At 48.3% G+C, this 57,671-nt stretch carries 38 protein-coding genes and 1 rRNA gene (1 of these 39 running past the window's edge); 20 read left to right on the top strand and 19 right to left on the bottom strand.

The features are described 5' to 3' along the window. The 3 genes from F1593_RS01350 to F1593_RS01340 all read right to left on the bottom strand — a co-directional run. A protein-coding gene (locus F1593_RS01350) for a L,D-transpeptidase (protein WP_149399564.1) crosses the window boundary here: on the bottom strand, positions 1-497 show its beginning. Its footprint begins 1,210 nt before the window's first position; 497 of the gene's 1,707 nt are visible here — the first part of the coding sequence; its start codon is at positions 495-497; its stop codon lies off the left edge, out of view. A 5-nt stretch (positions 498-502) separates the two neighbouring features. Next, positions 503-1,975 (bottom strand): signal recognition particle protein, encoded by a 1,473-nt coding sequence (gene ffh, locus F1593_RS01345; RefSeq protein ID WP_149399683.1) that lies wholly within the window; start codon positions 1,973-1,975, stop codon positions 503-505. Between the two features lie 397 nt (positions 1,976-2,372). Beyond that, the gene (locus F1593_RS01340; protein ID WP_149399562.1) at positions 2,373-2,768 is read right to left on the bottom strand and encodes a hypothetical protein; all 396 of its coding nucleotides are present in this window, start codon (positions 2,766-2,768) and stop codon (positions 2,373-2,375) included. A 276-nt stretch (positions 2,769-3,044) separates the two neighbouring features. Between F1593_RS01340 and clpB the strand changes: the two genes are divergently transcribed. Then, positions 3,045-5,645: an ATP-dependent chaperone ClpB gene (gene clpB, locus F1593_RS01335; RefSeq protein WP_149399560.1), complete on the top strand. Its 2,601-nt coding sequence runs from the start codon at positions 3,045-3,047 to the stop codon at positions 5,643-5,645. A gap of 196 nt (positions 5,646-5,841) precedes the next feature. After that, positions 5,842-6,177: an RNA-binding regulator gene (gene rbp, locus F1593_RS01330; RefSeq protein WP_149399558.1), complete on the top strand. Its 336-nt coding sequence runs from the start codon at positions 5,842-5,844 to the stop codon at positions 6,175-6,177. A 280-nt stretch (positions 6,178-6,457) separates the two neighbouring features. On the opposite strand, the gene F1593_RS01325 is transcribed toward rbp, so the two are convergent. Continuing rightward, positions 6,458-8,188: a hypothetical protein gene (locus F1593_RS01325; RefSeq protein ID WP_149399556.1), complete on the bottom strand. Its 1,731-nt coding sequence runs from the start codon at positions 8,186-8,188 to the stop codon at positions 6,458-6,460. 247 nt (positions 8,189-8,435) lie between these two features. Here F1593_RS01325 and F1593_RS01320 point away from each other — a divergent pair, with 247 nt between their 5' ends. The 3 genes from F1593_RS01320 to F1593_RS01310 all read left to right on the top strand — a co-directional run bounded on the left by F1593_RS01320 (position 8,436) and on the right by F1593_RS01310 (position 14,457). Continuing rightward, positions 8,436-11,027, top strand: coding sequence for a metallophosphoesterase family protein (locus tag F1593_RS01320; protein ID WP_149399554.1), 2,592 nt, complete (start codon positions 8,436-8,438; stop codon positions 11,025-11,027). Between the two features lie 240 nt (positions 11,028-11,267). Beyond that, positions 11,268-12,194, top strand: coding sequence for an AfsR/SARP family transcriptional regulator (locus tag F1593_RS01315; RefSeq protein WP_172631778.1), 927 nt, complete (start codon positions 11,268-11,270; stop codon positions 12,192-12,194). A 52-nt stretch (positions 12,195-12,246) separates the two neighbouring features. Further along, a complete protein-coding gene (locus F1593_RS01310) occupies positions 12,247-14,457 on the top strand; it encodes a hypothetical protein (RefSeq protein WP_149399550.1) in 2,211 nt (736 codons plus the stop codon). Positions 14,458-14,552: 95 nt separating this feature from the next. Here the strand turns inward: F1593_RS01310 and F1593_RS01305 are convergent, their stop codons facing one another. From F1593_RS01305 to F1593_RS01290, 4 genes are all read right to left on the bottom strand, one after another. Continuing rightward, entirely contained in the window at positions 14,553-14,732 is a 180-nt protein-coding gene (locus F1593_RS01305; RefSeq protein ID WP_149399548.1) for a hypothetical protein, read from the bottom strand. 206 nt (positions 14,733-14,938) lie between these two features. Then, positions 14,939-15,751 (bottom strand): tetratricopeptide repeat protein, encoded by an 813-nt coding sequence (locus F1593_RS01300; RefSeq protein WP_149399545.1) that lies wholly within the window; start codon positions 15,749-15,751, stop codon positions 14,939-14,941. 110 nt (positions 15,752-15,861) lie between these two features. After that, positions 15,862-17,862: a DNA topoisomerase (ATP-hydrolyzing) subunit B gene (gene gyrB / locus F1593_RS01295; RefSeq protein WP_149399543.1), complete on the bottom strand. Its 2,001-nt coding sequence runs from the start codon at positions 17,860-17,862 to the stop codon at positions 15,862-15,864. A gap of 697 nt (positions 17,863-18,559) precedes the next feature. Continuing rightward, positions 18,560-19,141 (bottom strand): zinc ribbon domain-containing protein, encoded by a 582-nt coding sequence (locus F1593_RS01290; RefSeq protein ID WP_149399541.1) that lies wholly within the window; start codon positions 19,139-19,141, stop codon positions 18,560-18,562. A gap of 892 nt (positions 19,142-20,033) precedes the next feature. Between F1593_RS01290 and F1593_RS01285 the strand changes: the two genes are divergently transcribed. Further along, complete coding sequence (locus F1593_RS01285; protein WP_149399539.1) at positions 20,034-21,209, top strand: glucosaminidase domain-containing protein; 1,176 nt, start codon at positions 20,034-20,036, stop codon at positions 21,207-21,209. 17 nt (positions 21,210-21,226) lie between these two features. Here F1593_RS01285 and F1593_RS01280 read toward each other — a convergent pair whose 3' ends face one another. Then, positions 21,227-22,597: a helix-turn-helix transcriptional regulator gene (locus tag F1593_RS01280; RefSeq protein ID WP_149399537.1), complete on the bottom strand. Its 1,371-nt coding sequence runs from the start codon at positions 22,595-22,597 to the stop codon at positions 21,227-21,229. A 237-nt stretch (positions 22,598-22,834) separates the two neighbouring features. Here F1593_RS01280 and F1593_RS01275 point away from each other — a divergent pair, with 237 nt between their 5' ends. Next, entirely contained in the window at positions 22,835-23,395 is a 561-nt protein-coding gene (locus tag F1593_RS01275) for a PadR family transcriptional regulator (RefSeq protein ID WP_149399535.1), read from the top strand. A gap of 66 nt (positions 23,396-23,461) precedes the next feature. Here F1593_RS01275 and F1593_RS01270 read toward each other — a convergent pair whose 3' ends face one another. Beyond that, positions 23,462-24,163 carry a hypothetical protein gene (locus F1593_RS01270; RefSeq protein ID WP_149399533.1) on the bottom strand — a complete coding sequence of 234 codons (702 nt, stop codon included), beginning with the start codon at positions 24,161-24,163 and terminating at the stop codon, positions 23,462-23,464. A gap of 280 nt (positions 24,164-24,443) precedes the next feature. Here F1593_RS01270 and F1593_RS01265 point away from each other — a divergent pair, with 280 nt between their 5' ends. Beyond that, positions 24,444-24,929: a hypothetical protein gene (locus F1593_RS01265; protein WP_149399531.1), complete on the top strand. Its 486-nt coding sequence runs from the start codon at positions 24,444-24,446 to the stop codon at positions 24,927-24,929. A gap of 208 nt (positions 24,930-25,137) precedes the next feature. On the opposite strand, the gene F1593_RS01260 is transcribed toward F1593_RS01265, so the two are convergent. Together F1593_RS01260 and F1593_RS01255 are read right to left on the bottom strand one after the other, a co-directional pair. After that, on the bottom strand, positions 25,138-29,037 hold the full coding sequence (locus F1593_RS01260; protein WP_149399529.1) for an AAA family ATPase: 3,900 nt from the start codon (positions 29,035-29,037) through the stop codon (positions 25,138-25,140). A 73-nt stretch (positions 29,038-29,110) separates the two neighbouring features. Continuing rightward, on the bottom strand, positions 29,111-30,418 hold the full coding sequence (locus F1593_RS01255; RefSeq protein ID WP_149399527.1) for a metallophosphoesterase family protein: 1,308 nt from the start codon (positions 30,416-30,418) through the stop codon (positions 29,111-29,113). A gap of 561 nt (positions 30,419-30,979) precedes the next feature. Between F1593_RS01255 and F1593_RS01250 the strand changes: the two genes are divergently transcribed. Beyond that, complete coding sequence (locus F1593_RS01250) at positions 30,980-31,648, top strand: HD-GYP domain-containing protein (RefSeq protein ID WP_172631777.1); 669 nt, start codon at positions 30,980-30,982, stop codon at positions 31,646-31,648. Between the two features lie 387 nt (positions 31,649-32,035). Here F1593_RS01250 and F1593_RS01245 read toward each other — a convergent pair whose 3' ends face one another. Beyond that, entirely contained in the window at positions 32,036-32,839 is an 804-nt protein-coding gene (locus F1593_RS01245; protein ID WP_172631776.1) for a transporter substrate-binding domain-containing protein, read from the bottom strand. Between the two features lie 485 nt (positions 32,840-33,324). On the opposite strand from F1593_RS01245, the gene F1593_RS01240 reads away from it, so the two are divergent. The 3 genes from F1593_RS01240 to rpoD all read left to right on the top strand — a co-directional run bounded on the left by F1593_RS01240 (position 33,325) and on the right by rpoD (position 41,511). Then, positions 33,325-35,772: an amylo-alpha-1,6-glucosidase gene (locus F1593_RS01240; RefSeq protein WP_149399519.1), complete on the top strand. Its 2,448-nt coding sequence runs from the start codon at positions 33,325-33,327 to the stop codon at positions 35,770-35,772. A 2,149-nt stretch (positions 35,773-37,921) separates the two neighbouring features. After that, positions 37,922-40,042 (top strand): DNA primase, encoded by a 2,121-nt coding sequence (gene dnaG / locus F1593_RS01235; protein WP_149399517.1) that lies wholly within the window; start codon positions 37,922-37,924, stop codon positions 40,040-40,042. 170 nt (positions 40,043-40,212) lie between these two features. Then, the gene (gene rpoD / locus F1593_RS01230) at positions 40,213-41,511 is read left to right on the top strand and encodes an RNA polymerase sigma factor RpoD (protein ID WP_149399515.1); all 1,299 of its coding nucleotides are present in this window, start codon (positions 40,213-40,215) and stop codon (positions 41,509-41,511) included. 878 nt (positions 41,512-42,389) lie between these two features. Here rpoD and tpiA read toward each other — a convergent pair. The 4 genes from tpiA to F1593_RS01210 all read right to left on the bottom strand — a co-directional run bounded on the left by tpiA (position 42,390) and on the right by F1593_RS01210 (position 47,706). After that, positions 42,390-43,184: a triose-phosphate isomerase gene (gene tpiA, locus F1593_RS01225; RefSeq protein WP_172631775.1), complete on the bottom strand. Its 795-nt coding sequence runs from the start codon at positions 43,182-43,184 to the stop codon at positions 42,390-42,392. A 107-nt stretch (positions 43,185-43,291) separates the two neighbouring features. Next, positions 43,292-44,485: a phosphoglycerate kinase gene (locus tag F1593_RS01220; protein WP_149399513.1), complete on the bottom strand. Its 1,194-nt coding sequence runs from the start codon at positions 44,483-44,485 to the stop codon at positions 43,292-43,294. Between the two features lie 108 nt (positions 44,486-44,593). Next, on the bottom strand, positions 44,594-45,607 hold the full coding sequence (gap, locus tag F1593_RS01215) for a type I glyceraldehyde-3-phosphate dehydrogenase (RefSeq protein WP_149399511.1): 1,014 nt from the start codon (positions 45,605-45,607) through the stop codon (positions 44,594-44,596). A gap of 647 nt (positions 45,608-46,254) precedes the next feature. Continuing rightward, on the bottom strand, positions 46,255-47,706 hold the full coding sequence (locus F1593_RS01210; RefSeq protein WP_172631774.1) for a pyridoxal phosphate-dependent aminotransferase: 1,452 nt from the start codon (positions 47,704-47,706) through the stop codon (positions 46,255-46,257). 268 nt (positions 47,707-47,974) lie between these two features. Between F1593_RS01210 and F1593_RS01205 the strand changes: the two genes are divergently transcribed. The 6 genes from F1593_RS01205 (at position 47,975) to curA (ending at position 53,144) form a co-directional block, all read left to right on the top strand. Next, positions 47,975-48,721, top strand: a complete 747-nt coding sequence (locus F1593_RS01205; protein ID WP_172631773.1) for an SDR family NAD(P)-dependent oxidoreductase — start codon at positions 47,975-47,977, stop codon at positions 48,719-48,721. Positions 48,722-48,970: 249 nt separating this feature from the next. Continuing rightward, entirely contained in the window at positions 48,971-50,101 is a 1,131-nt protein-coding gene (locus tag F1593_RS01200; protein ID WP_149399506.1) for an outer membrane protein assembly factor BamB family protein, read from the top strand. A 421-nt stretch (positions 50,102-50,522) separates the two neighbouring features. Next, the gene (locus tag F1593_RS01195; RefSeq protein WP_149399503.1) at positions 50,523-50,780 is read left to right on the top strand and encodes a hypothetical protein; all 258 of its coding nucleotides are present in this window, start codon (positions 50,523-50,525) and stop codon (positions 50,778-50,780) included. Further along, complete coding sequence (locus F1593_RS01190) at positions 50,770-51,123, top strand: rhodanese-like domain-containing protein (RefSeq protein ID WP_149399500.1); 354 nt, start codon at positions 50,770-50,772, stop codon at positions 51,121-51,123. Before F1593_RS01195 ends, F1593_RS01190 begins: the two co-directional genes overlap by 11 nt. A gap of 69 nt (positions 51,124-51,192) precedes the next feature. Continuing rightward, positions 51,193-51,963: an enoyl-ACP reductase FabI gene (locus F1593_RS01185; RefSeq protein ID WP_149399498.1), complete on the top strand. Its 771-nt coding sequence runs from the start codon at positions 51,193-51,195 to the stop codon at positions 51,961-51,963. Between the two features lie 179 nt (positions 51,964-52,142). Then, entirely contained in the window at positions 52,143-53,144 is a 1,002-nt protein-coding gene (gene curA, locus F1593_RS01180) for an NADPH-dependent curcumin/dihydrocurcumin reductase (RefSeq protein WP_149399496.1), read from the top strand. A gap of 90 nt (positions 53,145-53,234) precedes the next feature. Here curA and F1593_RS01175 read toward each other — a convergent pair whose 3' ends face one another. Both F1593_RS01175 and F1593_RS01170 read right to left on the bottom strand, forming a co-directional pair. After that, positions 53,235-54,890, bottom strand: a complete 1,656-nt coding sequence (locus F1593_RS01175) for a trypsin-like peptidase domain-containing protein (protein ID WP_149399494.1) — start codon at positions 54,888-54,890, stop codon at positions 53,235-53,237. A gap of 138 nt (positions 54,891-55,028) precedes the next feature. Further along, positions 55,029-55,589, bottom strand: coding sequence for a GNAT family N-acetyltransferase (locus F1593_RS01170; RefSeq protein ID WP_149399492.1), 561 nt, complete (start codon positions 55,587-55,589; stop codon positions 55,029-55,031). Positions 55,590-55,850: 261 nt separating this feature from the next. Between F1593_RS01170 and F1593_RS01165 the strand changes: the two genes are divergently transcribed. Together F1593_RS01165 and F1593_RS01160 are read left to right on the top strand one after the other, a co-directional pair. After that, positions 55,851-56,789, top strand: coding sequence for a LolA-like protein (locus F1593_RS01165; RefSeq protein WP_149399490.1), 939 nt, complete (start codon positions 55,851-55,853; stop codon positions 56,787-56,789). A 716-nt stretch (positions 56,790-57,505) separates the two neighbouring features. Continuing rightward, positions 57,506-57,671, top strand: a 16S ribosomal RNA gene (locus tag F1593_RS01160); the annotation flags it as partial.

Here is a 57,671-nt window from a genome sequence, read left to right as displayed (position 1 = left end):
AGTGCCTGAGCCAGGGACAGTTGGCGCTGCAACTGATTGAGACGCGTCGTGAAGCCGTCGAGAGGAAGGCCTGTACTCTGCTGCTGCTGGAGCTGCATATGAGCGGATCGAAGTTGTTGCTGAACCTGGAGACGGATGTGAGCGGTATTACTATCCATGAAATGTTGAAGCTGACTGGTTAGTTGAAGATATTTTTGCCCCAGGGAGAGATAATAATCATCTATCGGTTGATTGCTAAGCAGGCTAGTGGGAGGCCGCAGCTGGCGTAGTCTCTGCTCTTGCTGTAGGATAGGCTGCAAAGTGTCAGCCGTAAAACCAATTTGATAGGCGCTGAGCAGCAATTGATCAAATCGCTGCTGGTTCCCTTGTGTATGCTGTCGTATCTGTGGGTTGCCTGCGCAGGCACTCGTCGCAAGCAGAACGCCAACCACCACCAGCACCATTCCACACCTCATCAAACGCGCACGACCAACCACAGGATACGACAACCACCACATAGAGTTTACCTCTTTCCGCCGCGAGACTTCGCTTTCTGTTTCCGTTTCTCTTTGCGTACAGCCTTGCCAGTCTTTTTCCCACCAATGCCCTTACCGGCCCCCGGCAAGCCAGGCATACCAGGGATGCCACCGCCGCCAGCATACTGACGTGCCATCTGGGCCCAGGGACCCTTACCAGAACTCATCTGACGGATCATCGTGCGCATCTCATTGAACTGTTCAAGCAACTGGTTCAGCTCTTGTACTGTTGTACCACTACCACGGGCGATACGTTTGCGCCGACTACCATTAATAATATCCGGGCTGCGCCGCTCTTCAAGGGTCATCGAAAGGATCATCGCCTCAACATACTTCAGCTGATCTCCTTCCAGAGCCTCTTCCATCTCAGGGGTAGCCGCCAGCTTATTGAAGCCAGGCAACATCTCCATCACGTTCCGCAACGGACCCATGCGCTTCAACTGACGCATCGCATTCAAGAAATCCTCCAGGTCAAATTTTCCCTGTTGTAATTTCTGCTGTGCCTTCAGCGCCTCCTCTTGATCGATGCTCTCCTGCGCACGCTCAATCAGAGAAAGGACATCTCCCATTCCTAGTATACGCGAGGCCAAACGATCTGGATAGAAGGGCTCCAATGCGTCTGTCTTCTCGCCCACGCCCATAAACTTCACCGGGACACCCGTCACGGTACGAATTGACAGAGCGGCACCACCACGCGCATCACCATCCATTTTCGTCAGGATCATACCTGTCAGCGACACGGCCTGATTAAAGTCAGAGGCCACATGAACCGCTTCCTGACCGGTCATCGCATCGGCAACCAGCAGCACCTCACGAGGATGCAAGCGATCCCGAATATTGATAACCTCATTCATCATGCGCTCATCGATATTCAAGCGACCGGCGGTATCCAGGATCACTACCGTATTCGCCTGTTCGCGGGCATAATCCAACGAATTCACGCAGATCTCAACCGGATCAGCGCCAGCCGCTTCTGAATACACAGGGATCGTCAACTGGCGACCCAGCGACTTCAACTGATTGACAGCGGCGGGACGATACATATCAGCGGCCACCAGCAAAGGACGCTGTCCCTGCTTGCGCAGATAGTTCGCCAGTTTCGCGGCCGTCGTCGTCTTACCAGAGCCCTGTAAACCAACCAGCATAATAATCTGGGGAGGGGTGCCACCCAGATTCAGCTTATTATCGCCCTCAACGCCACCCAGCACCTCAACCAGTTCTTCATTGACGATCGAAAGCACTTGCTGGGCCGGGGAGAGGCTGCCCATTACATCAGCGCCAATAGCCTTCTCTTTGACACGATCCACAAACTGTCGTGCCACCTTCAGATTGACATCAGCCTCAATGAGCGCCAGTCTGACCTCGCGTAACGCAGCGTTTACATCCTCCTCGGTCAATCTCCCCTGCCCACCGAGGTTATTAAATATACCTTCTAGACGTTTCGATAAATTCTCAAACATTGCCATAACGGTGCTCTTATCCTCTCTCCGCCAAAAGAAAAATGTGCCGATTTGGCCCCATTATATCACGGTTGTTAGAGGTAGGTATATAAGGATTGAAGCGGGTTAGCATATTATTCGCGTGAGGTACAACCACCCGTGCGGCAAGCCTGGCAAGCCCATCAAGACAGACAAATGGCCGGATCAGATGATCCAGCCAACAATTTATCCTCTTAAAAATGTGCCTGATACCCATCAACTCCATGATCACCAGGCATGAATTTTCGCGCCTCTGGCGTTCCGGAAGGTTTAATGTAGCGTGTGGAAGATAGGATTGTGCACATATCCTATCTTCCACACTCTCGAACAGAGTGCAGACGAGTCAACACTGCTTACATTTGTAATTTGTAGATTGCACTCAGGCGGACGCGCAAATGGTGGATGCTGACAGAGTAGGATAAATTCCAGACTTGACAGCAACCGCCAGCGTACCAGCGGCCTGCCAACCAACAGGCTTGCCACTGGCATCCAGAACAGGAGCCTGACCGATCAGAATCACATCATCTGAAACCTGAGCCTGGCCTGTCAGAGCAACAAAACCCTGAGGACATGCCACCGAGACAACCGTCTTAGTGGATGTACTCTTTACACTCGCAGGAAGGGAAGACACAATCTCAGCACTACCAGCTGTGGCAGCATGTGCCGGGCGACCCGGATTGGCAGCATGTGCAGCCCCCTCTGGCAACGCGAAAAAGCCAACGAAAGTAGCCACACACATGGCTACAGTAACAAACATCCAAACAGACTTACGCATGTAAAATCTCCTTTTCTATGTTTTACCATCTATAGTATACTCGCATCGAAAATTATCGACAAATACAAATCAATAACCCTATCCACAAACGCTACTTATACCCTTCTTATTTACTTCAGCGGTATTGCCTGTGAAGGGCCGAGTGAGTTTAATATTATTGTCAATACATGATTTGATAACAGGGCACTAAAAGTTCTGGCAAGAAGTACATTCTATGTTGTATAGTAAATAATAATCAACGTTACAGTAGAGTCTGAGCATTTGTAGAGGTATGCTATGAAGATAGAACGCTTTACTGATAAAGCTCGTGAGGCAATTCAAGAAGCATTGGAAGATGCAAAGAACTATAATAATAATCAGATTGAGCCTGAGCATTTATTGGATGCTCTGCTCGCTCAAGATGGAGGTGTGGTTCAACAGGTTATACAAAGGGCGGGCGGCAATCTGGAGGTGGCGAAGCGGGATATCGAGAAGGATATTGCGCGCTTGCCACGTGTCTATGGCGGTAGCGAACCTGGCATTTCTCCCGCGCTCCGCAAGGTGCTGGACGATGGCTGGCAGGAGATGAATGCGTTTAAGGATGAATATCTGAGTGTGGAACATTTATTGCTGGCCCTGTTCAAATCCGATGGGCCAGCGGCACACGCGTTACAGGCAGCTGGCCTGACACGCGATCAGGTATTACAGGCATTGACATCTATTCGCGGCTCACAACGCGTGACGGATCAGAATCCGGAAGAAAAATATCAGGCACTGGAGAAGTATGGACGCAATCTGACAGAACTGGCCCGGCAGGGTAAGCTGGACCCGGTGATCGGACGTGATGAGGAGATTCGACGGGTCATCCAGGTGCTGAGTCGGCGTACAAAGAATAATCCAGTGCTGATTGGTGAGCCGGGCGTGGGTAAGACTGCGATTGTGGAGGGGCTGGCCCAGCGGATTGTACGTGGGGATGTGCCTAAAACGCTAGCGAATAAGCAGGTAGTGACATTGGATCTGGGTGCCCTGGTGGCCGGTGCCAAATTTCGAGGAGAATTTGAGGAGCGTTTGAAGGCGGTTCTGAAAGAGGTTACCAGCGCCGAGGGCAGGATCGTCCTGTTTATCGATGAGCTACATACGCTGGTCGGTGCGGGCGCGGCTGAGGGCTCGATGGATGCATCCAATATGCTGAAACCGATGCTGGCACGCGGTGAATTGCATTGTATAGGCGCGACCACCCTGAATGAGTATCGCAAATATATTGAGAAAGATGCCGCGCTCGAACGGCGCTTCCAGCCTGTGACTGTGGATCAGCCCACGGTAGAGGATACAATCAGTATCCTACGCGGTTTGAAACCCCGTTATGAGGTCCATCATGGAGTACGCATCCAGGATAGCGCCCTAGTGGCCGCCGCTGTGCTTTCTAACCGCTATATTACTGACCGCTTCTTGCCAGATAAAGCGATTGACCTGATTGATGAAGCAGCCAGTAAGCGACGCGTGGAACTGGATAGTACGCCAGGTGAGCTGGATGCCCTGGATCGTCGCATACGCCAGTTACAGGTTGAACAGGAGGCTCTGAAGAAGGAAACGGATACCGCGAGTAAAGAGCGAAGAGCGCGGGTTGAGCGCGAGATCGCGAATCTCAGCGAACAGCTACGCGCAATGCGCCTGACATTGGATAGCGAGCGGGAGCCGGTTGAGGAGATGCGCGATCTGAAACGCCAGCTCGATGAGGCTCAGGTCAAGTATGAACAAGCTGAACGCGAGTACAACTATGAAGAGATGGCCCGGCTACGCTATGGAAAGCTTCAAGAACTGGAACAGAAGATTAAAGATCAAGAGGCCAAACTCTCTAATATTCAGGGTGCACGTATGCTTAAAGAAGAGGTGGACGCCGAGGATGTGGCGGAAGTTGTCTCAAAGTGGACCAACGTGCCTGTCTCACGTCTGATGGAAGCTGAGATTCAGAAGCTGCTCCATATGGAGGACCGCCTGCGAGAGCGTGTGGTAGGCCAGGATTATGCATTGGAGACGGTTTCCGATGCAATACGCCGCGCCCGCGCCGGCCTGCAAGATCCCAATCGCCCACTGGCAAGCTTCCTCTTCCTGGGTCCCACTGGCGTCGGTAAGACTGAACTGGCACGTGCCCTGGCAGAATTTCTCTTCGATAGTGAACATGCCATCGTGCGCATCGACATGTCGGAGTATATGGAGAAATTTAGCGTTTCGCGCTTGATCGGAGCACCTCCCGGCTATGTTGGATATGATGAGGGCGGACAATTGACGGAGGCTGTACGTCGCCATCCCTATAGCGTAATCCTGCTGGATGAAATCGAAAAAGCAGCCCCGGAAGTCTTTAACATTCTGCTCCAGGTACTCGATGATGGCCGTCTCACCGATGGTCAGGGACGCACCGTCGACTTCAGGAATACCGTCATTATCATGACCAGCAATATCGGCGACCGCTGGTTGAATGAATATCAAGGACGGGATGACGATAGTATCCAGCGCGATATCCGTGAACGGCTGCGCGATGAAGGTCTACGGCCCGAATTCATCAACCGTATCGACGAGATCATCATCTTCCATCCAGTTGAAAAGGAGAATGTCAAGCATATAGTGGATATCCAGCTCAATCGTATCCGGCCACGGCTCGCGGAACGGCATATCACGCTCAATGTCAGCGACACCGCCAGGGAGCATCTGGCCGAGGAGGGCTATGATCCACAATTCGGGGCCCGACCACTCAAACGCGTCATTCAACGTGAGGTAGAAAATCGCATTGCACGCGCCATCCTGGATGGTACGGTACACGAAAACGCAACAGTCACCATCGATGTAGAAGCAGGGAATTTAGTAATACGAACACAACAGCTACAAAGCGCAGCTGAATAGAATAGGATAGACAAAATATGGTAGTAAACTCTGCCTGTAATGTGTCGACAACATTGTACAGCTATCTACATGATGGTATAGATTGATATAATATTGATATAATAGAGAGCGACGACACATATCACGGTCTCATTATTGTGAAAATGCTAGTTCACGGGCCGAGATAGGCTAATTGGCGTCGATTGGAGAAGACCTAGTGAAACTCTACGTAGGGAAGCTCCCCTATCGAACAACCGACCAGGAACTTGGGGACCTCTTTAGCCAGTATGGTCAGGTAGTTTCGGCCACGGTCATCATTGATCGTGATACGGGACGCAGTAAAGGGTTTGGCTTTGTGGAAATGAGTAACGATCAGGAAGCTCAAAGCGCCATGAACCAGCTCAATAATTCCAGTCTGGAAGGTCGTAGCATTGTTGTAAACGAGGCACAAGAAAAACGCGATAATCGTGGTGGTGGTAGTGGTGGCTTCCAACGACGTGATTCACGTGATTCCCGTGGCGGCGGTGGTGGCTACCGTGATCGTCGCTATTAATTAGTGTTCTCTCGTGTCCATCTCTTAAAACAAAACAGAAAAGTAGCAACGAAACTCCTCCTTATGAGAAAGGAGGAGTTTCGTTGCTCTGGCGCTTAAGTTACTCCAAATACCTTTTTTTCTTTTCTTCGCCGCCGCGTGCGGCGGCGGAAGAGAGGTAAGAGATCGGGGCGCAGCCCCGAACCCCAGGTTAAGGGTTGCACCCTTAACAATCCTGCTTCTGTTCGCACCTATGGGGCTGGTCTCCCTTTGCAATCCTGCATATTTCTCAAGATGAGTATTAGCTGCGATCGAAGAATTCGGCGCGACTGGCTGGATCTGGCTGTTCAGTTAGCTGGATCGCTGCGAGATAAGGATCAGATGCGGCCAGAAGCTGGTTGGCTTGATAGGCTAGCGCTCGATAATTGATATGTCCACCAGGGCGGACACGCTGCTTTGTGAGGTAGAGCGCTTGCTTGGGGTCTCCATGCATCCAGAGATCAACCTGATGGGCCAGTGGCAAGAGATTTAAGAGAAAAACATAATCAATTGTATCGCCATAGCGTGCCACCACACTGGCAAAGAAAGCCTGCAATTTCTGATAATATTCCGTGAGATCCTGCTCGAAGGCGGCTTTGTAGGATGCGAAGGCAGGAATTTCAGAGAGATAGAGCGGCAGGCCGAAACCACGCGCTAACAGTTGCTCCATAGTATCCTGACTGATGCGCTCACCAAATACCAGTGGGAATGGAATAAAGCGACCCCAGGCACGATGTCGATTGAAGTCGCGTAGCTCGCCCAGGAAACTCTCAATCGAAAGCGTCATGGATGTCGTGCGGGCGAAAGCTGGAAGTTCACTATAGTTAGAATGATCCGCGAAGATCAGAGCACTGAGCACACGCTTGGTATCATCCTCCTGACGATGCACCCAATCTAACAGAGGAACGCGCTCCATGCCGGGCCAGAGCAAGAGGATATATTCTGCCAGCAAGCGATCACCCGGTGTATAGTGAGCATCCAATAAGCGCACACGCTGCGCCACGCAAGCAGGAGCGCCACGACGAATCGTGACGGCCTGTAGAAGATCCGTCTTTTCACTGAGATACTGATGCAACGCCTGGAGATTCATGTTCACGATCGTCTGTGGGCGTGTATGGCGGACTAAGCCGGGCGCTTCCGCCTTATAACTCAGGATCTTCTCTTCCTCGGGAGTGGGAGATAATAACTTTTCGATCTGAGCCGCCACGCGATGATAATAAGCCAGCGGAGAGGCTTTCAGCTCGCCAATAATACGTGACCAATCGCGTGCCGATGTCTCAAACGACATCCCGCTCCACTGTCCAAAGAGCAGAAAATAACGCACGCAATCCAATACGCGTGAAGTCAGGGCACTCTTCTGCGCAGGATCAGTCAGATCGGCCTGATAATACTCCGCAAACGCCTGCTGCAAACTAGCACGCTGTCTGGCGAAGAGGGATAGCGATAACGCCCCGAATGCTTGATACTCGGTCTCCAGAGCCTCCAGTTCGGCTGCTGGAATGGTTGAGGGGAGATAATTGTGCAATTGATGCAACACCGCCTTGCCAAAACGTGGCTGATAGCGCGTGGATTTCTCTTGACCAGAATTCAGCGTGCCCTCATTAAACAGGGCCAGACACAAATGCATCGGAACCTTACCCATATCCACAGCCAGACGAGCCATATCGCCAACCGACGCATGACCATAACCGCGAAATGTCTCCTCAATCTTCTGATCCGGATCGACACCCTTTTGACCCATCTCGCTCAGGATATCCCATGGCATGCCAGCTGCACGCGATTGCCGTGCCCCGGCCCACGCCTTATGGGCAGCGGTCCGCTGCTCTGGATTTGCAACAGTCGTCGTTACCACCGTACCCGTCTCCAGATCCTCCAAACAAATCAGGCGCAACCCCGTCACATCGGGAGCATAGGTGAACCAGCGAAACGAACCCGAAACATATTCACACTCGGTCGCCAACGCCGCCTCTTTAGCGGATTGAGTCTGTGCCATAAACACCTCTAACATAAAATATAGCTTATCATCCTATCCTTTATCCTATCATCATTTTTTCCCAGGGTCGATATTCCATCCTACCATCCTTACCCGGTCCTATCAAAGTGTCCTCGTGATTTTTCGGGATAGCGAGAGATAAAGGTCGGGGTTTTGCTACATATGCTATGGATGAGTCGTATATAGAAAAGAGAGAATTGATCTGATAAATGCATGTGCAGAAGAGCGAAACGCGAGGGTAGTTAGAATGTCCTGGATATCGTTGTCTGAACGTATTACACAGTTGCCGTTGATTCTGGCGGGACCAATCGTGCGGCGGGTAGACCCGGAGAGTGTGACTGTCTGGTTGGCCCTGAAATCCGCTCGCAACGTGACACTGCGTATCTATGAACGCGCCTCACAGGATGATTTACAGCTACGCCTACAGGCTACCCAGACCACGCTGCGTATCGGTGATAATCTGCATATGATAGCGATTACGGCTAAAGTAGCAAAACAGCAGGAGCCACTGGACTGGCAGATGCTCTACTATTATAATCTCTTCTTTAGCCCAGCGGATCAAATTCCCGATGCGCAAGCTCTACAGGCCGAAACAATTGATCACCTGGGAACACCGGGAATATTGAACAAACAGAAAGACCCGCTGCAACAGATTGTCTATCCCGGACATCCTTTGCCGAGCTTTTTATTGCCAGCGCAGGATATCCAGCAGTTTAGAATTGTGCATGGTTCCTGTCGCAAAGCGCATGGCGCAGGCAAAGAGATGTTGTCGGGACTGGATATCATCATTGCACAGGCGGTTGCACAGGGTGGGCAGGAACGCCCACAACAGCTCTATATGACCGGCGATCAGATCTATGCCGATGATGTGGCGACTCCGCTCCTGCATACACTGACCGATGCAGGGAATGTATTACTGGCAGGTAATCAACGGGAAATACTACCACAAATCCAGCTAGCAGCCGATAAACTTTTACCTGGAACCCGCAAACACAGTATCGAAAATCAAGCTCATTTCACTACCTCAAAGCCCCAGAACCATCTAATGGCGTGGGGTGAATATCTAGCAATGTATCTTTTTAGTTGGTCCGACGTCCTCTGGCCCGCAGAAATGTTATCCATAGACGAGTTCTGGGCCTGGCTCTATCCAGGGGTACATGCCGATCATGGCTCACAGTTGAAAGCACAGGATCAGTATCGCGATGAGCTACAAAAGCTGGCAAGCTTCCGTGAAGCGCTCCCGCAGGTACGACGCGCCCTGGCAAATATCGCAACCTATATGATTTGCGACGATCACGATGTCACCGATGACTGGTTTCTGGATGGGGATTGGTGCCATCATGTCCTGCAAAAGCCGCTGGGACGCCGCATTATCCGCAATGCATTGCTCGCCTATGCCTTATGTCAGGCCTGGGGCAACACGCCCGCACAGTTCGCTGAATCCCATGGGGCTGCGCTATTGGAGGCGATTAATGACTGGCGTGGAAACGAAGGCTCCTCCCAGGCTGATATCATTTGGAAGGCAATTGGTATGCCAGAAGCCTTTAAAGGCAAAGGGGCCTTGCAACGCTCCAAGCGCGCACTCGACTGGCATTATCACTATGCAGGTCCCAATTATCAGGTCATCGTCCTGGACACACGCACGCAACGCTACTATGAGTCTCCTGGCAGCTTTCCAGGCTTACTCACCAGGAGTGCTATGCAGCAACAAATTGAGCAGATCAAGAAACCAGAGGCCGAAGCCACGATTATCATTTCAGCCGCCCCGGTCATTGGCATTGATTTCATCGAAACAGTTCAATTTTGGAGTCGCTGGCGCGTCAAAGATAATTATAAATTTGATCGCGAAGCCTGGTCTTTAGAATGGGGAACCTTTCAGCACTTCTTACAGATAACCAGCACATTAAAACATGTCGTATTTCTGACCGGCGATGTTCATTATGCCTTTGCTTCCAGCCTTGAATACTGGGATCAGAAAAAGCAGCAGACAGCCAGATTTGTGAACTTTACCGCCAGCCCTTATTGCAACGAAGGATCAGGAGCACAAATCTCGGTCCTGGCAGTGGGTTATCCCCGCCTGCGCGCCTTGCTACAGGGTGGCGAGGAACCAATACTCGACTTCTTTGCCTGGGATATTACAGGCAACGACCACTATACCCTCACGTATTTTTTGACACTGATTCGCAAGCAACTCTATCGCTTCTGGTGGGCTATTCCACGCTTGATCGCAGCCCGGCGTGCACGCAGTGAAATCATCATGCCAGCCAATGGATGGCTCAAAGGAGCCTTTGATCATCTACCACCCAGCCGTAGCTATCGCATCCACTACCTGCGCAATACGCTCCAGACAACAGCCGATCAGGAGCACCGACCACATATAAGCCTGATGCGCTTCACGCTACGCCCCTTGCGCGGCATCCTGAGAGGCCTCACCAGGGTTCAGACACGAACCAGGCGCACGCGTAGCAAGCTTCAGGAGCGCAGCCAACGCTATACTCCCGACCAGACACAACATGCCTGGAACCGCTCAGGGCAACAACTGCTTGGCACTACTATCGAGCAGGCAGCGAAGATTGAGCAAAGGCTAGAGCGTCCCAAAACGGGACTCGCCAACACGCTATCCCAATATGAAAAGTGGTTGGGACGCTGGAAGGCCGGAAATCTGATTGTAGGATACAACAATCTCGGTGAAATCAGCTTTGCCTGGAATCAAGAGCAACAAGAAGTGCGACAACGCCTCTGGTGGCACAATCCCGAACATCCCAAACAATTACAATCCACGCTCTATCGTGACACCTTAAAACTACCTGCCCTGGCGGATGAGCCGCCATTACCCTGATCGATAACGTTTTTTCAGCGCAAAAGCAGGCAATTGTTGTATTGCTAAACATGAGCATAGTGATACACAGATCACCATAGACAAGTACCAGTATAGTGAGCTAAAAAACCTCACGAAAACCTCACAGAGACCACAGGTCAGTTATGGTATGCTTGAGGCAGAAACAAATCGTTTAACGAGACGTAGAGAAGTTTTCGTAAACGTATGATCCAATAGAGGAATATGGAGGAGGAATGCAGTATGCAAGCACTGGATCATTATGTACAGCAGGAGAAACCGCTCTACCCATATCTACGGGTAACGACACTGGGCGAATTTACACTGACACATGCACTGCCAACATCCATAGGTCGGCCCAGCTATCATGCGCTTAACAGCGCCGGTGCCAACAGTCGCAAGGCAGCCATTACCATGCTCAAGGTACTCTTATGTAGTCCACGCCGTCGTATCGCCAAATCCGCCTTGATTGAAGCCTTATGGCCGCGACATCAGGGTATCAATGCCGAGCATGCGCTCGACACCACCGCATCGGTACTACGGCGGCATATCCTTTACCTACCCGAAGAGACCGCAGAGCGAGAGGACAGCCTGCTTCAAACCCGACGTATAAATGGAGAGACCGTCTTCCTCCTGCCGGATCAGGCATGGCTATGGGTTGATGCCGATGCATTGCTAAAACTGGCTCACACTGCCCTGCATAAAGAGAAACAAGGAGAAAATCCACTTCGTTACCTGGAAGCGGCCCATCTCCTCGATAAAGGAATGTTTTTAGAAGACGATATACAGGCACCTTGGTCGCAACGGCGACGCTATATTATTGATGGTGCTCAGCGGCGTGTCCTCTATCATCTCGTCGATCTGCACATGCAAGCCCGGCGCATACGGCAGGCAGAAGAGCTACTATATCTATTTCTACAGACCTATCCGCAGGATGAAGATGCGCTCTGCCGCCTGATTCTGCTCCTCGCAGAACAGGGACGCCGCCAGGAAGCTCTGCATATCGCACACTATTCAATCAATATTATCCGTGAAGACAAAAACGAACCAGCGATCTACACACAGGAGCTTGCGCGGCGCATACAACACGGTCTGCTCATCCGTGAACAACAAGCCGCCTATCGTACCATACAGCAACGATCGCTTCTGATCATCATCGCAGTGGCATAAACATCAACATACAACGTATCCATGGTTTAAGTGGGAAAGGTGGAATGATACAATGCATGTCGAATTATATAAAATAGTCTACGGCAATTATGCGTTTAGCGCGGAACTGGATACTGGTGCCGAAGTAGGAGATCAGCAGTTAACCCTCTGGTATCGCGAAAAGATCTCCGTTGCCATACTCCCCTTATCACAATTGAGTATCCATATCTTACTGAAAGCGCTCAAGGAGCCTCAGAAAACACGTTTATCGCAACTCTTACAAGAGTTAAAACAACAACAACAGCAGCAATTGCTCACAGATATCACAACCCTAAAACAACCCTATCAAAATAAAAAACTGCCTGGCGAGGTAAAACAAACAATCAGACAATTACAGGCACAGATTCAAACAACCTTAAAACATCTGGAAAAAAACTTTACCCACCAGGAGATCCTCCCTCTGGAGCGCGACTGCTTTGACATGACCGTCCTCGAACAGGAATCTCCTTGCTATGGCGAGAGCCATTTTCTGCGAGAGTTCTTCTTTGAAGAAATGAACTATCAAACTATTTGTAACTTTTGCCAGGAATTCGCGCTCAATCCTGACTATCGCCAGCGTATTCTCGCGCAACAAGAGCCCTGGATACAACGCAACAAGCTCTTCAGTCTCAATCTACTCTCAGTTGTAGGAGAGAAGGCACTACTGGCCAACGATGGCAGCTATCTACGCCAGGCCCGTGAGTTCTTTCGCTGGCTGGATCTCCATATCGATGGCATATTGACACACCCCGAGTATCAACGTCTGAGCGCCAGCGACCAAACAGACAAGCAACAGAGCCATCAGCAGGATCTACACATGTATCCAGCCATCGAACTGCTACAACACATAGCAGGCATTGAAACAGGTCCAAGTTGTCAGGGCATTACCGGCAAAGTACAAATGTTAGGCTATCAAATTATGCCCATCACTGATCACCGCGAATATGCCTTTGTGATCCTCAAAAAAATCAGCCATCAGATGCATGATGCCATTCTCAATCGCCTCAGCTTTTGTCCCAACATCACCACCGAGCGCATCCCCTGTCAATTTACCCCCCATATGCTCCTGCGCTCAACCGGAGATAATTCCCGATTCCGGATGGAGCTTCTCAAGCTAGCAGCCTATCTTTATGCCCGGCAACAGGATAGCTATGGCTGGGAAGGAAAGCAGGCGAAGGATGATGAAATGGTTTTGATTACGGCCTGGGAATACGCCAATCAACCACCATATCAACCCCAGCCCAATGATCCAGGCAGCATACTGCCAGGACGGCTACGCTGGCTCTGTCAGCCCGAACGTATTGAGCAAACCTTTTATCAGCTCAATCATCTCAACCATTGGGCGAAAGCGACCGACCAACTCTACTACGACGACCGGCAGGGATTATACAGTGTGAAAGCCACACTCCTTGAGCAGGCATATCGCAATGGTGTGATCATTCCCACTGGCTATCTGGATGGCAGCGAAGCCTTCACCCGCCAGCTCATGCTAGAAGCCGCAGCCAATTTCGCCGCCGATACTTTATTCGATAGCTTATCTTCATTAAAACGCCATGGCATTGAAGACGAGATCAGCAACCGCACGCGGCAGATCTTCCAGGCCATCACAGGGCAAGCATTACAGCCAGAAACGAATAGTGAACTGCTCAGTGTCGAGCAAGTCGAACACTATATCCACCAGCAACTGGAAAGCATACTGGCGCAAGCCCTGCAGACGCGCCAACCCATTGACCATGCTCGCCTGACAGAACTACTCGTCCATCCCACCGATCTACTCGACATTCCCTGGAGCCGCACTCGCTATATTGGCGACTGGGACACCCTTGACCAGGGAGACCTGCGCAAGCTCGATCCAGAAGGACAGAGCCTGATCGCCTTTGAATACAGCAGTGCCGACGCGCACTATCAATTTCATCTGCCCTATCGAACCACCGCAACCTTCTTGCCAGAGGAGATTATCACGCACCTGCGTCAACACATTTGTGCACATCGTCAGGAGCGCGGCAACGCCTATGGAGGGCCTATTACAGTAGAAGAAAGCGAAAAACATCCTATTGAAGAGATATTACATCTACTTGGCGTACGGATAGAACTGATCTGTCCCAACAAACTGGAACGCAAAAGTCAACGCCGCTATCCTGCTACCAGATGGGAGAACAATGATTGGGACGACGACGATGACGATGAAGAAGATGACGCAACATATCCTGACAACCAGACAAGAACAGGGGAGGATAACATGTAGGCAGGATGTCAAAGTGAGTAGTTTGTCTAAGGGATACAGATATAAAAACGTGCTGAACCTTGATCATGCGGATGTCTCGTTCCGCCTGGCTATTATCAAAAAGGGCACCATTTGGATTGACTTTGATGTTCGATCACCAGAGCTCGTTTTGCAGGCAGATCGATGACCTGGCGACGTTCGAGCGCCAGGGAGGGAGCATCCGCCAAAGAGGTCCGGCAGTGCTGACTGTGCTCAACCGTGTGAACAATGACCTGATCAGGGTAATCAACCAGCATCAACGTATGACCTTGATGACCCTGTTGACCGTCAGAAGCACGCTCACTTTTGGAACGTAAGCTTTTGGGTTGACTATGGATGAACAGCTTAAACCGCCAAGCGTACAGTAGAACTGGCTCTCTCTTATTTTAAGGAGAGCCAGTTCTACTGTACGCTTGTAAATGGCGACGTATTCCCAGTCATTATTTGATAATCTGAACTGGTGCTACTGCTCAATAAAAGTAATTGATTGCTTGACCTTGCTACCCTTAAATGGATCTTGTATCCCAATCATTTCCGGAGGGCCTAGCCGACGGCTTTCGGGGAGCAGCGCCAAATTATTTTTAGCGAGGGTATACTGCGGATCGATGACAAGTGCACGGTTCAATGCAGCTTCGGCCTCGTCATAGCATTCCTGCATCAGCAAACATATTCCCAGATTGCCCCAGGGTTGTGGTAAGCAATCTCCCATTGCAATGGACTTCTGGAATGCTTGCCCCGCCACATCCCACTGACGCTCTTCCATCAGTGCCAAACCACGTTGGAAGAGATGCTCCTGTTCAATTAGTTGATCTAAAGTGAATTTGGGACCACGTAACTTGATCGACTTTTCTGCCATCTCACGACTAAACTTCAACGCCTCATCAAATTGCTTTGACAGATCAGCTCTGCAATTCAGTTCTACGGCACGCGTAAAATCCTTGAAGGATTGACCAAAACGCAAAGTATATCGACACGACATGCCCCGGTTATACCAGAGGTCAGCGGCATTTGGTTCTAGCTTCAGTGCTTCACTGAAGACTGCATAACTTTGTGGATAGTTTTGCAGCATACTATGCGCAGTTCCAAGTTGTACAAGCACATCAGCACGCAGTGGAGAGTACAGAGGAAGGAAATTTAATAAACGCTCACAATTGGTCACTGCACCGGCATAGTCTTCCTGCAATATTTGCTGACTGACAAATCCGAGCAATCTGTCAGCTTGTGATGTGTTAACACTTAAGTTCTTCTTCTTAGATGGCTTTGATTTTTTTGCCATTTTTGCTCCTTTTATAATCCAAAGCCGGAAAGTCTAGGATGATAATAGACCCGCTAGCATGAATGTTTAGCGGGTCTATTATCGTTGACAATTTATACAATAACGCGGTTTTAGACGTCGAGGTTGGCGCTTTTGGCGTGGCTCTCGATGAAGCGTTTACGGGGCATGACTTCACTCCCCATCAGCATACTGAAGACCTTGTCGGCTTCAACGGCTTCGTCGATGTTCACCTTGAGGATGGTGCGATGGCCCGGGTCCATGGTAGTTTCCCACAGAGTTTCAGGATTCATTTCACCAAGACCTTTATAGCGTCCAATCTCTGGTTCACGGCCGTTATGACTGGCCTTATATTCTTCTACCAGGCCATCACGCTCTTCAAGAGTATAGACATAATGGACTTGCTTGCCCATCTTGACGTGATAAAGTGGCGGTTGCGCGATATAAAGATGTCCATCGGAGATGAGTTGCTGCATGTGACGATAGAAGAAGGTCAGGAGCAGGGTACGAATGTGGGCACCGTCAACGTCGGCGTCGCACATGATTACCACCCTTCCATAGCGCAAACGCGCCATATTGAAGTGCTCATCGATACCAACACCGATAGCGGTGATGATATTCTTAACCTCTTCATTCTTGAGGATCGTATCCAGACCGACACGCTCGACGTTCAGGATCTTACCACGCAGGGGCAGAATAGCCTGGAAGTGTCGATCACGACCCTGCTTCGCGGAACCACCTGCCGAGTCACCCTCAACCAGATAGAGTTCACAACGATCCGCACGCCGCTCACTACAATCTGCCAGTTTGCCCGGCAAGCTATTATCCAGTGCATTTTTACGCTGGATCAGATCCCGGGCCGCACGAGCAGCCTCACGCGCACGCGCTGACATCAAACACTTATCGATAATCGTCTTGGCTTCGCTCGGCGTCAACTCCAGGTATTGATTCAGCAGATCAGCGGTCGCGGCCTCAACCGCAGGTCGCACTTCGGCATTGTTCAATTTGGATTTCGTCTGAGCTTCAAATTGAGGATTCGCAATCTTCACGCTCACGACAGCGGTCAGGCCCTGGCGCACATCATCACCGGTCAGATTGCCATCTTTTTCCTTCAGCAAATTCGCTTTACGCGCATAGTCATTCAAGGTACGCGTCAGAGCGCTGCGGAATCCCGTAATATGCATACCGCCATCCACAGTATTGATGCCGTTGGCAAACGAATATTCCGTGGGGGACCAGCTATCGTTATACTGTAAAGAGACTTCCACCTTTACATTATCGATATCGCGGGTCGTGCTCACAGGACGAGCCTGCAAGGTATTACGATTCTTGTTGAGATAGCGTACAAAGGAAGAGACGCCGCCCTCAAAGTAGAAGGTTGCCTCGCGATCACTCCGCTCATCCACCAGGCTAATCGTCAAGCCACGATTAAGATAGGCCATCTCACGGAAACGCTGAACCAGCACATCGAAACTATAATCACGTGTCTCCATCACCGAAAGATCAGCCAGGAAGGTCGTAATTGTGCCGGTACCATCGGTTGTCCCGACTACCTGTAAAGGTGTTACTGGATTGCCCTTCTCGTAGCGCTGACGATAGATCTTCCCATCGTGCTTCACGTCTACCTGACACCACTCAGAGAGCGCATTCACCACCGACACACCCACACCGTGCAAACCACTACTGATCTGATAGCCGCCACCGCCAAATTTACCGCCAGCATGCAACACCGTCATCACCACCTCAAGGGTAGACATGCCGGGACGCTGATGATGTTCATCTACGGGAATACCACGTCCATTGTCTTCGATGGTCACAGAATCGTCAGCATGGATTACCACAGTAACCGTATCTGCAAAACCCGCCATCACCTCATCAACACTATTATCAACAACCTCGTAAATGAGATGATGAAGTCCACGCTGATCAGTCGCGCCAATGTACATGCCAGGACGTACACGGACCGCCTCTAAGCCTTCGAGAATCTGAATATTCTGTCCGCTATAATTATTACCGTGGCCGTTGTCGTTCACTTTCCCCTCACCATTCCCACTCGAGTTTGCATGTTCAGTGAGTAGAGCATCATCATAATCATTCGGGAGTTGCTCTGACATTATCGATTCTCTCGTCTTTGCCATCAAAAACACTCCAATATGGAAGTCCAACTACAACAAGCTGGGACTTACACACACTTAAGGACAAGTATCCTCGTGATACATAAACCGTTTTATCAACGGGGGACTATTACAAAGAGCATGGCAGATGCCTCATTTTGTTCAGTAAATAGGGAAAACGTATTCTGCCTGAACGATTGGGACAGGTGCACGCGGCTCCGAAAAAAGCTTCCGCTTATCGGGATGCCGTTCGTCTCACATAAAGATTGCCTCGCATGGGGTGGCACAAGAGAAACTGTACATACCCTGTATATATACCAGCATATACAGACGTGCTAAGAAGCTTTCATTTTATGGAGACATGCCTACTTCTATGAAAAACATTCTGTTAGAACATCCAAAATGCGGTAACGTATGCCACATTTCGTCACATCATTATATCACATTTCAGCCCATGAACAAAGCAGATAGGATGAACGGACAAGCCTGTTAGATGAGCGATACAAGCCACTTTAGATTGGTAGCGCTCTGGAAAGATAAAGATGAGCAATGGAGGGGAACGAGAGCTGAATATGGAGGATTAAGAGGGCGCTATACAGAAGACCCCCAGCCTGGAGGCTCCCTTCTCGTCTACAAGGACAAGTAGATGAAATAGGAAGGGAGCCTCAAACAACCTGAAGCCGCACGGCAAGCATAATCAATAACGGTTACCACTAACAGGCATGCCAGGATTGCCGGGAATGGATACGTTGGGTGGAATACCCTGCATAGAAACACCAGGCATGTTGCCTGGCATCGGCGCGCCACCGACGTTACTGGCGCAATAAGGACAATAGGTCCAGCGTAGCTCAAGCAAGCGCTCGCATTTGGGGCAAGAACGTTTCAGCTTCTGTCCACATGATGGGCACACCTGGAAATCGGACTCCACACGGGCATGACAATTGGTGCATGTTTGCCGCTCAGTCATCTCAGCCAGGAGCGATTCTTCCTCTAATTGACGCTCGTAGATTTCCGCCAGAGTCTGACGAGGGCGCAGGATCAAGTAGATAAATAAGCCTCCAACGTTGAAGAGAGTAACAAGGACGGTTGCTAAAATCTGTGATATAAAGTCTTGCGTACGCGAACGAATATCGCGGAAAGTCCAGATAATCAGACTGAGTGAAAAAATCACCAGGAACATCACCAGACATCCCACAATAGGTCCAACCAACCCCGAGAGGGTATCTAATATATTTGACGACGCAGTGGCCGCCGAAAGCACCAATGAAATCCCGTTCACAGGACAAATGCCCCTTTCAGAATAGAATAGAAAATTACTGACTCATTTTAAGCACAACCTCTTGCGCCCATGTTTTTTAGAAGACATACACTGCAATGTACAACGTTCAACCATGTACCATGATGACAATCTAGGACTTTGCGCTAAAAGACTGCCGCTTCGTTGGCTCACATGTTACGCACAATGCCCATTACGCCTACGAGAAAGCGGTATTGGATTGTACTTACACGTTTGCCATAAGATACAACAGTTCACGTAACCGCTCTGGGATATATGCCTGGAGCAGACAGAGAAACATGAATAAATACCCTTCTATCCCAAAGAGCCAGATTCATTCTAAAGTATGGCCCTAACGCGAGTATATCACGCTCATCCGCAAGCTACCCAGCAATTGCCTGTACGCCAGTTACCATTGGGTAGGTTTATGGTCCTGTATGGGCATATATCACGTCCACGATCCCAGAACGTCGCGTTCAAGACAGGTAACTCTTCAGCATCTTCTCTTTATAGTACCTGACTTTAACAAGAGAAGATGCCAGGTATGACTACAATCAGTATGTCGTTGCTTATTCTTATCGACAAAAATCAAAGAAAGGCCAGGACAGAAAACAGCGAAATAAAGTCAGCCATACAAAGGACTATTTCTTTTTATACGAATCAAGAGGAGTTTACCGTCATAGTATGACGACATATTTCTAATCTAGTTCTTTGATACAGGACTTTTTCCTTATACAATAGCCGCTTTTAGAGTGGTATGATAGTTTGTAGCTAGCTGTATTTCTATGCACCAAGTTGCATAATAAGCCGATTGGTTGGGGAATTGAGGGGATTGGGAGGGATGTGCTATACTTAGAACAAAAGTTCATGTTGCTATTACAAGGAGGTCGTGTGCATGGCGAGTGGGAACTACGCCAAGAAACCCGTACAACCAACGCCAGCCGAGACGCGCTCACAGGTACCGGCGCGGGCAACTCGGAGGTTGTCAGCAGCTGTAGCTGAGCCGAGTGAGGCCGATACGGAGACATTCACATTCAGTCGCGAAGGTGCATCGGTGCAAGCCCTTTCACAGACGGCAGCTCCGGCACGGCGAACTAGAAAAATGGATACAACCATCGAGGTTGCTCCTGTGACAAAAGTCGCCAACACGACCCGGACACAACCAATCACTGAAACGATAAGGACGAAACCAGGTGCCAAAACTACGCGCATGCTACAGCTGCAAAGTGAGGATATAGGAGCAACCACGCAGGTACTGCCAGAATCACATAATGAGCATGTCACCAGGATGCTGGTGACACCGACAGCGCCAAAGTCTGTGCGTACTGTTGATATCGGCAAAGCCATTACCCATGACGTTTCTCTGACACATCCACTTGAACGCCATAAACCCTGGATGGGCCCCTGGCTGATCTGCCTCACATTCGCGATCATCTCACTTCTCGTCCTGATTTTGGCTGGCATCTTTCAGCGTCCAATGAATGTTGGCTACTTTGGGGGTGGTCAAACATACAATATCCAGGTTGGTGGGGCGCAATCGAAAGACTGGCAGCAGACTCCTCCCCAACCAGCGAAAAAAATAATCAAAGCATCCACTGGCCCTTATTCTGTAATTGGAAAACCGACGATCTCGGTAAATTTTATTAATCAAGTACTGGCCCATTATCACTCACCGGCCGCTGGCAAAGGTCAGGCGCTGTATGATCTAGGCGTGCAATACAATATAGATCCGGCTTTTGCGCTGGCCTTCTTTATGCACGAAAGCTCCTTTGGTACCGCAGGCGAGGCGCAGACAACACAGTCATTAGGAAATCTCCGTTGCTATGACGGCGCTACCTGTATTGATCAAGATCGGGGCGGCTATGCTAAATATAATTCCTGGGAAGAAGGTTTCAAAGCCTGGTACTCGCTTATCAACAACTATTATGTTGGGGTAAGAGGGCTGGATACCGTTGATAAGATTATTCCTACCTACGCACCAACGGCAGACAATAACTTTGAAGCAGGCTATATAGCCGCGCTCAAACATGCTATCGATACCTGGCATGCTGGCACTATTGAGGTCAATTAAAATTATTGAGCAATGGATTATGGCATTACAAGTCCTTGCTCGATAGCTTTGCTTAAAGCTTCAGTGCGCCCAGAGACATTCAGTTTCTGATAAATATTGGCCAGATGAAAATTCACAGTCCGCTCGCTTACGTATAAGCGGGCGGCAATTTCTTTATTACGCAATCCACGGGTCAAGAGGCGCAGTACTTCCAATTCACGAGTCGTCAAAGTACTATAGTGACCGTTGCTGCGTCCCTGGCGTCCCACCTGGGATAATAAACGGCCTGCCAGTTGGGGATGAATCAGCATCTCACCTCGCGCCACTGCCCGCAGCGCCCTTGCGAGTTCATCCGCGCCAATATCCTTCAGCACATAGCCATCCGCACCAGCACGCAACGTCGCATAGAGATACACCTCATGCTTCTCGCTCGCCAGTAACAGGACACGCGTATTCAAATTAAGCTGTTTAATCTGGCGTAGCGCCTCCAGGCTCTGATCATGAGGCAAATGAGCATCCATCAAAACCACCTGAGGACCCAATTCAAGCGTCTCACTCACCGCCTGCACGCCATCCATCGCCTCTCCAATCACAACCAGATCGTGATAGGGCTCCAATAAGTGCTGCAAGCCTGCCCGTGTCACAGCCAGCGTATCAACCAGCAAAATCGAGATCTGTTCTGAAGACGCAAAAGAGGGAGATGCAACCGTCAGCGCCTGTTGATAATGATAAGGAACACTGGCACTCACACGCACACCCTGTCCTACCAGCAGTTGTACCTCCAGGGTACCGCCCAGTTGCTCTAAACGCAGACGGAGATCACTCAGGATCGGAGTCAATAGCGCATCATCCGCAATCTCCTCAGAATTCAGAGCAAGCGCCGCCTGCGGCTCATTTCCCCGGGCATCGGGATCAGTGCGTAGTGGAAGCAGACCATCGTCTTCCAGTGTCATCTGTACATCATCAGCGCGATAGTGAAAAGAGAAACGCAAGCGATGCGCAGCGCGATGCCGTTCTATCTGATACAACGCCTCCCGTGCCACCAGATAGAGAATTCGCTCCGCTGCTGGCTCCAGCATATGCGCCACAGACTGTTGCTCATCCCCACCGGTAACAGTAATGCGACTGGCAAGTCCCAACTGTTCCGCTGACGTCTCAATCAACTGTGAGAGCGCCTCAGACAACTGCAGACCAGATAATTCAGGTAGTGTTGCCATCTCAAAAGAGGAGCGCACCAGGGTCAGCGCCTCGTTTGCCAGCACATCCATATCCACCAATCCTGCGCGCACGGCGTCCATATCAGGTTGGTGATCAAATTCATCAGGCTCAACCACTACTTGTAGCTCACGGAGTTCAATCAGCAAAGCATTTAATGTCTGTAATAACTGTTTGTGTGGATAGGTACTCATGCAAAACCTCTCTTCAGTAGTGCTCTGCCCTTATTATGCCATATACCACGAAGCTTTAAGTACAAGTCGCTCTCAACATCTTTGTAATCCCACTTCGTTTGAAAAGCTCCTGTTCATACCTATTCTATGCACACTCTACATGAGAATTGGTAAGCCTGGATTCCTAATGATTGCCTGACTATAGACGGTACACTATAATAAGCTGTGTTCAAGTGCTCTACGTGAGGAAAAATAAAGATGCAGATTAGTGAACCAGCCGAATATGTTATTTTAGGATTACTCCAGACGCGCTCTATGCATGGCTATGAAATGTTTCAACTCATTGAAAATGGAATATTGGGTCAAATTATTCATCTGGAAATGAGTCAGATGTATGCATTCTTAAAGAAGTTGGAACGCCTACACTATATCGAGGCTGAGCTAAGTATGCAAGGGACGCGGCCACCACGCAAGATTTTTCATCTTACCACAATGGGTCAAACAATCTTCCATGCCTGGGTCGCACAGCCAGAAGAGAAACCGCGAGACATACGCATTTTCTTCTTGCTGAAGCTCTATTTTATGCAACAGTCAGCGTCGACAGAACAGATTGCACATCTACTGCAACAACAAATTCAAGCCTGCCAGAATTTCCTCATCCATTTGCAGGCACAGGAGTATGCCACCCATCTGGAACAGACAGATGATGCCACCTTCTTCGGCCAGGTCGTCCTGAACAGCCGTATCCACCAGACACGCGCCCTGCTGACATGGCTCGATGAGCTACAAAGCGCAATCGCGCAATCACGCCAGGAATGAGAACCAGGTTAATAGCAGTAAACCCTCTACAAGGCTCTGAGAGGACGCTGAGGCTGCTGAGAGATGTTATCCCTTCTGAGATGCTAAAGGTAACAACGACAGGCTAAAACGAGGATTATAATTCTTGTCACAGCTACTGCATGAGACAGCCTGCGAATAGCGCCGGGTACGCGGATATTGTTTGCCACAGTGAGAACACTGATAGAGATAGCGAATCGGACGCCGTTCACGCCGTATACGTTCAAGATTAAGACTCTCCATATGCAATAGCGCTCGCAAATCTTCCACTGAACGACCAGTAATCGCTGCTTCATCGACTGCAATAGAATCATAGCCGTGGTGTTGATGGCGACGTGGACTCCCTTGTACCCGGTCTGAAAGATGGATCAGCTCATGCGCGATAGTTACCTCAGTTGAAAGGGGTTGCAAGGTTGGTTCGATAAAGATAAGATGACGGTGTGGTAGTGGCTCAAATTTTGGCATGGTAGCTTGTAAGCGTGCAGGGATCGGGTCTGTGGAAGCTGGTAAATAACAGTAACAGCCCAAAGCCATAGCATTCAAACGCTTACCTGTCCAACGTGTATATTCCTGGCGATTTTGCGTCGCAGCCAGCAACGGCCATTCCACATCAGGAATAGACAGTTTTTGCCAGTAATGCACAAACCACACTTTAATGAGCGCAGATTCTCCAGCGATAAAAGGTTCTATCTGCACAGGAGGAGGCGTAGGTTGAGAACGAAGACGTGTTAATTTATCTTTAGTAGCCATGGATACTTTCTACTTTATACTTCCTATCTTCTATGAAAGAGGGGTAGGATAGATAATACAAGGCACAGTAATATCTATTAGATTCGTCTATAGACTGGTAGCAAGTTGTACTAACAGTATATCAAGCAATAAATGTGAATGCAAGTAGAGAGAAAATAGAACCAAACTTTGACAAATTCCTCTTTATTGCAATCATATGGCTTGACACCTCTACTCAACAGGGGTAAGATGAAGACTAGATTTTTACACAAACCTCCCGTACCTGCAAGGAGAGGCTCATATGTCATTTCAGATCTGTATAAAAACAGACAAATCGTTGCAGCAACTCGCCACGGAGATACGCGAACTTCTATCGCTACCCCCATTCACGCTTGATTCTCTGGCAGAAGAGCCATATTGTCAATTTGATATGCTGGGCATCCTGGTACTGATACGTTATGTATTAGAAGACGACCGCGAGCCGGAAGTCAAAGACTATCACTATTATTTCGACGGCCAAATGTCATTTACGGAACATGAAATTGATACCGATGCAATGGAATATAATCTGCAGCCCTACTATGCACAATTGTTAGCCTTCCGTCTGGATCTTGAAACAGCCTGTTATGAGAAAAAGAGAGTGGGACAACACTGGCAGATTCGTTATTGCTACTACAAGAAAAATCCCGACTGGAATCCCAACCTCTTATTTGGTGAGCCAGGCTGGGTGCCGGCGATATTAGTTGACGCACCAGGACCCTGGCGTTCCATGCATACTATCTTCTAAGTATCCACTGCTACTGAACCATACATATTTTGAGAGAGTTGGCAGACTCCCATCCTCATCGGGATCTCTGCTCACATAATCGTAAAACATTATTGAGCATCATGAGCGCTCAATAATGTGGCAAAACAAAGCTATAAGAAGAAGCCTCCTGCATATGCATATGGCAGGAGGCGTTGCTTTAACAAGACAAGACAGAAAAGAAGAAAGATTATTGCTTTTCCATGGGGATTTTAATTGCGGCAACCGCAACAGTAGCATCATATTCACCCCCATCATCAAAATCCTCTAGCAGAGGTGTAACGGGAATAGCGTCGAAGTCAAACATAGCTGATGTGGCTGATGTAAAGGTAATCGGCACAACTGGTAGATTGCTTTCTACAATCAGGCCATTGTCCATATAGAGATGATAAGGGAAAAGGGCCGGATCGAAGGCATCACTATGGGAAAGCAGGATAATCTGTTCGAAATGCTGGCTCAAGATATCGCCAGTAACGACATCGACCAGAGCCTGCGCGCGTCCGCGATCAAAAGAGCTTAAAGGCTCATCCAGCAAGACAAAGCCTGGTGCAACATTTAAGTCACCCGGTAAGGTGGCAATTGCAAAGGCTAAGCGTAAGGCAAGGGATAACAGATCAGACGCACCACCCGAGAGTGCCGAAGTGGGAATATATTCGCCTGCCGCCGTGTCCCAGACTTGAATCTGGAAAGGTCCACCACTGACGATGCCCTCCTCTGGATCAGTTATCAGATGGACATCGTGGTAGCGACCACCAGTTAAGAGAGGCAAGATCTGTTGCATATACAGTTCGGTACGCGGTAAGACCTTGCGCAAGAGGCGTTGCTCTACCTCCTGTAACAGGAGATGTCCATACTTTTTGGTTTGATAAGAACGTTCTTCTTGCTGCATTTGAGCCCGGGTCTGCGCCAGGTCTAATCGCTGGCCGTCAGTAGCTAATTGTAGAGCAAGTTGCTGTTCTTGCTGCTCCTGTTCACGCAACGTCTGCTCACAACTGGCTAGCTCAACCTCCAAATGCTCCCGATCCTCAACAGAGTACTCAGCGATGAGCGGCCAGAGTTCAAGCAGTTCAGCACGAGCAAAAGTGTGAGCCTCAGGACATTCATAATGATTGAGTACGCGTGAGATCATCTCTTGCGCATCAGTGATCTCCTGCTGACAGAGATTAATCTTCATATGGGAAGCTTTTTCCTGATGCTCAAGCGAGGCGAGATCCTGTAGAATATCTGCTTCATGCGCGGCCTCTAGCTCATTCAGGCAACGCGTGCGCAAGGTCGCCAGTGCCTCAGCAAACGGATTCAACGGAACGATCCAGCTTCCCAGCGTATTACTAAATTTCGCCAGTTGCTTATAATGCTCAGAAAGTGATTCCTGACGTTCTTTGAGCAGTTCAGTATAATGGCCATGGCGTTCCTGAAGCATGACCTTATTACCCAGTGTGATATGCAATTCATCCAATTGCTTACGAGCAGCAATTTCAGCACTGCTCACCGCAGCCTGACCATAGCCCACGCCCAGCGGCTTAACGCGCTGGCGCAACGAATCTTGCAAAGACTGCAAAGCGCCGCGAAGTCCCATCTGCTGCTCACGAGCCAGCGCAATCTGTTGCTGTGGATTATTCATCTGATAGTGAGCATCACGATCCTCAATGGCATGTTGGCGAACCAACAACATATCGAGATCATTTTGCTGCGCCTTTGTCTGATCGAGCAAATCGGCCGCAGTTTCCAATTTGCCATCCAGAGAAACAATCTCATGTTCAGTCGCTTTGATCGTACTCTCAACCAGATCTTCCAGGCGCGGCACACTGGCAAGATCCACTTCCTCAATCACCACAGGGGCAAGCGGACCAGAATCAAAAGACTGAGCCGAAGGTACCGGGCTAGATTGCACGCGGGCATTAATACTCGGAAGAGGCAGGTTCTCCTGTGCAGCCAGCAAGGTAATCTCTTGATGCATCAAATCGACGGCAACCTGATCGTTATGCAAGTTCTCTTCAATATTATCCCATTGCTCACGTATGCGCACCTCTTCCAGGCGTGCACGCTCTTTGAGCAAAGTCGTCATAGCATCACGCTTTGCATTGACGCGCATGCGAGCGGCGTTCGCTTCTTCAACCTTAACGCGCATTTGCTGCTGAGCTTCATCCAGGTCACCCTGATCGCGGGTGCGGTCCAGGAACTGCTGGGCCTCCTCAAGCGTCTGGGGAATACTACTGCCCAGAGATTTCATCTCCTGCTCAACCTGCTGCAAAGCCTCCTCGCTACCAGCCATACGCATAGCTGCCTCGCGAGCGGTCACCATCATGCCCACGCGGCTAATGGCCTCTTGCTCTTGCTGTCTGAATCCCATTTCCTGACTATGTGCTTGAGAATACTTTTGATAAAAAAGAACAGCCGGAACGATCAGAATGACAAGAGCAATCAAAGCAATAATAGCCAGAAACAGCAGACTGCCAAATATAGCGATGGCGGTAACTAAACAAACCAGCATCATAGCAACATCTACACTGATATAAATCAGGAATTTGTTGGCCCTGCCCCGTGCTTCTATGGCCTGGCCGGTCACGGCTCCCTGTTGCTGTCGAGCCTGAGACACATGTTGCTCAGCCTGGGCCAGCCCCTGCATCAATCCCTTCAAGCGGGACCATTCTTCCACCAGGCGGCGCAAGTTAAGCTGTCGCCACATCTGTTCCGCGCTATCTGCCTGTGATCTGGCTTGCTTGGCCTCATGGTCCAGCAATTCCTGCTCTTGCTCAGTATCATTGAGATTGCGCTGGATTTTGAGCAACTGTTGCGCGTTTTCCTCCGCCAGAGATTGACCAGAGACGCGGTGTATGTAGGTCTCTTCGAGATGGCGCAGATGGGCGAGACGTTCAGACAGGGATTGCAGACGCTGCAAACGCTCCTCTAACTGCGGACGTCTGGTACGTCGTGTCTCTTCCAGATCCTGCAAAGACTTTTGGGTAGCCGCCAGTCGGCTACGCGTCTGGATAATTTGCTCGCTGACACTGCGTAAGCTCTGCTTTGCCTCATGGTACTCATGCACTTCATCCTCTAGCTCGCGGATAGAATCCACTGCCGCCAGAAGATCATTTGACATGCGCTGGAGGGTACCAAATGAGCGTGTCAACTCGGCCAGAGCGCTCACGCGCTGTTCAATTTTCGGCAAATCTTCGCGCTCGCGTCGCTCCAGATCAGCGATCTGTTGTTCGAGAACGGGCAACTCACGTCGTGCCTCGGCGATATCATCATAGGAAGCGATGATTTCAGCCAGAGTCGCATCGGCCTTCTTTAACTGCTGAACGCGGCTCTGCGCACTCTTCAGCTCAATACGCTGCACAGAAATATCTTCGATGGCTTGCTCAAGCTCGCGAATATCAGCCTCTTGCTGATCAATATGAGCCAGATAATCATTGACCTGTACGGCATCCAGGGCCACTTCAAGCTGATCAAGTTGAGCGCGAACCTCTGGGATATGAGCCTGGACCTCCGCCAGCGTCAAATGTTGCGCAGAAAGGGAGAGACGTTCCTCATCCTCAGCAGTAACCTGAAACTGAGAAGAGAGTTCAGTTAAAATATCAAGACCTTGCAGTCTCCGTACCGCAGCCTCGCGTGCCGAACCAGAGATCGTCTCCAGGCGAGTCAAAGCTTTCTGTTCAAGCAGGCCAGAGTCGCGCAACGTCTCGCCATTTAAATTGCCGAGCAGGGACACGATCCGCTCATTCAGGGTAATGAGATCGCCATCAACGTGCTCATCAGGCATTCCCAACTGACGTATCAACAATGATGCCTGCTGGCCCTTCCCACGCTCAAGCGTCCGAGAGATCGTCAATTCAGTCGCACCAGCCGCAAGAACCAGGGTCACCACAGCATTGGCAGCGCCGTAGAGAATCAAATCATCCAATGAACGCTTCGTACGGCGGGAAGCCAGAGGCTCGCCATACAAAGCAAAATAAATACTTTCGATGAGTGCCGACTTCCCAGCCTCGTTTGGACCCTGAATCAAGATACTGCCACGCTGGGGGAAGTGCAGGTTCATAGAGCGTAAAAGCCTGAACCGTTCTATCGTTAAATGCTTAAGAATTATCATGGGTCTACTCCGTTCGCCAGTGCCAGATTGATGATCGATGGATAGACAGAAATATCAATGCCTGATATCGCGCTTACCCCCTACTTTTTATCTCATCTATTGCCGACAATACTTCCTCTTTCGTCACGCGCAAAGCCTGCTGCTCATCTTCATCAGTTGCCGAAGCAATCCATTCATCAGCCAGGGAAGCCAGCTCATCCCGCAAAGAGAGGCGCTCTTCAGTATCAGCAGAGGCATCCTCTTCATCTACCAGAAGTGATAAATCACTATCATCAATCGCCAGGGCGGCACAATGTTCTTCTCCATAGCGACGGATCTGATTTAAATCGAGCTGATGATAAGCGCTCCGTGCCAACTCGCCCTGCAAGCGTAAAAGGACCATCGAGTCATCATCGCAGAGAGGGCGCAAGCGCTCCAGGATACTATCGGTCGGAGAAGTCTTTGCGACTTCAGACCAAAGCTCTGCCATATCAAGCGTCAGGCGTTTCATAGCCAGGGCATCGACACTGATATGATTACACCAGCGCACCCCATCAGCCGCCAATCCAAGAAATACAAATCCGGGAGCCTGATCCGGCGTACTGAAATCAATATATTGTGTTGCACCAGCCACAATCACATCCGTCTGGTCGACGCGTGTCTGGCTATAATTGTGATGATAGCCAGCCAAAATATAGCGAAAAAAGGATTGCTTGCGAATACTACTTTTATGGACCAGTGCACGCGTATCCAGGAGAGATGAGCCAATGGCCTGACCTTCAAGTGGTGCATGCAACACCAGTACTGGAATAGCCGCCCGCTCGATCTCCAGTTGAACCGTCACATCGGCCAGAGGATCTCCCACCTGACCGGCCAGCACACCCAGGCCGCAGATACCCACCGTTGTACCACGTATATCGAGCAGGAGAGGCTCCAACTGCTCAGTGGGGGATTTGAGAGCTGGAGAAAGATAGTGCAAGGCTCCCAAACTGGCATAACTCATCTGTGGAGCAGGTGCAGCCTCCCTCGAAGCGGATTGTATAGATGCAGGAGTATCATGGGTACCACCCAGCGCCACAGCCTGAATGCCAGCCTGCTTTAATTGAGCCAGACGCTCGGCTACAAAACTACGGTCGCGCTCATCCGGCATCGTCGTATCAAAAAGGTCACCTGCCTGAATAAACAGATCAACCCCCTGTACAATCGCAAAATCTGTGGCTTGCTGAAAGGCATGGCGCAAGCGCTGCTGGCGCTCCTCGCGTTTTCTCGGATGCTGACCAAAACCCGTATATCCGAGATGATTATCCGCGGTCAGCACCACTGTAATCACCCCATCCTGCTGATGCTCAATAGCGGGGGTTGCATCTGGTTCCAGGTCATGTTTCAAAATATCTTCTCCCATCGGGACCACTTCCTTGCTGGCTGACTAACGAAGCAAGCTACTTCCATAATGACAAACGAACCCGTGCCAACCACGAGTAAGCCGAATACAAACAGATAAAGAAGAAATAATCAGCCAGAGTCTAGAGAGATGGCATACGTCGCTACAGGTAGAAACGAACGATTAATTGGTACTAAATACCCTTTTCTCCAAAGTGAGTCTATCACAAAAGCAGACGATTAAAAACGAATCAGGACAGTAAGAGGGACTATTTGGGGGATGAAAAGAGCAATACAAAGTAATACAAAAGTACCTATTTCTCCTTTGGCGTGGACAGGATGAAAAGTGAAAGATTAATATGATAGCAGCCCATATTAAACACACAGCCAAAAAAAATAGGCAAATTGGTTATCATTGATAATACTATATCCATATCCTCTTTGAAATGATAGCCAATAGGTAGCATAAGCAGTGCGAATGGAGCTATTTATTCGTATTCGTTATTGGTAGGAAGATTGGTAACCAGGAAGTTATCATGTTTGATCAGATATGTGGGAGAGCAGAGTGGTGGCAGTAAAGTATGTGACACACCAAAAGGAAAATAAAGAGACGAGAAAAGTACTCCTCTCATTAGCTCAAAGCATTCAAGAACGCGACATTGTGACCTATGAACATTCACGTCGCGTGGCTGTCTATGCCCAGAGATTGGCGCGCAATTTGGGTTGGAGTCGACAAGAAGCATTAGATCTCGCCTCAGCGGCGTTAGTACATGATCTGGGCAAAACCTGGATTGGAAACGACATTTTAAATAAATCCGCGGCACTCTCAATTGAGGAGAGACGCAAGATGGAGCGCCATCCGGTGATTGGCGCACGTATTCTCATTGGTTACGAAATTCACCGCTTCTACATAGACGCGGTACTCCATCACCATGAGTCATGGAATGGTCAAGGATATCCCTCGCAATTGAAAGGGGAAGAAATTCCTCTCAGCGCACGTATCCTGACAATCGCAGATGTCTATGATGTATTGACATCCCAGCGCCCCTATAAAGCGCCACTCACCAGAGAGGAAGCGCGTGAGCGATTGCTGGCAGGCTCAGAAACAAACTTTGATCCCGGCCTGCTACGAGCATTTATTCAATTATTAGATACAACACCAGAATTCACCTTATCCCAACCGGCCTCCGCACTTGAATTCAAGGATCTGCAATCATCATCTTTCTATAGCCTATTCATTGCCGGTTCCTGATAAAGGGACATGAAAATACTCATGCACGAAGACATGAGCATGAGTTTTCGCACCAGAGGTGTTCAAAAAATTTACAATGTGTCGGACTCCCATCCCCATCAGGTTCTTACTGTTTGACCTGCTGGCAGGCGCATGCGCGCCTGCACCCTTTTTAGTGTGTGGTGCTGGAAAGGTGCTGCACACCTTTCCAGCACCACACACTAAAAACAGTTTTGAGCACCGCAGGTGCGAAAACTCATGCACAGAGATCGTGGAGAGCATGGGAATCCGACACCCTTATTTAAATGCGCGGCAATGCCTGCCTACAAGTAGGCAGTGATATCACGAGAGTATTGGGAATCAAATGTATTGAGAGATAGAGATATCACGCGCATGAGGTAACCAGCGTCACGAGCCTGAAGTATCATTCGCGGGGGCTGTAATATCGCCCTGATAAAGTCCCCAGTGAGCAATCAAAGCACGATAAGTTCCATCGCGCTGGACAGCTTGCAAGGCACGCTGGAGGGCAGAGAAAAGCGTCCCATCCCCCTTCGGTACTACAATCCCTTCAGCCGTTGCGCCAATGACAGGCATCCCTAAGGCAAACAACAGGGGATGGAGTTTAATAATATAATCCAGCGCCGGAACATCGGCATAGACAGCATCCACATGTTTCTGCTGCATCATTGGCACAATATCCTTATAACGCGAAAAAACGGTCACGTACAGAGCTTTCTCTTGATTTAATGTACACAAACTACTGATCCTCTGCAACTCCTCTTGCTCAAATGAATTTTTCTTCACAGCCACGCTATGACCACAAAGGTCACTCATTGCATGAATATGCAGAGGGTTACCATATGGCACCAACAGTGATTTCCCACCGCGAAAATACGGAATAAAATCCACCTGCTTTTGTAATTCAGGCGTGATACTCACAGCGGAAATCACCACATCAAAACGCTTTGCTTGCAGGTCATTAACCAGCAATTGGAATTTATCTTTCACCATATACGGCTTCAAGCGCATACGCTGTGAGATAGCATTGATCAGATCCATATCAAAACCAATTGGTTTTCCTGTCATAGGATCGGGATATTCCTGAGGATAGTAGCCTGTATAACTGCCAATCGTCAGGACGCCAGAGGTAATCAGCATTGAAGAAACGTCATCAGCAGGAGATGCTGTCACAACTGCAGAGGGTGTTGACACTACAGAAAAGCCGCCCTTACAAGCAGTAAGAAATAGGCAACAGAAGATCAAACAGGAAGAGAGGAAGACATTCAAACACGAACCGCGCCGCCAGCCCCCCCAAAAAGAAAAAACCATAGAATCTGCAAACTCCTCTCATGTTACTGGGCTTACTTCTAAAAGTATTTACGTTATTTTAACACGCTATATCACACCCGAAGAAATTTGAGAACCGTATGCAACACGAATTTTAAGCTTATAATAAAAATACCGGAAATATTCATTAAGAAAAACTTTTTATAGGAAGAGAGTATGATACACTGTCAAATAGTATAGGTCTGGCAGTCAAATCAGACGTTGTATAGAGTAGAGATACAATCGGAAATACCGCATTGTAGCGGTTACTTCTCCTATTTTATTGTGATACCGTTTATTCGTGGTGCGAATTACGCTACTGTCCACTTGTAGTCGCGGAACTCACATTGAGGGGCTTGGAGGGTCTAACGATGACCATAAGCTTCGGTCGCAACATCTGTTGTGATCTCAACAAAACCATCTCTCGTGAATGGCTCGTGACCAATGGTCTGGGAGGTTATGCAGCAGGGACAGTTGCAGGTGTGCTTACACGGATGCAGCATGGATTGCTAGTAGCAATGCCGCCTGGTGCACATACTCCACAACTTTTACTGGCGAAAATTGACGAAGAGGTCACTTTTGATCAACGAACATACTACCTGGGTACGAATGAATACCGGGATGGAACTTTTAATCCATCTGGTTTCGTCCATCTTGAATCATTTCGCCTGGAAAATGGTTTTCCAATCTTTACTTATCGGCTGGGTGGGATCGATGGTATGATCCTTGAGAAACGCATCTGGATGGTACAGGGGTTAAATAGCACTTATATCCAATACCGGGTGAGCCATCCATCAGCCATTGAAACACCATGCTATAAACGTGGTGGCGCTACAGGGACTCAGATCACTAACACAGGCATTCTGGGCCAGATCAGTGAACAAAGTGAGCGCAAATCACTCGCGCTGACGCTGTTACCCCTGAGCGCATACCGGCCATATAATGTTCCCCGACGAGGCAATACGCAAGCTCCTTTCGAGGTACAGGTATTGGCGACAGCAGATGCCAACAGTGAAGCAGTAGCCACATCTACTAGTTGCTTACCATCGGGAGTCACTGGCTGTAACATCCATCCGCTTGAAGCAGCCACGCCCTATCACCTCCTGGCAATTGGACACACAAAAAACCAGGCCACATTTATTCCAACTGGCGTCTGGTATTGGAATTTTCTACGCCGCCGAGATGCAGCTGCGGGTCGTGAAGCGATTGATGATCTCTATCTGCCAGGCGTTATACGTGCAACGCTGTGGCCGGATGAACATACAACCTTAACCATCGTCATCAGCGCCGATCCCTTGCAGGTTCATCATTATCAACAAGAGAGCATAGAAATATTGTATAGAGAAAGCCAGGAGCGACAACGTGACCGCCTGGAAAGGGTGCTACGCCGAGGGCATATCTCTGCTAAAGAAAAAGAAGCGGAACCCTCATCGCAAACCAGCCATGCAATACAAAAGAACACAGCCACAGATGCACCCAGAGAGGAAGACGATTTGCTCCAAAACCTGCTGTATGCAAGTGCGCATTTTATGATCCGCCTGGTGCAATACGTACCGCAACGCAAAGAGCCAGGAAAGCCAGGGAGCGAAACAACACAGATCAGACTCTTTCCGTCGGTCATACAAGAAAAAATTTTGCTACTGGCGGACTATTATTCGCATGAGAATAAGACACGCGATGCGTTGATTGCTCTCCCCGGGCTACTACTGGTACCAGAACACTATGACGAGGCTTATCAATTTCTCCATGAGCTCGCCAGTTACTTTATCGGTGGACTCCTACCGGATCGTCTCCCCACGACACAGCAGGCCCTGACTGACCACGATTATAGTAATGTAGACATCTCGCTCTGGTACTTTTATGCATTGGATTACTATCTGCAGGCAACTCGACATTACACCTTCCTGGAAGAAATCTATCCACGCTTGAGCGATTGCGTGCAACGCTACCTACAGGGCACACATAACGGTATCCATGTTGATCCAAATGATGGCCTGCTTGTAGCGGAAGGAGAGGGAAAAGCGCTGACATGGATGGATAGTTATCTCAATGGTCAACCAGTCACGCCCAGGGCAGGGAAACCTGTTGAAGTTAACGCACTCTGGTATCATGCACTGAAGCTGATGCAGGGATGGTCGGAACGCCTGGGATATGGTGAACAGAATGGTTATAGCAGTGATTTTTATCAGCAACAGGCGCATTTCTGCAAACAAAACTTCCAAAAGCGCTTTTGGAATAGGGAGCGGAATGCCCTTTATGACGTCGTAGATGGTCCTGATGGAGATGATCCCAGCCTGCGCGTCAACCAATTATTCGCGCTCTCGCTGCCGCATTCTCTCCTAACACAGAATCATCAACAGGCGGTGTTTGAAATCGTCACCCGGCAACTGCTCATGCGCTATGGACTCAGGACGCTGGCCCCTGGAGAAATGGATTATCATGGTCACATTGGGCCAGACAATTATAATCCAGAAACATATCAGCACATGCTCCATCAGGGTAGTTGTTGGACATGGCTGATTGGTCCCTATATTGACGCCTTGCTCGCCGTGAAACGATGGGAAGAACCGGAGCGAAGACATGGCAGCTTCATTCCACAAGACCATCTCTGGCAAAAAGGCATGCAACTGCTGGAACCATTTCAAGAACGCTTTACGGTTGATCTGTTAGGGATTTGCGAAGGTCTCTTTGATGGTGACACTCCACAACACCCAGGGCCACAGAGTGCTGCTCTTATAAGTACAGCCGAATTACTGCGCAGCTATGATCAGCTCATCAAAATACACACACAGCAACCAGAAAGCATACTTTTGCATTAACAAAGAAGCGAGAGAGGCAAGATAACGTATCCTGTCTCTCTTACATTCCTCATTCCGAACGGCAAAGCCTCTTATCCACATCGCATCAGTAAACTGCAAAATCAATGCAAGTTCACAAAACAAATCTACCATAAAGAAAAGAATAGTAGCACATAGGCAGCAAAAGCATAAAAAACATTCACCATTGTAAGAAGTTCTGCACATATTCTCAAAGTTATCCACACAAGATGTGGATAACTTTAGTTCATCTTAGCCAGTGTTGCCAAAGAAAATGCTCATCTGGCAGCCAAATTTCTTCATGAATATTTTTTCATAAATCTCAAATTTTTATGAAGAAATATTTAATGTGGATAACTTTTTCGCCGTTTTTCTTATAATTACGACTTATCAACAAAAATGTGGATAAGTCAAAAATGGCATTTATAGCTGGCAATATTGCCTGTTATAAAATTTCACATCTATTTCACAGAAACAGAGTTTTCCACAGAAAATGTGGAAAAGTTTTCCACACTATCCACATTAGTTATGTCTAGTTGATACTGTTATTATCACTCCATATAACCAGCAATATAACTTAACATGAGCGCACTCATAGCAAGATAACATAATTATGAGTTTTCCACATCTTTTGTGGATAAGTTTTCCATTTTTTCCACATTTTTGATAACTGGTGATATAGCCAGCTATAGATCAATGTTATTGAGTACATTGATCTTCACACGCCATTCACACGCCCCGACTTTTCCACACTTTCTGTGGAAAAGTTTTCCACACTATTCACATTTTGCATAGCCAAGCTATATAGCCAGCTATAGATCAATGTTATTGAGTACATTGATCTTCACACGCCATTCACACAGAAAGTTTTCCACATTGAATGTGGAAAACTTTCCCACATTTGGGAGCATAGTGGCTATATATAGGAATACATAATATAGCTGGCAGACTTATCCACATTCAATGTGGAAAACTTATCCCATTTATCCACTTTTTGCCGACTTATCCACAAAGTTATCCACACTAAATGTGGATAACTGATACTCCAAAATGTCATTCTGTCGTTTTGGGACAAACATGTCGGACAGAATGTCCGAGGACTTCGTCCCAAAACGACAGAATGTCCTACCAGGCAACCTTTATTAAGGATTTCTATTATCAAGCAAACAGTAATAACGGTAAAGTCCGATGAAAAATAAAGGGAAGCTTGATCGAAACAGGTCGATTTACGACGACTTTTGTGAATAAATGTTCAGAAACTGGGGAATTTTCCACAGTTCCACCACTTTTCCACATTCAGTGTGGAAAAGTTATCCACTGCCAAAAAAGGGTGTGGATAACCTGTGGATAACTCGCCAAAACCTGTGGATAACCTGTGGATAACTTTGCCAGTTTTATGAAAGATTTTTCATGTGTGGAAAACTTATCCACAAAGTTATCCACCGTTAAACCGAGGGTTATCCACAGGTTTTGAATAGCCGAGTGCTTGTGTGGATAACTTTTTTTAGAGGGCTTAAAAGGGCTCTAGAAGCCGATTGAGATGGGGTGGATAAATCACCTTATGGATGGGCTTAAAAAAAGTTATCCACTTATCCACACCCCCTACTACTACTACGTTATATATTTTTTTTAAAAAAATATATTTCTTTAGTAGTATAGCGTTGTGGATAACTTTTGATTTTTGAGGAAATTTCCGAAAAAAACCTGGAAATTGCGCAGGATAACAAGCGGGCAAAATTAAGAACGAAAAGAGAGGATTGAAGATCGAAAAACATCGTTCTGAAACCAATCAGATAGTATAAAAGCAAGCAGAGGATATAAGTAATGTGTTAAAGTAAACAGAGGGTATAGATGCAGTATTGTAGATAATGGATAAGCCCAGATGTCCTATCGTGACCATGCACTCCTTATCTCAATCGTTGCAAGTAGTACAATAGGCATAAGATTTCCAATGATCGCACGCAGTTATGTGTATACTGTGAGTCTAGCTTCGCATCTGGTTGGTTGCGCCTATCCTTATCGAGGAAGGGGGACAGAGCCAGAATGGCTATAAAGGCTGTTTTACACGTGATAGCTCGTTCTATTGGTGGAAGAGAATCCGGTAGCGCAAAGATATGGTGAACATCCAGGGGCCATATCCAGGGATGAAGAAATGACGTCAGTAATTGAAGCAATTAAAGCAAAGATAAATATTACCGATGAGGTTAGCTCCATTGTAACCTTACAGAAATCTGGCAAGTCCTACAAAGGGCTTTGTCCATTTCACAATGAGCGCAGCCCATCGTTCTATGTTTTTCCGGAGTCGCAAACATGGCATTGTTTTGGTTGCAACGAGGGTGGTGATGTCTTTTCATTTGTGCAAAAGCAGCAAAATATGGATTTCCACGAAGCGCTTTTGCATCTGGCCGAGAAGGCAGATGTGCCGGTAGAGGAAAATGGGAGTGGGAATGCAGAGGAAGAACGTGAAACCAATGCGCTCAAAGAGCGCTTGCGGAAGTTGAACGAAGATGCAGTACTCTGGTTTCATCAAATGTTGTTACGCTCACCTGAAGCGGCTGGAGCAAGAGAGTATGTACAAAGCCGAGGAATCTCAGCCGATAGCGTGCAACTTTTCAGTCTGGGGTATGTTGGTGATCAATGGGATGGTTTAACACGTTTTTTGTTAGGGCAGGGATATAGTGAGCAAGAGCTTGTCACGGGTGGTGTAGCGCGTTGGAGAGAAAGTGATACGCTGGGTGGAGAGCGCAATGGTATCTATGACTACTTTCGCAATCGGTTGATGTTTCCGATTCGCGATGAGCGTGGGCGTGTGATTGGCTTTGGTGGTCGAGCGTTGGGAGATAACAAACCAAAATATCTCAACACGCCCCAAACGATCCTGTTTGAGAAAAATACTGTCTTGTATGGTATTGATATGGCGAAAGATGCGATACGGCAAATTGGACAGGTCGTTATAGTGGAAGGGTACGTAGATGCCGTCATTGCCCAGCAGTATGGAACCAGGCAGACGGTAGCGTGTTGTGGCAGTGCGATTACTGAGAAGCACATCCAAAAATTAAAAAAGCTTACCAAGCAGGTTACACTGGCTCTAGATCCAGATGCGGCAGGTAATGCAGCAACCGAGCAAGGCATTAAAGAGGCATTAAAGGGATTTGATCGTACTATTGTTCCCGTGCCACTGGCTGGAGGAAGTTCTTCTGGATTTCGACAATCGGGGCAAAAGGGAAAATGGAATGGTCAATCCAAGCAGAGTGAGCAGTCTCAGACACGTGGAATTATCCGTCTGGAAGAGCAGGTTGATGCTGAGATTAACGTGTTGCAATTACCTCCAGGAGAAGATCCCGATGAGGTTATTCGACGAGATTTCGCAGCCTGGTTTTATGCCGTTAACCATCCGCTTTCACTGATTGACTACTACTTTGTGACCAGGACGATGGACCTCAATCTGCACGAGCCCGTCGGGCAGGCTGAAGCCGCCAAACGTCTACTGCCAGTGATTGGCATGATCAGCGGGCGCATTAAACGTGATGTTTACATACGCAAGCTGGCAAGCATGATTGGTGTCGAAGAGCGCAGCTTGTATGAAGAGTTGCAGCGCGTACTAAGCAGTCAAAAAAACACAGGTATGACAGCTGATTTCAGCGGAAAAGGTCCAATCAGCAGTCAGAATGGTCGGCCAACAAGCAGTGGAAAAGAAGAAACGCAGCGTGCAAAAGGAGATCTTGAAGAGAAAAAGTACGATTTTCCGAGCACAGAGGATAAAAAGAGTACAAAAGCTCAGACGCGGGACAGGCTTGACAGAACAGTACAGAATACGCTAAAATGGGAGGACTACCTTATTGGGCTACTCATACAGAATCCAGGTCTATACCCGCATGTTTGTGCTATAATTAACGAAGGTGACTTCGCTGGGACAGACACGCGGGAGTTGTACCACTTACTCAACTCTGTGTATCAACGTGAATCTTCCCCTTCTTATCAATCCTTAGAACAATTTGTGCCGTCAGCGCTAATGCCCGCGGTAACCAGGAGCCTGAAGTGCTTAGAGGCGATGTCTTCACGAGACGAAGAAGCATTGATAAAAGAAGCTGTCCAGTGTGCAACCCGTCTGAAAAAAACACGCTTGTTACAATTAAATACAGAACTAAAATTTCTTTTGCGAGAGGCTGCAGCAACTGGCGACAAAGCAGCAATGCGGCAGTTTCAGCAGCAATTTGTGACTATACAAAGGCAGTTACTTACGTTGAATACCGCAACGCGGCTACAGGGGTAAAGTGCTGTAGGCTATTGTAACATACATAGACATAACAAAAGAATGCCGTGATCGCAGGATCGGAGGCGGCAATTAACAAAATCATTTTTACCAAAGCGGACCAGAGAGCAGGAATTGTTATCATTTATCGTTTATCATATTAGGCCTGTTTTCTGAAGGGGGATGCCAGAATGGTGAATCGGGACCAAGAAGTAATGGATCGCGTACAAAATGATCATGGTAAAGTCAGTACCATCAGTACAGGACCATTGCATGGTGTTTTTGATCTTGAACATTTTGATATGGATAACTCCATATTAAGTGATACGGCCGATGTCTTTAACGTTGACACCATCGGTCATCATGCTCACGTACCTACGGAAGAACTAACAACTCCTGTGGGCAACAGCGAGGGATTTGACCTGTTTAAATTGCAGGACGAAGAGCCTATGGACGCCCTGGATCCAACCAAAGAGCCTCCAGCAGACTGGGAGCCTGGCCCTGAAGATGTTGCAGAAGTGGATGCTGAGATTCTGGCAGGCCCCAAATGGGCTGAACTGGACGATGGCCTGGGAATTGTTGTTGCCGATCTTGAAAGCAGCCTGGATGACCCTGTGCGCATGTATTTGCGCGAAATTGGTCGTGTTTCCTTGTTGAATGCTGAAGAAGAGGTACGGCTGGCGCAGTTAATGGAGCGTGGCAAGCAAGAGCGCCTGCGTGCTGACCGTCTGAAAGTGGCCCCCCATCGCAAATATATCCTTGATGGAGAAGAGGCCCAGCGGCGTTTGACCGAGGCAAACTTACGGTTGGTCGTCAGCGTTGCGAAGAAATACATTGGCCGTGGTATGAATCTCCTGGATTTGATCCAGGAAGGAAATATCGGTTTGATCCGCGCGGTTGAGAAGTTCGATTACACCAAGGGATACAAATTTAGTACCTATGCTACCTGGTGGATTCGGCAGGCGATCACCCGTGCGATTGCTGATCAAGCACGTACCATTCGTATCCCAGTGCACATGGTAGAAACAATCAATCGTTTAATTCGTATTAGCCGCCGCTTATTGCAAGATCTTGGCCGCGAACCAACCTCAGAAGAAATTGCCGAGCAGATGGAAATCACGGCTGAAAAGGTACGTGAGATCATCAAGGTGAGCCAGGAGCCTGTTAGCCTGGAAACCCCCATTGGTGAAGAAGATGACAGCCATCTGGGTGATTTCCTGGAAGACCAGACCGCACTGGCTCCTGCTGAGGCCGCCAGCCATCAACTGTTGAAAGAGCAGGTTGAGGATGTACTGGACAGTCTGACTGAGCGCGAGCGCAAAGTTTTGCAACTTCGTTTCGGTCTGGATGATGGTCGAAGTCGTACACTGGAGGAAGTCGGTAAAGAGTTCCATGTGACACGCGAACGTATTCGCCAAATCGAGGCTAAGGCGTTGCGCAAATTACGTCATCCCAGTCGGAGCCGTAAACTAAAAGATTATCTGGATTAAAAAGTTATCCACATGTGCACAAAGTTATGCACATGTGGATAATGTTATGCACATGTACATAAACGTTCGTGTTTGTGCTGTGAGTCACTTGATGATGGCTCACTATTTTTTTGTCTTTTAACATCGAATGTATAAGCTATTTATCCTGAACTTTATATAACAATTCATGCTTAATCGAATTTAAGATGGTTAAAAATCTTGTCCAAAAGGATATGTGTTGAAGACATGTAGATAAATTTTATTTATTGCCTATTAAATAATCTTTCCACATGGAATGTGGATAACTATGGTATATGTGGATAACTTCTCCACATTTCTCGCGGGAGGTGAACATAGATAAAAATATGAGGGTAGTAACTATATTTATGGACGGTGAATTCTATACGTAGAAATGTGGAAAAGTTATCCACATTGTGGATAAAGAATTTGATAGTTAAAAATAGGGGCCAAAAAATCTCTCTATGACCGGATTCCAGAAAAACGGTAAGCTTATGAAGCTGTTTCTATTCCCTATGGATGTGATTTGTTCCAGAAGGCTTTGAGAGGCGGTAGAAGGGCATTCTCCTGTCTTCTTAATATATCTTAGCGGCAAAGCGGCTGAAGGCCATTTCTCATGGCTCTGAAGAGTACTCTTTATGATGCTTTAAATTTGCTTTATAATGTTATCTTTAATAAAACTTGTGTAAATTATAGAGGTTGCTAGCAGTGCTATAGCTTATATTTTCTTGCAATCTATACCGATATATTCCAGATACAAAATACCCTTTATTTGTGTAACATCATTGATGCAAAAAAACATGCAAAATTCTTATACATATGTTTTACTCTAGCTAAGCCGAAGAATATGTTCCTTCTTTCACTTAGCTAAAGTAATCTTATTAACTCTGGTACAAGTTGGCTGTCTTTTGTAAAATTTCAGCGAAGTCGGACTTGATACTAGAGCCGCCAATCAGCGCGCCATCGATATCGGCATAGGCTATGAAATCTGCTATATTGGCACCTGTGACGCTGCCTCCATAAAGAATGTGGATAGTATCGGCGGCCGTTTGACCATACATAGCTGTATAAGTGTGGCGGATAAAGTGGATCACTTGATTGGCCCCTTCCGCGGTGGCTGCTTTACCTGTACCGATTGCCCAGATAGGCTCATAGGCAATCACAATCTGTTTAGCTTGTGTTGCGTCCAGGTTAGCCAGGCTGTGTTGTATTTGCGTCTCGATAAACGAATGTGTCTTGCCTGACTCATACTGTGCTAGATTTTCGCCTACGCAGATAATGGGACGGAGCCCGTGATTGAGGGCCGCTAAAACTTTCTTATTGACCAGCTCGTCGTTTTCATGAAAATAGCCACGGCGTTCGGAATGACCAAGGATAACAGTGGTACAGAGTTCTTTTACCATCTCTGGTGAAATCTCGCCGGTGAAAGCTCCCTTCTCCTCAAAATACATATTTTGAGCTCCCAGTTCGATATGAGGTGCAGGCATAGCTTCCATCACTTCATGAACCGCAGCCAGTGAAATAGCGGGGGGACAGATGATACTTAAAACGTGGGGGTTGGCTCGTGTAATCTTACCAAGGGTTGGTAAAATGTTTGAGGTAAAGCTGGCAGCCTGTTTGGGGCCAAAATTCATTTTCCAGTTGCCGGCGATAATAGCTGTACGTGCTATAGTCATATATTGCTCCTTTGCTTCTATATGTTAAAAAGGCGGCCAGCATGCCGGTCGCCCTTCTTCTTTGTTATGAATAATGGGAATGACACTTCATTGTATCATCTTTGAATTCAGGCGTCCTGTAACGCTGCTACTCCAGGCAGGACACGCCCTTCCAGGAATTCCAGTGAGGCCCCACCGCCAGTAGAAACGTGAGTCATTCTATTGGCGGCCCTAGCCTGCTCGACGGCCGCCGCCGAGTCTCCACCACCGATAATGGTCGTGGCTCCCTGGCGGGTACGTTCGGCCAGGAGATCGATGACTGCATTGGTACCTTTAGCGAAGGCAGGCATTTCAGCCACACCAAGGGTTCCGTTCCAGATGATCGTCTGAGCGCTTCCCAGAGCCTGGCGGAACTTCTGAATGGTTGCAGGCCCAATGTCCAGAATACGCCAGCCCTGTGGCACGCTATCAGCCGTCACAACCTTGTGATCCGCATCCGCCGCGAAACGATCAGCAATCACCACATCAACAGGGAGAATAAACTGTTTATGCTTTGTCTGGGCCTGTTGCAATAGACTTTTTGCCTCAGTCACCTTGGCTTCCTCAAACAGGGAATCCCCGATCTCAAAGCCCTGCGCCTTTAAGAACGTATTAGCCATACCACCGCCGATCAGAATAATGTCAGCGATATTGATCAAGCGTTCCAGGACAGCGATTTTATCCGAAACCTTTGCACCGCCAACCAGGGCTGCAAAAGGACGTTTAGGATGTTCCAACACGCTACCCAGAAACGTAATCTCTTTCTCCACCAGGAAGCCAGAGACGCCGGGTAGTGTATGTGTTACTCCCTCGGTGGAAGCATGGGCGCGATGGGCGGTCCCGAAGGCATCATTAACATAGAGATCGCCTAAGGCTGCCAGTTGACGTGCGAACTCAGGATCGTTCTTCTCCTCTTCTTTGTGGAAACGGAGATTCTCCAGTAGCAAGACCTGTCCTGGCTGTAATGCACGGGCTTTCGTTTCAGCTTCAGGACCAACCGCATCGTTTGTTGTCTCAACTGGACGCTTGAGTAACTGGCTCAAACGTTGGGCGACCGGTGTCAGACGCATTGTCTCAACGACCTGTCCTTTGGGGCGACCCAGATGTGACATTAGAATGACCGAAGCTCCACGGTCAAGTAAATACTCAATAGTTGGTAGAGCGGCGGTAATGCGATTGTCATCGGTAATATGTTGTTTGGCATCCAGCGGAACGTTAAAATCGACACGGACCAGCACCCGCTTGCCAGTAACATCGATATCGCGTATCGTTTTTTTGCTCATGGTAGTGTCCTGTAACTATCTCTGACAACAGGTAAGATGCCAGAGAAACAAAATGGCGTAGTTACACAGATTTTTGTGTGTAACATACGCCATTCATCTGGTCTAAATTTAGAAGCCTTTGTTCGCAATAAAGGCGGTCAGGTCAGCAACGCGGTTCGAATAACCCCACTCGTTGTCGTACCAGGCCAATACCTTGATCATATTGCCGCCCAGGATCATGGTTGACTGGCCATCTACAATGGACGAGCGGCGGTCGCCACGGAAATCAACGGAGACCAGAGGCTCATCGGTATAGCCCAGGATACCCTTGAGGGAGCCAGCGGCGGCTTCTTTGAAGGCATCATTAACGGCTTCCACTGAAGCCTCTTTTTGGGTAGTAATCACGAAATCCACTACTGAAACAGTAATAGTTGGAACGCGCAATGACATACCATCGAAGCGGCCCTTGAGTTCAGGAATCACCAGAGCCAATGCGCGGGCCGCACCGGTTGTGGTTGGGATGATACTGTTGCCAGCAGCGCGGGCACGGCGCAGATCACTGTGGACCTGATCGAGGATGCGTTGATCGTTTGTGTAAGAGTGAATGGTATTCATCAAGCCGCGCTCAATGCCAAAGGTGTCGTTAAGGACTTTAGCTGTCGGGGCCAGGCAGTTGGTTGTACAGGAGGCATTCGAAATAATATTGTGTTTAGTTGGATCGTAAACATTTTCGTTCACACCAAGCACGACTGTGAGGTCCTCACCTTTGGCCGGGGCAGAGATAATGACTTTTTTCGCGCCACCTTTTAAGTGTGCCGAAGCTTTTGCAGCATCTGTGAACAGACCGGTAGATTCAATGACAATATCGACACCCAGGTCACCCCAGGGGATTTGGGCAGGATCACGTTGGGCAATCACTTTAATCGTATGACCATTGACAATCAGCGAGTCTTCTGTGGTTTCAATTTCGCCGGGGAAATGGCCGTATGTGGAGTCATATTTCAATAGATGGGCATTGGTTTTGGTATCCGTCAGGTCGTTTACTGCCACTACCTCGAGCTCGTCCGAATGATTTTCCAGAATTGCTTTGAGGGATTGACGTCCAATGCGTCCGAAACCATTGATGCCTACGCGGGTTGCCATAGCATTTTCTCCTTATTGTGTGTTGTAACCCTGTATACAATTTGCCCATAGTGAGTAAGTTGTTGTCTCCTTACTCTGCTAATCTTTTCATCTCATTATGGTGTACCACTCATAGTCGGCCACAAATCAAAAATGGTTGCATCATCGGAACGTTTGTATGTGCCACGGTCTTTTCACAATACAGCCGCAATGGGTCGATCAGCTCATGTTTAAACCCTGAGACTATGCCGAGATGAATCGCTGGCGCATTTCGACCTTGAAATACTCAATGAGGGTTGTCCGGTAATGCTGCGCTCGTACTTGGGAGAATGCGCCCAAATAGTTTCCGTCCCCTTCATTTCAACATTACAAGATTAACACCTGACAGCGAAACTAGCAATATGTCTAAGTGGAGATTTTAATGGGCAAGACGAATAGCAGTGTTTCACGGCTGTGTGTAAAATATCTATATGTCTATCAACTTAGCTGATTTTTAGAGTAGATAGCAATAAAAGCGGCATAATATTGCTGATAGTTTGATAGGGAGATACTCTCATAGCGATATAATGTGTTCCTGGCGCTTGAAAAAGACTCACGCGCCCAGGGAATGCCATTTTTGTGATGCACCCCTCAACGCGTGAGAATGTTGATTTGTAGTGAAACCGATATTATGCAGGATTAACAGGGATTACGCCGATCGAGAAACGGATATATTCATCATCGTAGCCGAAGCCAGAGCCTGGAACCCCGGCGATGCCGGTTTGTTCAAAGAGAGAAAAGGCATCAATGCCATCTTTGAGCTTGCTCCAGTTATAGACGGTGGCATCATCATCCACATAAATTTCGTCGAAGAGTTGATATTGTTTATCGATCATCTGCAATTGAGCAATCAGGCGCGCACGGCGTAGATGGTAGAAAGCGCGTAGTTTTTCTGTCAGCCAGGGGCGGTCCTGGAAGAGGCGGTAATAAGCCATATAGCGCAGTTGCCATTCTCCCGGCAGGGCTGCCAGGCCATTGGTCCAACTCACTGCGATAGCGGCTGCGACTGTAGGATCACCACTGGTTACCCAGCCAAAGCGTTCACCGGTGAGCGTATGGGTTTTTGAGAAGCTACTGACAAAGATAGTATTATGCAGCACATCTGGCGCGGCGAAGGTCGCCATGCGGGCACGATCCTCTTCAGGTTTGCCGGTGCCGATATAAGCCAGATCGGCGATAATATAAATCTGGCGATCCTGTTCCCGATATTTGCGTAGTACTGCATGCAGAGCGTTTAATTCTTCGGCCGAATAGGAGAAGGCCGTAGGATTATTTGAGACTGTCAAATAGAGCACGCGGATATCTGGTGCGCTGGCAAGCGCCGTATCCAGTTGTGTCGCGGTGATTTTAAAGCGCTGTTCAGGCAAAGTTTTGTAGCAATGGATATGATAGCCATAGCTCTGGGCCTGCCATTCCGGGACGTTAAATCCGGGTTCGGGAAACAAGATACCCCATTCTGTGGTGCCTTGCGTACGATAAATATGGGCCAGGCCACGCAAGACATTATCGATACCGTTCATTGCACCCAGGCTAAGATTGACATGTTGAGCTTCAACCGGGATGCCCCATTTTTGCATCTCTTCAGCCATCCAACCGCGCAGTACTGGATTACCAACGCCGTAGATATCATAGATGCGTGGATCATATCCCTGACTGAGCAGTAGTTTTTCACATTCAAGCATTTGGGCACGTAGCCAATGATAGGTCTCACCGTTCGCCGTATAGCCATTGAATTGTGCGCCGGGGAGAGCAATACCTAATTCATCGGCCAGGGTTCGATAATCCAGCGTACTCCCTGCTTCGCCTTCACACTCGGTTACCAGGCGCAGATCGATATCGCCAATCGTGCGATTCACAATTTCGGCATCAATGATATCCTGGTCGATTTGTTGGTGACGGCACTCCTCTTTTAACTCAGTAACGATTCGGGCCATCACACGAATGGGACCGGCTCCTTTTTTGATATGTGGACGATAGCGGGCGAGAATCTCACTGCGCAACTTGCGGAGAAGTACACGTTGTTCATCACGCGGCAGAACTGATGAGACAGATGAATCCGAGGAAGTAATAGATTGGCTCATACTGGTAGTTTTCCTTTCCATATGCGCAGCTCCGCGCTCCACTATCCTGATTTTTCATGTGAAAGCTAGATGTCCCCATTGACCAGCTTGATCTTAACAGTGTAACACTAATAGAGAGTCGCGGAAAGATCTATCTGTGGGATCGGGATAACTGTGCAGTTTTTTCACAGTATCAGATATGCAACCGCGCTACGCTGGAAGGTAAAATAGAGGAGAGACTATAATTGATAGAGAGCGAAGCGATAGTATGGACAAGGAAATTGCGTGTATGTTTCAGGATAAAGCGGTTGTTATTACTGGCGCTGGCCGAAGTATTGGCCGAACGCTGGCCCTTGGTTTTGCGGCTCAGGGGGCGATAGTTTTAGCACATTATGGACACGCCAGACAGGGTGCGGAAGAGGTTGTGCGTCAGATTAACGAACAGGGAGGGAAAGCATTTTTGGCCGGAGCTGATCTCAGCCATCCAGAGGAGGTGACAAAGTTGGTGGAGGAGGCGCATCAGTTGCTGGGACCAATCGATGTCTGGATTAATAATGCTGGCGCAAGCGCCAATTCTGCGGAAACCAGAGGCATGAGTGAGATAGAAATTTTTGAGCGCATGATGGGCGTTGATGTGCTGGGTACCTGGCGTTGTTGTCGCGAAGCTGAGCCATATATGCGTGATGGTGGTTCTATCTTGACGACCGGTTGGGATCGCGCCCTGGATGGAGCTGCTGGCTTACCTAATCAGATGTATGCTATGAGTAAGGGAGCGATCATGTCTTTGACGCGCTGTTTGGCGGCAGAGTTTGCTCCGCGTGTACGGGTCAATTGTATTGCGCCAGGAAGAATTGAAAATGAATGGGCTCAAACACTCTCTGAAGCTTCACGGCAGCAGGCAGCTCAACAGGTGCCCTTACAACGTTGGGGCACGCCTGAAGATATTTTGAATACGGCCCTCTTCCTGTCCTCCTCCTCGGCTTCGTTTATGACCGGTCAGGTATTGTTGGTCAATGGAGGCGAGATCATGCGCTAACCTGCAAGGGCAATACCGCACAAAGAATGAGATTATGATGGAGAACTGTAGGTGCGTGCCGAGGTCGCAACCGAGGTGCGCTTTCTCGTTCATCGTACGACCCTCTCCCCAACGCTGACTAAGCCGATTGAAAGAGATACCAGTGCGGCCATGTAAAATGGCTTGATTTGCGACGCAGTCTATCTTTAAAACAGATAGCCATGTCGTGAACAACATCGAGAAGGGCCAGTAACAAGTGAGTATGTTTTAATGGAAAAACTTCTGGCGAAGCGAGCTCGTACATCAAGTAGTGGTATCTATTTGGCCTGGCGCTCGCTGATTTATAAAATCAATATGTATGACCAGACACTACTCTGGCAGCAGCCAATCGAAGGATTAGGTCCAACCATCTGCGTTGAAGGAGATATTGTGTATGCATATTCGGCGCAAGTAGAAAGTTTTGTGTATGCTTTCCAGAGCAGTAGTGGTGTGCCGCTCTGGACCACGGTTGTCGCCGCCTATGAGGTAGACAATGGAATTCAACTGAACGAATTGTTGGCCCTCACGGTCGTTGAGGATACCGTCTATGTGCTGGCGCGCTGTGGTAGCATTTACGCCTTATCCGCCAGCACCGGCGAAATCTTATCATATTGTGAGACAGAGCAGGTGGACGAAATGAATCTTGGCACACTCGGTCTGCTTATAGTTGATACCATACTCTACTCGGCCCACTTTCATATCCTCAATGCTATCGATAGCAAATCGTCGCAGGTGCGCTGGCAAACAGCGCTTCCCAAGGGTCAAAATGTTTTGACCCTCTCTATGAGCGGAGGCCGCATTTACGCCAGCGCCGATAAAGATCCTGAGGGGAGCTATATCTATGCCATTGCCCCCGAAAATGGCACCTGGTATTGGGCATCGCCACTCCTCGCCGATCCTATTTTTGTGCAGCCCCTTTATAGAGGTGAATATATTTTCTGCACTGGCGCAACCACCATTTACGCCCTGGCTGCCAGAGACGGCCATGAAATCTGGGAACACCATGTTGGTGTCACCAACTATCACCCATCTTGTAGCGAAGGAGAACATCTCTATATCTGTTTGCGAGGATCTTATCAGCGAGCTGCCGAATCCCTCTGCCAGGAAGAAGAAGGAACGCTACTGGCCTTAAATTTTGTAGACGGCGCACTTCATTGGTCACGCGCCATTGATTTTTATCCCACGATGTTTCACGTGAAACGTGGCATCTTATATGTCCGCGCTGAGAATCGCGGTGATCTCTATGCCTTTGATGCTGATAATGGTGCCAGCCTCTGGCACGTCGATCCAGTGATAAACGAAGCATCCGAAAATTTTATGATCAAACCTGGCTTCGGATCGGAGCTTATCGTCATCCCCTGATAATGAGAATGTTTATCGTGTAATGTTTCACGTGAAACATTGCCTCCCAATAGAAAATCCAACCAGCAAAAAGTTAACAATCCCGGCATTGATCCCATCGTGACGATGCAACGGCCGGAGAAGGCCCGAACCCTTGCGGTCGGGTTTTCTGGGCTGTACGATACTCTTGTCCGTAGGTTCATCCGTCCCGCATCATGCCAGCGAGCGTTGGGGCGAGAGGGTGGTACGATGAAGGGAAAGGTGGGACTCACGTGCGTTCGTGCCGCATCTGCGTGTTTCTCAACAATGTTTCACGTGAAACGTTGATTTTGGCGGGAATCTGTGGGCGGCCATTTGCCCTTGCCCTCTCTTGTCGAATTTGTTACACTGTGATGAGGAATAAAAAACGAATAGTATACGTAGGACGAAAAGAGGTGTGTCTATGCGAGCCGTTGATGATAGCAGCCCGAAATATGCTGCTGTTATGCGTGTCTTGCAAGCCTGGAAACAATTGCCTGAAAGCGATGTCTCACGCATCCTACATACTTATTTCCTCACGACCGACGATTTCCGCGAGATGGAAGATCAGGGGCTTCTCACCATGGCTTTTATTGGTGATGAGTATATGATCACCCCCACCTTGCTAGGCCGTCTCTGGCTTGAGCAATACGAAACGGGAGAATCTAGCAATGGCAAATAATTATGACGATGATGTGTTACCATACGAGACAATCGGGACCGATGATGCGAAACGTATGGTAGAAGGCGGCACTCGTATTATTGATGTGCGTACCACCGATGAATGGAACTATGGACATATCGCGGAGGCATCCCTTGTTCCTATTCAGGGCATTTATACGTTTGGAAAGGCGTTGCAAGAGCAGAATTTACCACTCGATGAGGATGTCATTTTCGTGTGTGGGTCGGGACAGCGTAGCGCGACTGCTTCCGAAATTGCCTCTTTGCTGGGATTTAAAAAAGTATACAATCTGGCTCGCGGCATGAATGGTTGGGTGAATCGTGGCTATCCGATTGAGCGTTAAGCTTTGATTGCTGGATAGATTGTGTGACATCATCATGGATTGGTGTCTTTCGAGAAGGAGATTACGAAGATGCCCTTATTAGAAGGCAAAAAAGCCCTTATTTTTGGCGTTGCTAACCATCGCTCAATTGCATGGGCGATTGCTCAGGCCCTGGCTCGCGAAGGCGCTCAGCTGGTGTTAACGTATCAGGAGCGTATGGAGAAGTATGTCCGCGATTTAGCCGCGAAGATTCCTGGTACCGAGCTGATTCCTTGCGATGTTCAGAGTGACTCAGATCTCGATGCGGCGTTCGCAAAAGCTGGCGAGCTTCTCGACGGTCGCCTGGATATTCTGGTTCACTGCGTCGCCTTTGCTCCCGCCAGCGAGCTGGAGAATCCTTTCCTTCAGACAACCCGTGAAGGCTTTCATACCGCACTCGATATTAGCGCTTATTCATTGGTTGCTCTGGCGAAACGTGCTGAACCTTTGATGAAGGAACATGGCGGCAGCGTTCTGGCTCTGACCTATATGGCCAGTGAGCGCGTGATGCCGAAGTATAATGTTATGGCTGTGGCTAAAGCCGCCCTGGAATGTAGTGTGCGCTATCTGGCCTTTGAAATGGGCGAACATAATATTCGTGTCAATGCTATCTCGGCTGGCCCATTAAATACTCTGGCTGCACGTGGCGTTTCTGGCCTGTCAGGATTCCGTGAACAGGTTGCCCACGTTGCTCCCCTGCGCCGCAATATCGAGCAGAGTGAAGTCGGAGATGCCGCTCTCTTCCTGAGTAGCGATCTGGCTCGGGCTATCACAGGCGAAATCATGTTCGTCGATGCCGGTTATAATATCATGGGAGCTTAGCTCTTCCGACTCGACATCTCTTTGTACCCATCCAGACGAGTGGACGTTCAGTGCTGAACGTCCACTCGTCTTTTCTTTATAATTGGGAATTGGCTGTTAGAATGAAATACAATAAGGCAGCCTGGTGTTATGCCTTTAGGGTTTCCTACTGGTAATAATAGTAAAGGATAATAAAGATAATGGCAAAGAATAAACAAGTTCTCTTTGCTAGCCGCCCTCATGGCTGGGTGCAGGAGAGTAATTTTAAGATTGTTGAAGCCGAGATTCCCGCATTGAAAGAAGGAGAGATCCTGGTAAAAAACCTGTACCTTTCTCTTGATCCCTATATGCGCGGTCGCATGAGCACGGCTAAATCGTATGCTTCGGGTATGGAATTGAATGATGTTATGATAGGCGGCACGGTCGGTGTGGTGGTGGATTCGAAGAATCCAGATTTTAAGGCTGATGATCATGTGCTGGGCTATCTCGGCTGGCAGGAATATGGTATCTCTAACGGTAAGGGTTTGAATAAAGTCAACGTTTCTGAGCGGGTTCCTGCCTCTTCTTATCTGGGTGTGCTCGGCATGCCTGGCCTGACTGCCTGGGTGGGCTTGATTGGGATTGGCAAACCGCAAGCTGGCGAGACGGTGGTTGTTTCGGCTGCTTCTGGTGCAGTCGGTAGTGTGGTTGGTCAACTAGCTAAGGCTCACGGTTGCCGCGCCGTTGGTATCGCTGGTGGTAAAGCGAAATGCGATTATGTCGTCAATGAGTTGGGTTTTGATGCTTGCGTCGATTACAAAGCCGGTCATCTGGCTGAGGATCTGACGGCTGCCACCCCTGATGGTATCGATGTGAATTTTGAGAATGTTGGCGGCGAGATTATGGATACGGTGTTCACCCGTCTGAACCCTTTTGCTCGCATGCCGTTGTGTGGATTTGTATCGCAATATAACTCGACCGAGCCATATGGTATCAAAAACTTTGGTGCATTATTGGGAAGTCGCGTAAAATTACAGGGCTTTATCGTTGGCGAGCATACCGACCTCTGGCCTCAGGCGATGCAGGAGTTGTCCCAACTCGTTGCTGCGGGCAAGCTAAAATATCGCGAGAGCGTGGCGGATGGTCTGGACAATGCTCCTAAAGCCTTTATTGGCATGCTCAAGGGTGAGAATTTTGGCAAGCAGCTCGTTAAGATCTCATAAGAACTGCTCATTGCCTTACAGCAGCATAATGCAAAAAGAAGCGATCCTCCCGAAGAAATTTTCTGGGAGGATCGCTTCTTTTTGCATCTGTCAGGACTGAGTTGGCGCTAGCTCACCACAAATGCTACAGAAGCGCGCATTGGGACGATTCATATGTCCACAGGGCCAGACTTTGAGTGCCAGGGTTTCTTGTCCTACGCCAGGAGTTACACCGCTGACATTGACCGGTGGATTCACACCATTCGCGGCAGGGATCGACGGTGGATTTGACTGCGCACCAGGCAGGATATCCGGTTGTGCCGCAGTTGCATTCCTACTATTTGTCGATGCTTTCTTTTTACCCAGGATTTTTCCTGGTTTTCGCTTTTGGCGGAGCGCCATTCCAAAGAGCACAATTGCCAGTAACACCACGACGGCAATAGCGGCGATGGTGGCTGCCATTGCTTGCCAGCTAAATGGAGTGGCGGCTGTGCCCTTTGCTGGTGTTGTATGACTGGCAGCGGGCGTTGGTGTTGCAATGGTGATTGCCGCGCCAGAAGTTTTTGCTTGCGTCTGAGCATACGCCTCTAATGGCTGTGTCGCTTTGAATAATGGATAGTTTTTGAGAAGCTTCGCAAAATCTTGTTGGGCGCTCTGCCAATGTCCTGTTGTGCTGGCTGCATACTCATTAAATGCCTGACTCCACAGTTTTTCCTGGGTGCCAGGAGCAGTATTCAGTTTCAGACTTTGAATCATTGTTTGGGCGCTACTGCTAGCCTGCAAAAAGCTGGTACCATCGAGGCCACCGGCTGAATTTGTCGTACCAAAGCTCACAATACCCACAATATTTCCCTGATTATCCAACGCCGGGCCGCCGCTATCCCCATGTCCCACATTGCCTCCAACCTGGATCAAAGGAGCTCCTGTGCTACTCGTTTTCAATGAACTGACATAAATCTGATTGAGGGATGGGGTCAGCAGTCCGTCGGGAGCCTGACTGATGTCCGCATCGCCTGGAAATCCGATGATCGTCAATTTGTCCTGTGAATTAACATTGGCGGTGCTGCTGATCGGCGCGCTTAACGTATCGGTCAGCGGTACATGGATAATCGCGGTATCCTCCTGATTGGGGGGACTTTCCTTTTTTATGCTATCCACATTGATGCCAATGCCAGTTGGCAGGCTTTTAAAATCCTGTGCGTTTGTCTTGCTGGTATAAGCAGTGCTTAAGAATACCGAGCTGCCAGGCTTCTGATAATTTGAGGTTGACTTGAGTTGTCCACTCGTCAGTTGTTGGACAACCTGATCTTTTGTGATTTGTGTGCCACCATTCAGGTTGTGTTGATTCATATAATCAGCGATATTCTGGGCCGCCTGATTATAAAGAGCTGTGGTCAGATCCTGTTGCGGTGGACTGACAACATGATCAGCCGTCAGGATATCACCCTGGCTCGTGATAAACGTCCCAGTGCCAGATAAATCAATTTCATAATTACTATTGGTCGCCTGGGGAAAGGTAACATTATTTGTAGCCGAAAATTGAACTTTTAGTTGCCCATTAACCGCTGTGATGATACGGACGACAGCTGGTTGAGCTATATCTACGGCCCGGATTGTAGGATCAGTAACGTTGCCTCCCGGTGTACTATCGGCAAACGCAGGATTACTCCCGGGAAATAAGATAGCAAGTATGCCTGCCAATATCAATACATAGAATATGGCGCGCGCGCTACGTCTATTGAAAATGTGGCTTTGTCGTTGGTGCATAGATTTCTATTCCATCCCTATCTATAGAGATAGAAAACGTTCTGATTACACTCTATCTCTTTACAGCAACATTACTTACGTTTTGAGATTGGCAGGGTTGTACAGTACTGTATAGTTTGAGTCACTCTGTAGATTGCATTATTGTTGTGCTCGCCATTCTCTTTCAAGGAGACCGAATAAACGCAATCCAATATAGCGGTTATTGAGCCGTTCCGCTTCGCGAATAACGCCTTCTTGAACAAAGCCCAGGCGTTGTGGAATTGCTGCACTGCGATGATTATCGATTGCAGCACGAATTTCCACCTTATTCAGTTTCAATTCATCAAAAGCATACGCGATAAGAGCTTGACAGGATTTCGTCATGATGCCTTTGCCCTGATAAGGTTCAGCGATCCAATAACCTATTTCTACTTTGCGATTAGCCCAATCAAATAAATGATAAGCAATGGAGCCCACAATCTGGTTGCGATACCATATCGCACAGGTGATGTTCTGATTGTCCTGAAATTGTGAATTACAGATGCGAATAAATGCCCGCTCATCTTCCTCTGCTTTCGTATAATCCACCCAGGGTAACCATTGCCGGAGATAAGCACGGTTAGTATCGATCAGTTGAAACAGTGCTGTGGCATCCCGTTCGTCTGGTAATTTCAATTCGATGTCATCATCAATGCGTAAATAGAATGCTTTTTTGACCATAGTCTGAGCTCTCCAATAATAATTATTCGTGTATTTGATCACGCTGGACCGGAAAAAAGGCAGTATCTCTTCCTATATTATCACGCCACTCTATATACTCTGGCATTCTGCTACAGCTTTTCCTGACAGGTTTTTCTGGATAGCTTTAATTAGGTGCTAAAACCCCTGTAAACCTGAAACTCTTGGAGAGTATAGATGCGTATTCAATAATAGCAATGACATTTTTACATAATTTATTAGTATATAAAAAGGAGTCTTATCATGAAAGTCTTGAAAAAATCTTCTTTCATGTTCCTATTCATAGCTCTGTTTGCTCTGATGCTAAGTGCATGTAGCCAGGTAAATGTTGGCTCAACCAGCGGCAAATCGGCCAGTGATCTTACACCGTTACAAGTATTGCAGAAAAGCGCCGATGCGATGAAGAGTCTTAAGTCAGCGCATTTGGATCTAAGTTCTAATTCAAGTGTCCAGGCAGCCAGCACCGGGCAGGCTACGACCAAATCTAGCCCATCACCTCAAGCACTCAATACAAATGTAACCATAACCGGTTCTGGTGATGAAGTTTTACCTGATCAGTCACAATTAAATCTAAATATTAATGCAGCTTCGCAGAAGAGTAAGCACTCTGAAGTCGTTAAAGGCGACAATGCATACATCCAGAATGCCCAGGGCAAATGGTATGTTATTAATAAAAAACAGTTTAACACTGGAAACAACAATGTCTTCTCCGGGGCGACGTTGGATCAAAAAACTTTGATTGGTTTAATCGAGAACGTCAAACTTGTTGACCACCAGACCGAAACACTCAATGGTGTTAGCTTACGCCATCTGACTGCTACCCTGGATAAGACCGCGCTGAAGCAACTGCTTACATCCAATCCTCAATTGGCAAGTTCTTTTGGAGGGCAGCAAAACCTTGATTCCGTCCTGAACAGCGCCAAACAATTTCTGGCTGTGGTGGATGTCTGGGTTGATGAGAACAAATTCTATGTTCAGCGCACCAAACTCAATCTTAATCTGGTAATCGACAGCAGCTTTTTGCAGATCACCACAATTCCAAAGGTACAAGCTTTTATTGCTAAGACATCCCTGAGCACAACAATTGATCTGAGCAAGTTTGACCAACCTGTTACGATCACTACGCCTGCGAATGCGACCCCTATCACTGATACAAAAGGACTGATGGGATTAGGTCAATAGAACCATACATCGCTAAGCTAGTACCTATGTTCTGGTAGTGTGAGCACATAAATTGTAGAGAAAGCCGGGTTTCCATGTTTTTCAATATGGAAACCCGGCTTTCTCTACAATTTATAAATTTCGTACTAAAAAGTATTGACAAGCGAATCCCACTGTGGCATAATCAGCGAGCTGTCGAAACGAAACAATCACACCTTCCTTTTTGAAGGGATTGTGCTCCTGTTTGTTCGAACATCCTTTGTGCCACGGTAATGTGGCTCCTCTGAGATTATGCATCTCTCACGCGCTTCCCAACCTGGTTGAGATTGCCGGGAGCTGTTGGCTCTTTTTTTCGGATCGTCTCCCTGCTGGAGACAGCACGAACGATGAGCACAATGAATTTCAGCGCAGGCGCAAATTCCCCTGGAAAAACGCTTGACAAACCACAAGGGATATGCGATACTACGGGAGCTGAAGCGAGCGAACAGAAAAACACGAAACGCTTGCCTTACAGACAGATGTACCTTGACAACTGAAGAGTGGAAAGCAGAACAGTAACTGGAACTATACAAAGAAAAATTTATAGCTCCTGTCAATTCAGTCTTGGATATGCAGCAATGCATAGGTTAAGACAACAACATAATCTGCGAACAAATGCCATGTTTTTGTAACTTGGCCATGATCGCTTTTCGCATGCAATTGACTGATGCTCGTTGAGTATCTGTTATATATAAAATTGGATGGCGAGTTTGATCCTGGCTCAGGATAAACGCTGGCGGCGTGCCTAACACATGCAAGTCGAACGCTCTTCGCAAGAAGAGAGTGGCGGACGGGTGAGGAACACGTGGGCTATCTACCCCCTGGTGAGGAATACCGGCGAGAAATCGCCGACAATACCGCATA

Source organism: Dictyobacter arantiisoli (genome assembly GCF_008326305.1).
GTDB lineage: Bacteria > Chloroflexota > Ktedonobacteria > Ktedonobacterales > Ktedonobacteraceae > Dictyobacter > Dictyobacter arantiisoli.
This window is presented reverse-complemented; position numbering and strand designations above follow the sequence as displayed.

What these genes read in the sequence shown, in the direction of transcription:
- ffh (WP_149399683.1), bottom strand. Translation starts at nt 1,975, where the DNA reads ATGTTTGAGAATTTATCGAAACGTCTAGAAGGTATATTTAATAACCTC.
- F1593_RS01340 (WP_149399562.1), bottom strand. Translation starts at nt 2,768, where the DNA reads ATGCGTAAGTCTGTTTGGATGTTTGTTACTGTAGCCATGTGTGTGGCT.
- clpB (WP_149399560.1), top strand. Translation starts at nt 3,045, where the DNA reads ATGAAGATAGAACGCTTTACTGATAAAGCTCGTGAGGCAATTCAAGAA.
- F1593_RS01325 (WP_149399556.1), bottom strand. Translation starts at nt 8,188, where the DNA reads ATGGCACAGACTCAATCCGCTAAAGAGGCGGCGTTGGCGACCGAGTGT.
- F1593_RS01320 (WP_149399554.1), top strand. Translation starts at nt 8,436, where the DNA reads ATGTCCTGGATATCGTTGTCTGAACGTATTACACAGTTGCCGTTGATT.
- F1593_RS01315 (WP_172631778.1), top strand. Translation starts at nt 11,268, where the DNA reads ATGCAAGCACTGGATCATTATGTACAGCAGGAGAAACCGCTCTACCCA.
- F1593_RS01310 (WP_149399550.1), top strand. Translation starts at nt 12,247, where the DNA reads ATGCATGTCGAATTATATAAAATAGTCTACGGCAATTATGCGTTTAGC.
- F1593_RS01305 (WP_149399548.1), bottom strand. Translation starts at nt 14,732, where the DNA reads ATGCTGGTTGATTACCCTGATCAGGTCATTGTTCACACGGTTGAGCAC.
- F1593_RS01300 (WP_149399545.1), bottom strand. Translation starts at nt 15,751, where the DNA reads ATGGCAAAAAAATCAAAGCCATCTAAGAAGAAGAACTTAAGTGTTAAC.
- gyrB (WP_149399543.1), bottom strand. Translation starts at nt 17,862, where the DNA reads ATGTCAGAGCAACTCCCGAATGATTATGATGATGCTCTACTCACTGAA.
- F1593_RS01285 (WP_149399539.1), top strand. Translation starts at nt 20,034, where the DNA reads ATGGCGAGTGGGAACTACGCCAAGAAACCCGTACAACCAACGCCAGCC.
- F1593_RS01280 (WP_149399537.1), bottom strand. Translation starts at nt 22,597, where the DNA reads ATGAGTACCTATCCACACAAACAGTTATTACAGACATTAAATGCTTTG.
- F1593_RS01275 (WP_149399535.1), top strand. Translation starts at nt 22,835, where the DNA reads ATGCAGATTAGTGAACCAGCCGAATATGTTATTTTAGGATTACTCCAG.
- F1593_RS01270 (WP_149399533.1), bottom strand. Translation starts at nt 24,163, where the DNA reads ATGGCTACTAAAGATAAATTAACACGTCTTCGTTCTCAACCTACGCCT.
- F1593_RS01265 (WP_149399531.1), top strand. Translation starts at nt 24,444, where the DNA reads ATGTCATTTCAGATCTGTATAAAAACAGACAAATCGTTGCAGCAACTC.
- F1593_RS01260 (WP_149399529.1), bottom strand. Translation starts at nt 29,037, where the DNA reads ATGATAATTCTTAAGCATTTAACGATAGAACGGTTCAGGCTTTTACGC.
- F1593_RS01255 (WP_149399527.1), bottom strand. Translation starts at nt 30,418, where the DNA reads ATGGGAGAAGATATTTTGAAACATGACCTGGAACCAGATGCAACCCCC.
- F1593_RS01240 (WP_149399519.1), top strand. Translation starts at nt 33,325, where the DNA reads ATGACCATAAGCTTCGGTCGCAACATCTGTTGTGATCTCAACAAAACC.
- dnaG (WP_149399517.1), top strand. Translation starts at nt 37,922, where the DNA reads ATGACGTCAGTAATTGAAGCAATTAAAGCAAAGATAAATATTACCGAT.
- rpoD (WP_149399515.1), top strand. Translation starts at nt 40,213, where the DNA reads ATGGTGAATCGGGACCAAGAAGTAATGGATCGCGTACAAAATGATCAT.
- tpiA (WP_172631775.1), bottom strand. Translation starts at nt 43,184, where the DNA reads ATGACTATAGCACGTACAGCTATTATCGCCGGCAACTGGAAAATGAAT.
- F1593_RS01220 (WP_149399513.1), bottom strand. Translation starts at nt 44,485, where the DNA reads ATGAGCAAAAAAACGATACGCGATATCGATGTTACTGGCAAGCGGGTG.
- gap (WP_149399511.1), bottom strand. Translation starts at nt 45,607, where the DNA reads ATGGCAACCCGCGTAGGCATCAATGGTTTCGGACGCATTGGACGTCAA.
- F1593_RS01210 (WP_172631774.1), bottom strand. Translation starts at nt 47,706, where the DNA reads ATGAGCCAATCTATTACTTCCTCGGATTCATCTGTCTCATCAGTTCTG.
- F1593_RS01205 (WP_172631773.1), top strand. Translation starts at nt 47,975, where the DNA reads ATGTTTCAGGATAAAGCGGTTGTTATTACTGGCGCTGGCCGAAGTATT.
- F1593_RS01200 (WP_149399506.1), top strand. Translation starts at nt 48,971, where the DNA reads ATGGAAAAACTTCTGGCGAAGCGAGCTCGTACATCAAGTAGTGGTATC.
- F1593_RS01195 (WP_149399503.1), top strand. Translation starts at nt 50,523, where the DNA reads ATGCGAGCCGTTGATGATAGCAGCCCGAAATATGCTGCTGTTATGCGT.
- F1593_RS01190 (WP_149399500.1), top strand. Translation starts at nt 50,770, where the DNA reads ATGGCAAATAATTATGACGATGATGTGTTACCATACGAGACAATCGGG.
- F1593_RS01185 (WP_149399498.1), top strand. Translation starts at nt 51,193, where the DNA reads ATGCCCTTATTAGAAGGCAAAAAAGCCCTTATTTTTGGCGTTGCTAAC.
- curA (WP_149399496.1), top strand. Translation starts at nt 52,143, where the DNA reads ATGGCAAAGAATAAACAAGTTCTCTTTGCTAGCCGCCCTCATGGCTGG.
- F1593_RS01175 (WP_149399494.1), bottom strand. Translation starts at nt 54,890, where the DNA reads ATGCACCAACGACAAAGCCACATTTTCAATAGACGTAGCGCGCGCGCC.
- F1593_RS01170 (WP_149399492.1), bottom strand. Translation starts at nt 55,589, where the DNA reads ATGGTCAAAAAAGCATTCTATTTACGCATTGATGATGACATCGAATTG.
- F1593_RS01165 (WP_149399490.1), top strand. Translation starts at nt 55,851, where the DNA reads ATGAAAGTCTTGAAAAAATCTTCTTTCATGTTCCTATTCATAGCTCTG.